The sequence below is a fragment of the Pseudomonas machongensis genome (assembly GCF_034961125.1).
GTDB lineage: Bacteria > Pseudomonadota > Gammaproteobacteria > Pseudomonadales > Pseudomonadaceae > Aquipseudomonas > Aquipseudomonas machongensis.
Genome location: NZ_JAYFUI010000180.1, coordinates 130775 through 188445 on the forward strand (window position 1 = coordinate 130775; position 57671 = coordinate 188445).

39 protein-coding genes (2 of these 39 running past the window's edge) are annotated in these 57671 nt (G+C 63.6%); 16 read left to right on the forward strand and 23 right to left on the reverse strand.

Annotation, left to right across the window (positions count from 1 at the left end):
• The 9 genes from ccoG to ccoN (VA602_RS16660) form a co-directional block, all read right to left on the reverse strand.
• A protein-coding gene (gene ccoG / locus VA602_RS16620) for a cytochrome c oxidase accessory protein CcoG (RefSeq protein WP_063545649.1) crosses the window boundary here: on the reverse strand, positions 1 to 803 show its 5' portion. The gene continues 613 nt to the left of window position 1, outside the view; 803 of the gene's 1416 nt are visible here — the first part of the coding sequence; its start codon is at positions 801 to 803; its stop codon lies beyond the left edge, outside the window.
• Positions 804 to 1047: 244 nt separating this feature from the next.
• Positions 1048 to 2028, reverse strand: a complete 981-nt coding sequence (gene ccoP / locus VA602_RS16625) for a cytochrome-c oxidase, cbb3-type subunit III (RefSeq protein WP_323453730.1) — start codon at positions 2026 to 2028, stop codon at positions 1048 to 1050.
• A complete protein-coding gene (locus tag VA602_RS16630; protein WP_054894780.1) occupies positions 2025 to 2222 on the reverse strand; it encodes a CcoQ/FixQ family Cbb3-type cytochrome c oxidase assembly chaperone in 198 nt (65 codons plus the stop codon). The genes ccoP (VA602_RS16625) and VA602_RS16630 overlap by 4 nt, the downstream gene beginning before the upstream one ends.
• A gap of 5 nt (positions 2223 to 2227) precedes the next feature.
• Positions 2228 to 2836: a cytochrome-c oxidase, cbb3-type subunit II gene (gene ccoO, locus VA602_RS16635; RefSeq protein ID WP_054894766.1), complete on the reverse strand. Its 609-nt coding sequence runs from the start codon at positions 2834 to 2836 to the stop codon at positions 2228 to 2230.
• Positions 2836 to 4278 carry a cytochrome-c oxidase, cbb3-type subunit I gene (ccoN, locus tag VA602_RS16640; RefSeq protein WP_054894767.1) on the reverse strand — a complete coding sequence of 481 codons (1443 nt, stop codon included), beginning with the start codon at positions 4276 to 4278 and terminating at the stop codon, positions 2836 to 2838. Before ccoN (VA602_RS16640) ends, ccoO (VA602_RS16635) begins: the two co-directional genes overlap by 1 nt.
• Positions 4279 to 4676: 398 nt before the next feature.
• The gene (gene ccoP, locus VA602_RS16645) at positions 4677 to 5618 is read right to left on the reverse strand and encodes a cytochrome-c oxidase, cbb3-type subunit III (RefSeq protein ID WP_054894768.1); all 942 of its coding nucleotides are present in this window, start codon (positions 5616 to 5618) and stop codon (positions 4677 to 4679) included.
• Positions 5615 to 5806 carry a cbb3-type cytochrome oxidase subunit 3 gene (locus VA602_RS16650; protein WP_054894769.1) on the reverse strand — a complete coding sequence of 64 codons (192 nt, stop codon included), beginning with the start codon at positions 5804 to 5806 and terminating at the stop codon, positions 5615 to 5617. The genes ccoP (VA602_RS16645) and VA602_RS16650 overlap by 4 nt, the downstream gene beginning before the upstream one ends.
• Positions 5807 to 5811: 5 nt before the next feature.
• Positions 5812 to 6420 (reverse strand): cytochrome-c oxidase, cbb3-type subunit II, encoded by a 609-nt coding sequence (gene ccoO, locus VA602_RS16655; protein WP_054894770.1) that lies wholly within the window; start codon positions 6418 to 6420, stop codon positions 5812 to 5814.
• Between the two features lie 13 nt (positions 6421 to 6433).
• Positions 6434 to 7858, reverse strand: coding sequence for a cytochrome-c oxidase, cbb3-type subunit I (gene ccoN / locus VA602_RS16660; RefSeq protein ID WP_323453731.1), 1425 nt, complete (start codon positions 7856 to 7858; stop codon positions 6434 to 6436).
• Between the two features lie 49 nt (positions 7859 to 7907).
• Between ccoN (VA602_RS16660) and VA602_RS16665 the strand changes: the two genes are divergently transcribed.
• Complete coding sequence (locus VA602_RS16665) at positions 7908 to 8600, forward strand: alpha/beta family hydrolase (RefSeq protein WP_323453732.1); 693 nt, start codon at positions 7908 to 7910, stop codon at positions 8598 to 8600.
• A 41-nt stretch (positions 8601 to 8641) separates the two neighbouring features.
• On the opposite strand, the gene ppnP is transcribed toward VA602_RS16665, so the two are convergent.
• The gene (gene ppnP / locus VA602_RS16670) at positions 8642 to 8926 is read right to left on the reverse strand and encodes a pyrimidine/purine nucleoside phosphorylase (protein WP_054894773.1); all 285 of its coding nucleotides are present in this window, start codon (positions 8924 to 8926) and stop codon (positions 8642 to 8644) included.
• Between the two features lie 74 nt (positions 8927 to 9000).
• Positions 9001 to 9540, reverse strand: coding sequence for an exonuclease domain-containing protein (locus VA602_RS16675; RefSeq protein ID WP_063545644.1), 540 nt, complete (start codon positions 9538 to 9540; stop codon positions 9001 to 9003).
• A gap of 258 nt (positions 9541 to 9798) precedes the next feature.
• On the opposite strand from VA602_RS16675, the gene VA602_RS16680 reads away from it, so the two are divergent.
• Entirely contained in the window at positions 9799 to 10599 is an 801-nt protein-coding gene (locus tag VA602_RS16680) for a substrate-binding periplasmic protein (protein ID WP_197891592.1), read from the forward strand.
• A 64-nt stretch (positions 10600 to 10663) separates the two neighbouring features.
• Positions 10664 to 11686: a GNAT family N-acetyltransferase gene (locus tag VA602_RS16685; RefSeq protein WP_153774558.1), complete on the forward strand. Its 1023-nt coding sequence runs from the start codon at positions 10664 to 10666 to the stop codon at positions 11684 to 11686.
• A gap of 80 nt (positions 11687 to 11766) precedes the next feature.
• Here the strand turns inward: VA602_RS16685 and VA602_RS16690 are convergent, their stop codons facing one another.
• Entirely contained in the window at positions 11767 to 12300 is a 534-nt protein-coding gene (locus VA602_RS16690; protein ID WP_054894776.1) for an RNA polymerase factor sigma-70, read from the reverse strand.
• 317 nt (positions 12301 to 12617) lie between these two features.
• Between VA602_RS16690 and VA602_RS16695 the strand changes: the two genes are divergently transcribed.
• Positions 12618 to 25571, forward strand: coding sequence for a non-ribosomal peptide synthetase (locus VA602_RS16695; RefSeq protein ID WP_323453733.1), 12954 nt, complete (start codon positions 12618 to 12620; stop codon positions 25569 to 25571).
• Positions 25572 to 25618: 47 nt separating this feature from the next.
• Here the strand turns inward: VA602_RS16695 and VA602_RS16700 are convergent, their stop codons facing one another.
• From VA602_RS16700 to VA602_RS16720, 5 genes are all read right to left on the reverse strand, one after another.
• Positions 25619 to 28501, reverse strand: a complete 2883-nt coding sequence (locus VA602_RS16700) for an RHS repeat-associated core domain-containing protein (RefSeq protein WP_323453734.1) — start codon at positions 28499 to 28501, stop codon at positions 25619 to 25621.
• Between the two features lie 111 nt (positions 28502 to 28612).
• A complete protein-coding gene (gene dsbG, locus VA602_RS16705; RefSeq protein WP_323453735.1) occupies positions 28613 to 29371 on the reverse strand; it encodes a thiol:disulfide interchange protein DsbG in 759 nt (252 codons plus the stop codon).
• 1 nt (position 29372) lies between these two features.
• Positions 29373 to 30209, reverse strand: a complete 837-nt coding sequence (locus tag VA602_RS16710; RefSeq protein WP_063545640.1) for a TlpA disulfide reductase family protein — start codon at positions 30207 to 30209, stop codon at positions 29373 to 29375.
• Positions 30209 to 31939, reverse strand: coding sequence for a protein-disulfide reductase DsbD (dsbD, locus tag VA602_RS16715; RefSeq protein ID WP_323453736.1), 1731 nt, complete (start codon positions 31937 to 31939; stop codon positions 30209 to 30211). Before dsbD ends, VA602_RS16710 begins: the two co-directional genes overlap by 1 nt.
• A 113-nt stretch (positions 31940 to 32052) precedes the next feature.
• Positions 32053 to 33981 carry a transglycosylase SLT domain-containing protein gene (locus tag VA602_RS16720; protein ID WP_323453737.1) on the reverse strand — a complete coding sequence of 643 codons (1929 nt, stop codon included), beginning with the start codon at positions 33979 to 33981 and terminating at the stop codon, positions 32053 to 32055.
• Between the two features lie 235 nt (positions 33982 to 34216).
• Here VA602_RS16720 and VA602_RS16725 point away from each other — a divergent pair, with 235 nt between their 5' ends.
• Complete coding sequence (locus tag VA602_RS16725; protein WP_054894454.1) at positions 34217 to 36148, forward strand: ATP-binding cassette domain-containing protein; 1932 nt, start codon at positions 34217 to 34219, stop codon at positions 36146 to 36148.
• A gap of 60 nt (positions 36149 to 36208) precedes the next feature.
• Here VA602_RS16725 and VA602_RS16730 read toward each other — a convergent pair whose 3' ends face one another.
• Positions 36209 to 36649, reverse strand: coding sequence for a universal stress protein (locus tag VA602_RS16730; protein WP_054894453.1), 441 nt, complete (start codon positions 36647 to 36649; stop codon positions 36209 to 36211).
• Positions 36650 to 36758: 109 nt separating this feature from the next.
• On the opposite strand from VA602_RS16730, the gene VA602_RS16735 reads away from it, so the two are divergent.
• From VA602_RS16735 to VA602_RS16765, 7 genes are all read left to right on the forward strand, one after another.
• Positions 36759 to 37196 (forward strand): hypothetical protein, encoded by a 438-nt coding sequence (locus VA602_RS16735; RefSeq protein ID WP_063545637.1) that lies wholly within the window; start codon positions 36759 to 36761, stop codon positions 37194 to 37196.
• 470 nt (positions 37197 to 37666) lie between these two features.
• Positions 37667 to 39814, forward strand: coding sequence for a fatty acid oxidation complex subunit alpha FadB (gene fadB / locus VA602_RS16740; RefSeq protein WP_323453738.1), 2148 nt, complete (start codon positions 37667 to 37669; stop codon positions 39812 to 39814).
• A 30-nt stretch (positions 39815 to 39844) separates the two neighbouring features.
• Positions 39845 to 41020 (forward strand): acetyl-CoA C-acyltransferase FadA, encoded by a 1176-nt coding sequence (fadA, locus tag VA602_RS16745; protein WP_054894450.1) that lies wholly within the window; start codon positions 39845 to 39847, stop codon positions 41018 to 41020.
• A gap of 78 nt (positions 41021 to 41098) precedes the next feature.
• The gene (locus VA602_RS16750) at positions 41099 to 41350 is read left to right on the forward strand and encodes a DUF1653 domain-containing protein (protein WP_054894449.1); all 252 of its coding nucleotides are present in this window, start codon (positions 41099 to 41101) and stop codon (positions 41348 to 41350) included.
• Positions 41351 to 41450: 100 nt separating this feature from the next.
• A complete protein-coding gene (gene topA, locus VA602_RS16755; protein WP_323453739.1) occupies positions 41451 to 44060 on the forward strand; it encodes a type I DNA topoisomerase in 2610 nt (869 codons plus the stop codon).
• A gap of 89 nt (positions 44061 to 44149) precedes the next feature.
• Positions 44150 to 44671: a DUF6586 family protein gene (locus VA602_RS16760; protein WP_323453740.1), complete on the forward strand. Its 522-nt coding sequence runs from the start codon at positions 44150 to 44152 to the stop codon at positions 44669 to 44671.
• Positions 44672 to 44722: 51 nt separating this feature from the next.
• Positions 44723 to 44956 (forward strand): hypothetical protein, encoded by a 234-nt coding sequence (locus VA602_RS16765; RefSeq protein WP_323453741.1) that lies wholly within the window; start codon positions 44723 to 44725, stop codon positions 44954 to 44956.
• Between the two features lie 51 nt (positions 44957 to 45007).
• On the opposite strand, the gene sulA is transcribed toward VA602_RS16765, so the two are convergent.
• Together sulA and lexA are read right to left on the reverse strand one after the other, a co-directional pair.
• Entirely contained in the window at positions 45008 to 45484 is a 477-nt protein-coding gene (sulA, locus tag VA602_RS16770) for an SOS-induced cell division inhibitor SulA (RefSeq protein ID WP_054894446.1), read from the reverse strand.
• Positions 45485 to 45497: 13 nt separating this feature from the next.
• Positions 45498 to 46106, reverse strand: coding sequence for a transcriptional repressor LexA (lexA, locus tag VA602_RS16775; RefSeq protein WP_054894445.1), 609 nt, complete (start codon positions 46104 to 46106; stop codon positions 45498 to 45500).
• A gap of 241 nt (positions 46107 to 46347) precedes the next feature.
• Between lexA and VA602_RS16780 the strand changes: the two genes are divergently transcribed.
• The 3 genes from VA602_RS16780 to nagZ are packed head-to-tail and all read left to right on the forward strand — an operon-like array spanning position 46348 to position 48635.
• Positions 46348 to 47061 carry a TetR/AcrR family transcriptional regulator gene (locus VA602_RS16780; RefSeq protein ID WP_323453742.1) on the forward strand — a complete coding sequence of 238 codons (714 nt, stop codon included), beginning with the start codon at positions 46348 to 46350 and terminating at the stop codon, positions 47059 to 47061.
• A gap of 40 nt (positions 47062 to 47101) precedes the next feature.
• Positions 47102 to 47626 carry a L,D-transpeptidase gene (locus VA602_RS16785; RefSeq protein WP_323453743.1) on the forward strand — a complete coding sequence of 175 codons (525 nt, stop codon included), beginning with the start codon at positions 47102 to 47104 and terminating at the stop codon, positions 47624 to 47626.
• A gap of 22 nt (positions 47627 to 47648) precedes the next feature.
• On the forward strand, positions 47649 to 48635 hold the full coding sequence (gene nagZ, locus VA602_RS16790; protein WP_323453818.1) for a beta-N-acetylhexosaminidase: 987 nt from the start codon (positions 47649 to 47651) through the stop codon (positions 48633 to 48635).
• A gap of 64 nt (positions 48636 to 48699) precedes the next feature.
• On the opposite strand, the gene VA602_RS16795 is transcribed toward nagZ, so the two are convergent.
• The 3 genes from VA602_RS16795 to mfd form a co-directional block, all read right to left on the reverse strand.
• The gene (locus tag VA602_RS16795) at positions 48700 to 51600 is read right to left on the reverse strand and encodes a DEAD/DEAH box helicase (protein ID WP_407682515.1); all 2901 of its coding nucleotides are present in this window, start codon (positions 51598 to 51600) and stop codon (positions 48700 to 48702) included.
• Positions 51601 to 52011: 411 nt separating this feature from the next.
• Positions 52012 to 52587 (reverse strand): CsiV family protein, encoded by a 576-nt coding sequence (locus tag VA602_RS16800; RefSeq protein ID WP_323453744.1) that lies wholly within the window; start codon positions 52585 to 52587, stop codon positions 52012 to 52014.
• A 9-nt stretch (positions 52588 to 52596) separates the two neighbouring features.
• Positions 52597 to 56046, reverse strand: coding sequence for a transcription-repair coupling factor (gene mfd / locus VA602_RS16805; RefSeq protein ID WP_323453745.1), 3450 nt, complete (start codon positions 56044 to 56046; stop codon positions 52597 to 52599).
• Positions 56047 to 56213: 167 nt separating this feature from the next.
• Here mfd and VA602_RS16810 point away from each other — a divergent pair, with 167 nt between their 5' ends.
• A protein-coding gene (locus tag VA602_RS16810) for a glyceraldehyde-3-phosphate dehydrogenase (protein WP_054894439.1) crosses the window boundary here: on the forward strand, positions 56214 to 57671 show its 5' portion. The gene runs 6 nt beyond the window's last position; the window shows 1458 of its 1464 coding nt (coding positions 1–1458); the start codon lies at positions 56214 to 56216; its stop codon lies off the right edge, out of view.

Below are 57671 nucleotides of genomic sequence, written 5' to 3' on the forward strand. Positions count from 1 at the left end.
CCCAGGCCCTGGGCTTTATAGTCGACGCCTTTCTTGCGCGGGCCACGGGCTTCGCCGCGGCGCGGGTCGTAGGAGACGATCAGCGTGTCCTTGTCGAACATCACGCTCTGGAAGCGCGCGTAGGGGCACATGTACACGCACACCTGTTCGCGCAGCCAGCCGGCGTTGCCATAGGTGGCGAGGGTGAAGAAGCCGACCCAGAAATAGGCCCAGCCATCGGCCTGGCCGGTGAAGAATTCGATGGCCAGTTCGCGGATTGGCGAGAAGTAACCCACGAAAGTCAGGCCGGTGACGAAGCCGATCAGCAGCCACAGGCTGTGCTTGGCCAGCTTGCGCAGGAACTTGTTGCCGCTCATGGGCGCCTTGTCGAGCTTCATGCGCTGGTTGCGGTCGCCCTCGGTGACTTTTTCGCACCACATGAAGATCCAGGTCCACACGCTCTGCGGGCAGGTGTAGCCACACCAGACACGGCCTGCGTACACGGTGATGAAGAACAGGCCGAAGGCGGCGACGATGAGGATGCCCGACAGCAGGATGAAGTCCTGCGGCCAGATGGTGGCGCCGAAGATGTAGAACTTGCGTTCGGGCAGGTTCCACCAGACGGCCTGGTGCCCGCCCCAGTTCAACCATACGGTGCCGAAGTAGAGCAGGAACAGCAATGCGCCGCCGACCATGCGCAACCTGCGGAACACGCCGGTGAAGGCGCGGGTGTAGATTTTCTCTCGAGAGGCGTAGAGGTCGACGGAATCCTTTCCTTTGTTGGCAGGCGGGGTGACGTCATGTACCGGAATCTGCTTGCTCATCATCAAGTCCCACGGCAGTGGAGAAATGCCAGGGCCAGTGCATGCCGGCCGTGGTCGCGCGCCTGTGTTGGCGCTCTGCGGCCCATGATACGCCTGTGATGGCAGGGTAGGGCTTGGCTGCGACGTTTAGTCGCGTTGGGTGGTCGTTTGAATCGTGTTATGGCGAGTGTCAATTGATCCAGGTCAGCCAGTGGTGCATTTGTCGGCCCCTTCGCGGGCTTGCCCGCGAAGAGGCCGGGCCTGCTTACTCGGCCTTGGCCGGCATCTGGTCCTGCTGCGACAGGCTGTACACATAAGCGGCCAGCAGGTGCACCTTGTCGTTGCCCTGGATTTCAGCCTGCGCCGGCATCTGCCCCTGGCGTCCGTAACGGATGGTCTGTTGCAACTGGGCAAAGCTCGAGCCGTAGATGAACGCCCGCGGGTGAGTCAGGTCAGGTGCGCCCATGGCGGGGGTACCCTTGCCTTCAGGCCCGTGGCAGGCCACGCAGTTGGCGGCAAAGAGTTTCTGCCCGTTGGCCGCGTCGGCCTTGATGCCCTCGGGCAGGCTGCGCCCGTCCAGGTTGGTCAGCACGAAGGCGGCAACGTCCGCCACGCCCTGCTCGCCGATCACCTCGGACCAGGCCGGCATCACACCATGACGGCCATTCATGATGGTGGTCTTGATGGTTTCCGGTTCGCCGCCCCAGCGCCAGTCGCTGTCGGTCAGGTTGGGGAAGCCGTACGCTCCCTTGGCGTCCGAACCATGGCACACCGAGCAGTTGGAGGCGAACAGGCGTGCGCCCATCTTGAGGGCCTGCGGATCCTTGGCGACGTCTTCCAGCGGCATGGCCGCGAACTTGGCGAAGATCGGCCCGAAGCGGGCATCGGCCTTGGCCATTTCCTTTTCCCATTCGTGCACGCCGGTCCAGCCCGACTGGCCATTGCTGAATTCGGTCTGCTTGTCGTTATCCAGGTACGTGTAGCCTGGCAGGATGCCTTTCCAGTTGCCCAGGCCCGGATACAGCGCCAGGTAGCCGAGGGCGAATACGATGGTGCCGACGAACAGCCAGAACCACCATTTGGGCAGCGGGTTGTCGTACTCCTCGATACCGTCGAACGCATGGCCGACGGTTTCGTCGGTGATCTCTTCGCGTTGGCCCTTGCGGGTCGACAGCAGCAGCCAGGTCAAGGCGAAGATGGTGCCCAGGGTCAGGACGGTGACGTACAGACTCCAGAAGGTTGTCATTGTTGTTTGCTCCCAGAAGCATTCTTTTGCGCGTGCTCGACATGCCGGCTGGCCTCGGGATCATCCGCGAAGGGCAGTTGCGTGGCCTCGTCGAAATCCTTCTTGCGCCGCGGGCTGAACACCCACAGCGCCAGGCCCACGAAGGCCACCAGCACGACGACGGTGCCCAGGCCGCGAATCATCCCGATATCCATCAGCGTCACCGTTTGCTCTTGATGAGGGTGCCAAGGCCTTGCAGGTACGCCACCAGGGCGTCCATCTCGGTCTTGCCCTTGACCGCATCGCGGGCACCGGCGATGTCTTCGTCGGTGTAGGGCGTGCCGAGGGTGCGCAGCACTTCGAGCTTCTTGGCCGTATCCTTGCCATCGAGGTGGTTTTCCACCAGCCATGGGTAAGCGGGCATCTTCGATTCCGGCACCACGTTGCGCGGGTTGTACAGGTGCGCGCGGTGCCAGTCGTCGGAGTAGCGTCCGCCGACGCGGGCCAGGTCCGGGCCGGTGCGCTTGGAGCCCCAGAGGAAGGGGTGGTCCCACACGCTTTCACCGGCCACCGAGTAGTGGCCATAGCGTTCGGTCTCGGCACGGAACGGACGGATCATCTGCGAATGGCAGCCTACGCAGCCTTCGCGGATGTAGATGTCGCGCCCTTCGACTTCCAGCGCGGTGCGCGGCTTCATGCCCTCGACCGGCTTGTTGGTGACGTCCTGGAAGAACAGCGGGACAATTTGCGTCAGGCCGCCGATGCTCACGGCGATGACCATGAAGAAGGCCAGCAGGCCTATGTTCTTCTCGACTGCTTCATGCTTCATCAGTGCGCTCCCACGACGACGATCTTGGCGGCTTCATCTGCCTGCGCCGGATTGGCAGCGCGTACCGTGCGCAGCACGTTGTAGGCCATCAGCAGCATGCCCGAGGCGAAGAAGGCGCCGCCCAGTGCGCGGACGATATAGCCCGGATGGCTGGCCTGCAGCGCTTCGACGAAGGAGTAGGTGAGGGTGCCGTCATCGTTGATCGCACGCCACATCAGGCCCTGGGTGATGCCGTTGACCCACATCGAGGCGATGTACAGTACGGTGCCGATGGTCGCCAGCCAGAAGTGCGCGTTGATCAGGCCGACGCTGTGCATCTGCTCGCGGCCGTACAGCTTCGGAATCATGTGGTAAACCGCGCCGATGGAGATCATCGCCACCCAGCCCAGGGCGCCGGCGTGGACGTGGCCGATGGTCCAGTCGGTGTAGTGCGACAGCGAGTTGACCGTCTTGATCGCCATCATCGGCCCTTCGAAGGTCGACATGCCGTAGAACGCCAGGGAGACGACCAGGAAGCGCAGGATCGGGTCGGTGCGCAGTTTGTGCCAGGCACCGGAGAGGGTCATCATGCCGTTGATCATGCCGCCCCAGCTCGGGGCCAGGAGAATGATCGACATCACCATGCCCAGCGACTGCGCCCAGTCGGGCAGGGCGGTGTAGTGCAGGTGGTGGGGGCCGGCCCAGATGTACAGGGTGATCAGCGCCCAGAAGTGCACGATCGACAGGCGGTAGGAGTAGATCGGACGCTCGGCCTGCTTGGGCACGAAGTAGTACATCATCCCCAGGAAGCCGGTAGTGAGGAAGAAGCCCACGGCGTTGTGGCCATACCACCACTGGATCATCGCGTCAGTGGCGCCGGCGTAGGCCGAATACGACTTGAACAGGCTGACCGGCAGCGAGATGTGGTTGACGATGTGCAGCATCGCGGTGACCACGATGAAGGCGCCGTAGAACCAGTTGCCCACGTAGATGTGCTTGGTCTTGCGCTTGACGATGGTGCCGAAGAACACCACTGCGTAGGTGACCCAGACGATGGCCAGCAGGATTGCGATGGGCCATTCGAGCTCGGCGTATTCCTTGGTGGTGGTGTAGCCCATCGGCAGGGTGATCAGCGCGCCGAGGATCACCGCCTGCCAGCCCCAGAAGGTGAAGGCGGCCATGCCGTCGGAGATCAGCCGGGTCTGGCAGGTGCGCTGCACCACGTAGTAGCTGGTGCCGAACAGCGCACAGCCGCCGAAGGCGAAGATCACCAGGTTGGTGTGCAGCGGGCGCAGGCGTCCGAAGCTGGTCCAGGGCAGGTCGAAGTTGAGCTGCGGCCACACCAGTTGCGATGCGATGAAGACGCCGAGGCCCATGCCAAGGATCCCCCAGACCACCGTCATGATGGCGAACTGGCGGACGACCTTATAGTTATAAGCAGTCGGACTGATTGCTGTGCTCATGCTAAGGTTCCACGGTTTAGGTGTTCTTGTTGGTGGAAAAATCGGCGCCAGTCTCGATAGCCGCAATGGCTATGGCAACGCAAGGTACCCTGCGCCGACCCGTGTCCATACCCTTCCCACCACCGTCCCGTGGCGTTTCGGGTCGAACGATTGTACACAAATAAATATCTGTAATGTGTACCGTTTTTCACCTTTTTCTGATCGATCGGTCAAGCTTTTTTTTCGATGTCTTTTTAGCGCGCGGCGTCAGGCAATGCGCCGCGTCGAGGCCATCGCTGCAACGCGCGACCACTGTGGCAACAAGCTTAGTTCCGTTCGGAGGGGGTGCAAGGGAGGGGGAGCGGCGCGCCCCTGTGGGAGGGCGAGTCGCCGCTCCCACAGGAGGGTTTTGCGGGGTATTACTGGGCTGTCAGCGTTTCAGCGTTTTCATCATGGGACAGGCTGTACACGTAAGCCGCCAGCAGGTGCACCTTGTCGTTGCCCTGGATCTCGGCCTGGGCCGGCATCTGGCCCTGGCGACCATAGCGGATGGTCTGCTGCAACTGGGCGAAGCTCGAACCGTAGATGAACGCCTGCGGGTGAGTCAGGTCGGGTGCGCCCATGGCGGGGGTGCCCTTGCCTTCCGGCCCATGGCAGGCCACGCAGTTGCTGGCGAAGATCTCCTTGCCCTTGGCCACGTCGGCCTTGGCCCCTTCAGGCAGGCTGCGGCCATCGAGGTTGGTCAGCACGAAACCTGCGACATCCGCCACGCCCTGTTCGCCGATGACCTCGGCCCAGCCTGGCATCACGCCATGGCGGCCGTTCATGATCGAGGCCTTGATGGTCTCCGGTTCACCGCCCCAGCGCCAGTCCTTGTCAGTCAGGTTGGGGAAACCGTAGGCCCCTTTGGCGTCCGAGCCATGGCATACCGAGCAGTTGGAGGCGAACAGGCGGGCGCCCATCTTCAGTGCCTGCGGATCCTTGGCCACTTCCTCCACCGGCATGGCGGCGAACTTGGCGAAGATCGGCCCGAAGCGGGCGTCGGCCTTGTCCATTTCTTTCTGCCATTCGTTGACCTGGGTCCAGCCATTCTCGTAGCCAGGCAGGATGCCTTTCCAGTTGCCCAGGCCCGGGTAGAGGATCAGGTAGCCGACCGAGAACACCAGGGTGCCGACGAACAGCCAGAACCACCATTTGGGCAGCGGGTTGTCGTACTCCTCGATGCCGTCGAAGCTATGGCCCATGGTCTGGTCGGTGGTGTTGTTGCTCTGGCCCTTGCGGGTGCCGAGCAGCAACCAGGTCAGGCCGATCAGGCTGCCGATGGTCAGTACGCTGATGTACGTACTCCAGAAGGTGGTCATTGCCCGTTACTCCTCATGGCAGGTTCCTGCCCGGCAGGGGGCAGGCGGTCGTCGTCGAAGGGCAGCAGGCGCGCTTCGGCGAAATCACGGTCGCGGCGGCGGTTGAACACCCAGAGCGACAGGCCGATGAAGGCGATCATCACCACCAGGGTGCCGAGGCCGCGGATCATGCCGATGTCGAATTCCATCGTGCTCACCTCTTGTTCTTGATCGAGGTGCCCAGCACCTGCAGGTAGGCGACCAGCGCATCCATCTCGGTCTTGCCCTTGACCGCGTCGCGGGCACCGGCGATGTCTTCGTCGGTGTAGGGCACGCCGAGGGTGCGCAGTACGCGCAGCTTGGTGTCGGTGTGGCTGTTGTCGACCGGCTGTGCGACCAGCCATGGGTAGGCCGGCATCTTCGATTCCGGCACCACGTTGCGCGGGTTGTACAGGTGCGCGCGGTGCCAGTCGTCGGAGTAGCGTGCGCCGACGCGGGCCAGGTCCGGGCCGGTGCGCTTGGAACCCCAGAGGAAGGGGTGGTCCCACACGCTTTCACCAGCCACCGAGTAGTGGCCATAGCGTTCGGTCTCGGCACGGAACGGACGGATCATCTGCGAGTGGCAGCCCACGCAGCCTTCGCGGATGTAGATGTCGCGGCCTTCCAGTTGCAGCGCGGTGTAGGGCTTCATGCCCTCGACCGGCTTGTTGGTGACGTCCTGGAAGAACAGCGGGACGATCTGCGTCAAGCCGCCGATGCTGACGGCGAACACCATCAGCAAGGCCAGCAGGCCGACGTTTTTCTCGATGACTTCATGTTTCATCAGGCGTGTCTCCTCAAGCCAGCTGGGCGTTCGCAGGGGCGGCGTCAAGCGCTGGCGAACGCACGGTGCGCCAGGTGTTCCAGGCCATCAGGAACATGCCGCTGAGGAAGATCGCCCCGCCGACGAAGCGCACGATGAAGCCGGGGTGGCTGGCCACCAGGGTTTCGACGAACGAGTAGGTGAGCGTGCCGTCGCTGTTGACCGCGCGCCACATCAGGCCCTGGGCGATGCCGTTGACCCACATCGAGGCGATGTAGAGCACGGTGCCGATGGTTGCCAGCCAGAAGTGCGCGTTGATCAGGCCGATGCTGTGCATCTGCTGCTTGCCGAACACCTTCGGAATGGTGTGGTACAGCGCGCCGATGGAGATCATCGCCACCCAGCCCAGGGCGCCGGCGTGGACATGGCCGATGGTCCAGTCGGTGTAGTGAGAGAGGGCGTTGACGGTCTTGATCGCCATCATCGGGCCTTCGAAGGTGGACATGCCGTAGAAGGCCAGCGACACCACGAGGAAGCGCAGGATCGGGTCGCTGCGCAGTTTGTGCCAGGCGCCGGAGAGGGTCATCATGCCGTTGATCATCCCGCCCCAGCTCGGTGCGAGCAGGATCAGCGACATGATCATGCCCAGTGACTGGGCCCAGTCGGGCAGGGCGGTGTAGTGCAGGTGGTGCGGGCCGGCCCAGATGTACAGGGTGATCAGTGCCCAGAAGTGCACGATCGACAGGCGATAGGAGTACACCGGTCGCTCCGCCTGCTTGGGCACGTAGTAGTACATCATCCCCAGGAAGCCTGCGGTCAGGAAGAAGCCCACGGCGTTGTGGCCGTACCACCACTGCACCATGGCGTCGGTGGCACCGGCGTAGACCGAGTACGACTTGGTCAGGCTGACCGGCATCTCCAGGTTGTTGACGATGTGCAGGATCGCCACGGTGAGGATGAAACCGCCGAAGAACCAGTTGCCCACGTAGATGTGCTTGGTGGTGCGCTTGATCAGCGTGCCGAAGAACACGATGGCGTAGCAGACCCAGACGATGGTGATCAGGATGTCGATCGGCCATTCCAGTTCGGCGTATTCCTTGGAACTGGTGTAGCCCAGTGGCAGGCTGATCGCCGCCAGCAGGATCACCAGTTGCCAGCCCCAGAAGGTAAAGGCCGCCAGTTTTGGCGCGAAGAGGATGGTCTGGCAGGTACGCTGCACCGAATAATAGGAGGTGGCGAACAGGGCACAGCCACCGAAGGCGAAGATCACTGCGTTGGTGTGCAGCGGTCGCAGACGGCCGAAGCTGGTCCAGGGGAGGTCGAAGTTGAGGCTCGGCCAGACGAGTTGCGCGGCGATGAAGACGCCGAGCCCCATGCCGACGATGCCCCACACCACCGTCATGATGGCGAATTGGCGGACCACCTTGTAGTTGTAGGCGGTACTGCTGGTTGTGTTCATGTATGGGTTCCCATCCACGGTTATAGGCAGGCTAAACAGCGAGGCAAGCATGAAAGATGGGCAATGTGCCGGTATTGACGGGGATCAATGGGCCCAAGTGGGAAATGTCCCAGGCTTGCGCGTCGATCCCCCGCAAATCCGGGGCGATCAGGGGCGTTCCTGCTCACTGATCCTGGCCCACGGCGCCGGTGCGCCGATGGACAGCGCGTTCATGGACGAGATCGCGCAAAGGCTGGCAGGGCTTGGTGTCGGGGTGATTCGCTTCGAATTTCCCTACATGGCCGAACGCCGGATAAACGGCGGCAAGCGTCCGCCCAACCCGCAGAAGGTGCTGCTCGAGTGCTGGCGCGAGGTGTATGGGCAGGTGCGACCATTGGTCACGGGCACCTTGGCCATTGGCGGCAAGTCGATGGGCGGGCGCATGGCCAGTTTGCTGGCCGATGAGCTGGAGGTGGATGCGCTGGTGTGCCTGGGGTATCCGTTCTATGCCGTGGGCAAGCCGGAGAAGCCGCGAGTCGAGCATCTGGCCGAGCTGAAGACACCGACGCTCATCGTCCAGGGCGAGCGGGATGCGCTCGGGAATCGGGAGGCGGTTGAGGGGTATGCGCTGTCACCGGCGATCGAGGTGAACTGGCTGGTGGCGGGGGATCATGATCTGAAGCCGCTGAAAGCTTCAGGGTTCAGCCATGAGCAGCATCTGCAGGCGGCGGCTGAGAAGGTGGCGGGGTTTCTGAAGGGTTAGCGCTGGATTCTTCGCGGGCAAGCCCGCGAAGCGCCTGATGCTTAGTCGCGATACTCGCACAGGTAAGCGGTATCGACCTTCACTTGCAGCTGGAACTTGCTATCGGCAGGCACATTGAACTTGTCGCCGGCGTTGAAGGTTTCCCAGTTGTCGCTGCCTGGCAGCTTGACGATCAGGGCGCCGGAGACCACGTGCATGATCTCGCGCTTGGCGGTGCCGAACTCGTATTCGCCCGGGGCCATCACGCCCACGGTAGCCGGACCTTCTTCGCCTGCGAAGGCGATCGACTTGACGGTGCCGTTGAAGTACTCGTTGACCTGGAACATGGGCGACTCCTGAACAGAAGGGCTGAAAAAAGGCTGGCCAGTATGCCCAAGCCCTGCGCGGTCGTCATCTGCTTTCAGGTTAGGCTCAAGGGCAGCAACCGCGCGGTATTGCGTGCATCCTCCAGCGCCCGGTGCTGCTGCCCGACGAACTGCATGCCCGCCAGTTGCAGCGCACCGTTCAGGCCGGTGGGGCGCTGCAGGTGGCGGGCCTTGGCGAAGCGCTGCTTGAGGTTGATGTGCGGCAACTGCGCCAGCAGGCTGCTGACCTGATGCTGCTGCCACTCCTGCAACAACTGCTGACGGTCGTAGTCGCCCCAGCTGACCCAGGCCTGCAATTGCGCCTGGTGATGACCCAGCCAGCGCTCGAACTGCGCCCAGATTTCGGCGAACGGCGCCGCGCTGTCGATACTGGCCTGGCCGATGTGCGTCAGCTCGCGGCAGAACGGTGTCAACTGCGGACGCCGCCGCGGCTTGACGAAGCGCTGGAAGTGATCGACCTCGCGGCCTTCGCGGGTGACCAGGCTTGCGCCGATTTCAATGATTTCCATCTCGGTGACCGGCCAGCCACCGTCGTCGGTCGTGGCTTCCAGGTCGATGACCAGCCAATGGCCCATACCAGGCTCCCTTGCAAGACGCTGTGGTCCGCGGCGTTAGGCATGGGCCAGGGCCGCGGGCCCTTAGGGTCTGTCTGAAATGTATCTGCACTCGCGCAGACACATTTCAGACAGACCCTAGAGCGTAGCCAATCCAGAACCCTTACGGCATCCCCTGGCAGAATGCCGCTATTTTGGCATAACCAGCGGTTGTACCCTGACAGGAAAACGCCTAGCTTAGGCGCATCAAGGTCCACCCCCGTGATTTGAGTGCCTCACTTGACGCCACTGCCCGCCCTCAAGGCCCTGTCATCCCTGATGATGCTCGCTGCACTGTGGCTGGCGGGCTCGGCCTGTGCCGCCGAAATGGTGGAGGTGCGGATCGGGGCCGCGCATTTTCCGCCTTATACGGTGCGTCCGGAGCAGGGTGCCGATACGGGCCTGTTGCCGCAGCTCGCCGAGGCACTGAACCAGCTCCAGGCCGGTTACCGTTTCGTTCTGGTGCCGACCTCGATCCCGCGTCGTTTTGGTGATTTCCAGCAGGGGCGCACCGACATGGCGATCTTCGAGAACCCGCAATGGGGTTGGCAGCAGATCCCACATACGGTAGTCGACATGGGTCTGGAAGATGCCGAGATCTTCGTCGCCCATCGTCAGGCAGGGCGTGATCAGCATTATTTCGATGACCTCAAAGGCAAGCGCCTGGCGTTGTTCAATGGCTATCACTACGCGTTTGCCGATTTCAATCCCGACCCTGAGTACTTGAAGAAGACCTTCCGGGCCATCCTCTCCTATTCCCACGACAGCAACCTGTCGATGGTGCAACGCGAGCGTGCGGACATTGCCCTGGTGACCCGCTCGTACCTGAGTGACTACCTCAAGCGCAACCCGGCCAAGGGCGGCGAGCTGATGGCCTCGGATCGGGTCGATCAGGTCTACCATCACTACGCGCTACTGCGTCCTGGCGCGCCGATCCGCGCCGAAGTCTTCACCCAGTTGATGCAGCGCCTGCGCGACAGCGGTGAGCTGGCAGCGCTTTTCGGCCCTTATCGGATCACCGTGCAAACGCCGAACAATTAAATTCGCGGGCTGCGATCACGTTCAGACACTTGAGTGTGATTCCTTTTTTCCGTGAGCCATGACCATGCCTTTCGACGCTGCTTCGACGCCGCTTTCCCTTCCTCGATGGCACAGCCTGCAAGGCGACGAGACCGGTTCCCGGTTGAGTCTGACCCTGGAGGGGCGCCCGCTGATCCAGGTACGCCTGGTGCCCGCCGACCCTGTGCAGGTTCACCTGGAAACCGTCTGCCCGGATCGCGGCGCCCAGGCCCTGTGGGCTGCCTGCTACTGGCTGCTGTCGCGCGATCCCGCCTGCCAGCGCCTGGCCTGGCATGTGCCGAAGGCGCCAGCGTGGGTACCGTCGTTGCTGGCGAGCGGCCTGCTGGTGCCCAGCGAGCAAGCGCACGTGTTGATCTGCGAGCGAGCGCTGTTCTGGCAGTTGCCGCAGCCCTGGCTTGGCGAGGTACAGAGCGGTGTCTACCCGCAGCAGATGCAGATCAGCAACGGCAAGCGCCATCCACGCCGCCCACCCAAACCCCGGGGCGAGGTGTATCGCCGTTTCGATGTGCGCCTGGGGGCGTGGGTGTCGCTACGCACCCTGGAAGTCGAGCAGGACCTGGCGCGTTTCAACCGTTGGCAGAACGAGCCCCGGGTCGCGCACTTCTGGCAGGAGCAGGGCAGCCTGGAGCAGCACCGCGAATACCTGAGCAAGCTCGAGGCAGACCCGCACACCCTGACACTCATCGGCTGTTTCGACGATGAGCCGTTCGCCTACTTCGAAGCCTACTGGGCCAAGGAAGACCGCATCGCGCCGTTCTATCCGGCCGACGACTACGACCGCGGTATCCACATGCTCGTGGGCGAACAGGCGCATCGTGGCCCGCACAAGGTGGCGAGCTGGATGTCGGCGCTGGTGCACTACCTGTTCCTCGACGACCCGCGCACCCAGCGCGTCGTCGCCGAGCCGCGCGCCGACAACGGCAAGATGATCGGCTACATGCACGATCAGTGCTTCCACTGCGACAAAGAGTTCGATTTCCCGCACAAGCGGGCGGCGCTGATGATCCTGGGGCGTGAGCGTTTCTTCGATCGTTGCACGCTGGTCTAGCGGCGCGCAGGGCGTGGGCCGCTGTGCGGCCCGATCACGCTGACAGGTGCCGTGCGATGCGCGCGGTACCTGTGAGGCGGTCAGCCCTCGGCCTGGCGGCTGTTCTTGCGGCAGTGGATCAGCGCGTCGCGGATCATGAAGTTGACCAGCGTTGGCGAGACCCCGAGCTCCTTGGCGATGTCTTTTTGCGGCACGCCGTGCAGGCGGTACATCTCGAACGCGTAGCGAGTGCGCTGGGGCAGCTCGTTGAGCGCTTCGGCGATGTGCTCGAGGGTCGCCAGGTTGATGTGGGTGGCTTCTGGCGAGGCATTCTGGATCACCACGTTCATGCCTTCTTCCTCGCTGCCCGAGTACTTCAGCTCCATCGCCTGCTTGCGGTAGTGGTCGATGGCCAGGTTGCGCACGATCTGAAACAGGTAGCTGAGCTGGGCCTTGAACGATGACGTGATCTGCGGCGCGGAACCGAGCCGGAAGAAGGCATCCTGCACCACATCCTCGGCGCGCGACCGACAGCCCGTGATACGGGCGGCAATCTTGACGAGGATGCTGCGATTGTCGACGAACGCCTGGAGTAATGGTGAATCGCACTTACTTGTGGATAGTTGTTCCGCCATGGAAATCACCTTGTCTCTGTGAGGAAAGGGAGCACACCGATTGGTCATGCTTCCTACGACGTGCGACAAACTATTCAGAATGATAATGATTGTCAAATACAGAAGTAAGTGAGTCTCTATTCGATTGTGGTCTAAGCTGCACCCCCTCCATGACCACTGTGTGAACGTCGTCCGCAGGCGGGGGACGTTTCTAATTATTTCTCCGGCCCATCCGTTCCCCTGTGTACATCCGGCCGCCGACTGCCGCCCGCCCGACGTGCCTTGCGCACCTGGCCCGGCCCCGGCCCGACTTACCCAGACACTGGCAGGAACACTCCATGACGGACGCCTTCGAACTCCCGCTCACGCTGGTCCAGGCCCTGGCGCAACGCGCCGCGGCGACCCCGGACCGGATCGCCTTGCGCTTTCTGGCCGACGATCCCCGCGAACAGGCGGTGCTCAGCTACCGCGAGTTGGACCTGCGCGCCCGTACCATCGCCGCCGCACTGCAGGCCCGCGCCACGTTCGGTGATCGGGCGATCCTGCTGTTTCCCAGCGGTCCGGACTATGTCGCGGCATTCTTCGGCTGCCTGTATGCCGGGGTGATCGCAGTGCCGGCCTATCCGCCGGAGTCTTCGCGCCAGCACCATCAGGAGCGGCTGCTGTCGATCATCGACGATGCCCAGCCGCGTCTGCTGCTGACGGTAGAAGCGCTTCATGACAGTTTGCAGGGCCTTGATGCTCTGGCGACGGATGCCGCCCCGGGCCTGCTGGCGGTGGACGGTCTGCCCCCTGAGCTGGCCGACGACTGGCGTGAACCGGCGCTGGCCGGCGAGCACATCGCCTTCCTGCAGTACACCTCTGGCTCCACCGCGCTGCCCAAGGGTGTGCAGGTTACCCACGGCAACCTGGTGGCTAACGAGCAACTGATCCGCCAGGGTTTTGGCATCGACCTCAACCCTGACGATGTGATCGTCAGCTGGCTACCGCTGTACCACGACATGGGCCTGATTGGCGGCCTGCTGCAACCGATCTTCAGCGGCGTGCCCTGTGTGCTGATGTCGCCGGGCTACTTCCTCGCCCGGCCCCTGCGCTGGCTGCAGGCGATCAGCGAATACGGTGGCACCATCAGTGGCGGCCCGGATTTCGCTTACCGCCTGTGCAGCGAGCGGGTCAGCGAAGCGGCCTTGGCCGGGCTCGACCTCAGCCGCTGGCGGGTGGCCTACTCCGGTTCCGAGCCGATCCGCCAGGATAGCCTCGAGACGTTCGCCAGCAAGTTCGCCGCTTGCGGCTTCCAGGCGAGCAGCTTCTTCGCCAGCTACGGGCTGGCCGAAGCCACTCTGTTCGTCAGCGGCAGCCGACGCGGCCAGGGCATTGGCGCGCTGGAGCTCGATGCCGAGGCCTTCGCCGCCAACCGCGCCGAGCCTGGCAAGGGCAGCGTGCTGATGAGCTGCGGCTATCCGCAGCCGGGCCATGCGGTGCGCATCGTCGAACCGCAGCAACTGGCGGTGTTGGGCGATAACCGGGTGGGCGAAATCTGGGCCGGCGGCCCGAGCATTGCGCGGGGCTACTGGCGCAACCCCGAGGCCACGGCGCGTACCTTTGTCGAGATGGACGGGCAGACCTGGCTGCGCACCGGCGACCTGGGCTTCATGCGCGATGGCGAGGTGTTCGTCACCGGGCGGTTGAAGGACATGCTGATCGTGCGCGGCCAGAACCTCTATCCGCAGGATCTGGAGAAGACCCTCGAGCGTGAGGTCGATGTGTTGCGCAAAGGGCGCGTGGCGGTGTTCGCCGTGGACGATCGAGGCGAAGAGGGCATCGGCGTGGCGGTGGAAGTCAGCCGCAATGTGCAGAAGGCGATGCCTGCGCAAGCGCTGATCAAGACCCTGCGCCAGGTCATCGCCGACGCGTGCCGCCAGGCGCCGGCCGTGGTCTTGCTGCTCAACCCGGGGGCGCTGCCCAAAACCTCCAGTGGCAAGCTGCAGCGTTCGGCCTGCCGCCTGCGCATGAGCGACGGCAGCCTCGATTGCTATGCTCGCTTCCCGGCAGACGACGCATCCTCCGAGCACAGCGCCGGCGGCGATGCCCTGCAGGTGCGCATCGCGGCGGTGTGGCGCGAGCTGCTCAAGGTCGAGGCGGTGACGGCGGACGATCACTTCCTGCTGCTGGGCGGCAACTCCATCGCCGCCGCCCAGGTCACCGCGCGGCTGTCCGATGAGCTGGGTATCACGCTCAGCCTGCGTACCCTGTTCGAAGCGCCTGTACTGGCCGACTACAGCGCGGCAGTGGCCTGCGTGCTGGAGCAGGGCGGGCAGGGCACTGGCGCCATCGCCAGCCTCGATCGCGCCAAGGCATTGCCGCAGTCGCTGGCGCAGAACCGCCTGTGGTTGCTGTGGCAACTGGAGCCGCAGTCCGCTGCCTACAACATCCCTGCCGGTCTGCACCTGCGTGGCGAACTGGATGAGGCGGCGCTGCAGGCGAGCTTCCAGGCGCTGGTCGAGCGTCACGAATCCCTGCGCACGCGCTTCAGCGAAGTGGATGGCGAGGCCCTGCAGCATGTGCTGGCGCATGCCGACTTTGCCTTGCAGCGTGTCGATCTCGAAGGGGTAGACGCCAGCGAGGTCGCCAATCGTCGCGAGCATGAGGCCCGCCAACCCTTCGACTTGCTCCAAGGGCCGCTGCTGCGCGTGACCTTGGCGCGCCTGGACGATGAAGAACACCAGTTGTGGGTAACCCTGCACCATATCGTCGCCGACGGCTGGTCGCTGAATATCCTGCTCGATGAGTTCGCCCGACTCTACGCCGCCCACTGCCAGGGCCAGCAACCCAATCTCGCGCCCCTGGCGCTGGGCTACGCCGACTACGGCACCTGGCAGCGCCAGTGGCTGGCAGAAGGTGAGGCTGCACGTCAGCTGGAATACTGGACGGCGCAACTGGGCGACGAATTGCCGGTACTCGACCTGTGTAATGACCATCCACGCTCGGCGCTGGGCGAGCAGCGCGCTGCGCGCCTGAACATGAAGGTGCCCGCCAAACTCGGCGAAGCCCTCAAGGGCCTGGCCCGTGACCAGCAGGCCAGCCTGTTCATGGTCCTGCTGGCGGGCTGGCAAGCCTTGCTGCAGCGCTACAGCGGCCAGTCCGACATCCGCGTCGGCGTCCCCAACGCCAACCGCCCGCGCCTGGAAACCCAGGCCATGGTCGGCTTCTTCATCAACACCCAGGTCATGCGTGCCGAGTTCGACGGCCGTACGCCGTTCGACCAGTTGCTGGCCCAGGTGCGTGAGCGCACCCTTGGTGCCCAGGCGCACCAGGACCTGCCGTTCGAGCAACTGCTCGAAGCGCTGCCCCAGGCCCGTGAGCAGGGCCTGTTCCAGGTCATGTTCAACCACCAGCAGCGCGACCTGTCCGCGCTGCGCCGCCTGCCCGGACTGCTTGCCGAAGAGCTGCCGTGGCACAGCCGCGAGGCCAAGTTCGACCTGCAACTGCACAGTGAGGAAGACCACCAGGGCCGGCTGACACTGGCCTTCGACTACGCCGCCGAGCTGTTCGACGCCAGCACCGTCAAGCGCCTGGCCCAGCACCTGCTGGCGCTGCTCGAACAGGTCTGCGCGCAACCGCAGCTGGCCGTGGGCGAAGTGCAACTGCTGGATGAGCCAGGCCGCGCGCAATTGCTCGCCTGGGGGCAGGCCCCTGCCGAGCCCGCCAGAGCCTTGCTGGTCGAGCAGCTCAACGAGCAGGCACGCCTGACACCGGAGCGCGTCGCCCTGGTGTGGGAGGGCGGTCAGCTCGACTACGCCAGCCTGCACCAGCAGGCCAACCGCCTGGCTCACTACCTGCGCGACAAGGGCGTCGGCCCGGACACCTGCGTGGCCATCGCGGTCGAGCGCTCGCCGCAACTGCTGGTCGGACTGCTGGCGATCCTCAAGGCGGGCGGCGCCTATGTGCCGCTGGATGTCGACTACCCGGCCGAACGCCTGGCCTACATGCTCGCCGACTGTGGCGCGGGCCTGCTGCTGAGCCAGAGCACCCTGCTCGAGCGCCTGCCCCAGGTCGAGGGCGTCAGTACCATCGCGCTGGACCAGTTGCACCTGGACACCTGGCCCAGCCAGGCCCCGGGCCTGCGCCTGGAAGGCGAGCACCTGGCCTATGTGATCTATACCTCCGGCTCCACCGGCCAGCCCAAGGGTGTGGGCAACACCCATGCTGCCCTGGCCGAACGCCTGCAATGGATGCAGGCCACCTATGCGCTGGACGACCGCGACGTGCTGATGCAGAAGGCACCGATCAGCTTCGACGTGTCGGTGTGGGAATGCTTCTGGCCGCTGGTCACCGGCTGCCGCCTGGTACTGGCAGGCCCTGGTGAGCACCGCGATCCGCAGCGCATCGCCGCACTGGTGCAGCAGCATGGCGTGACCACGCTGCACTTCGTGCCGCCGCTGTTGCAGGTGTTTGTCCAGGAGCCGCTGGCCGCAGGCTGCACCAGCCTGCGTCGGCTGTTCTCCGGCGGCGAGGCGCTGCCTGCCAGCCTGCGCGACCGGGCCCTGGCCTTGCTGCCCCAGGTGCAGTTGCACAACCGTTATGGCCCGACCGAGACCGCGATCAACGTCACCCACTGGCACAGCCAGCGCGAGGATGGCGAGCGCTCGCCCATCGGCCGTCCGCTGGCCAATGTGCTGTGCCGTGTGCTGGATGATGAATTCGAACTGACCGCACCGGGCGTGCCGGGCGAACTGTGCCTGGGCGGCGCGGGCCTGGCCCGTGGCTATCTGGGACGTCCGGGTCTGACCGCCGAGCGTTTCGTGCCGCAACCCGATGGCGACGGCCAGCGCCTGTACCGCAGCGGCGACCGCGCGCGCTGGCTGGTGCACGACGGTGCGCTGGAATACCTCGGGCGCCTCGACCAGCAGGTCAAGGTGCGCGGCTTCCGCGTCGAGCCTGAAGAAGTCCAGGCCGTGCTGCTGGCCCAGCAAGGTGTCGAGCAGGCGTTGGTGCTGATCCACCGCGACGCTGTCGGCGCGCAGTTGGTCGGTTACTACAGCGGCGTCGAGCAGAGCGCCGCCTTGCTGGCGACCCTCGGCGCGCAACTGCCCGCCTACATGGTGCCAGCGCAGTTGGTTCACCTCGCGCAGATGCCCTTGGGCCCGAGCGGCAAGGTCGATCGCAAGGCGCTGCCGGCGCCAGTCTGGCAGCAGCGCCAACACGTCGAGCCGCAGTCTGAGCTGGAACAGCAAGTGGCGGCGATCTGGCGCGAGGTGCTGAACCTGCCGCAGGTCGGTCTGCAGGACGACTTCTTCGCCCTCGGTGGCCACTCGCTGCTGGCCACCCAGATCGTTTCGCGCTGCCGCCAGGCCTGTGACGTCGAGCTGCCGCTCAAGGCGCTGTTCGAGGCCAGTGAGCTGGGTGCCTTCTGTGCCGAGATCGCGCGGATCCGCGCCAGCGGTGGGTGCAACCTGCAGGGCGCGATCACCCGTGTCGATCGCCGTCAGGCCGTGCCGCTGTCGTACTCGCAGCAGCGCATGTGGTTCCTCTGGCAGATGGAGCCGGACAGCCCCGCGTACAACGTCGGCGGCATGGCGCGTCTATGCGGCGCGCTGCATGTGGACGCTTTCGAGCGTGCCCTGCAGGCGTTGATCGTACGCCACGAGACCCTGCGCACCACCTTCCCCAGCATCGATGGCAAGCCCTACCAGTGCGTGGCCGACGACAGCGGCCTGCACCTGGACTGGCAGGACTTCAGCGCGCTGCCGGCCGACAATCGCCAGCAGCGTCTGCAGCAGCTGGCCGACGAGCAGGCGCACCAGCCGTTCGACCTGGAGCGTGGTCCGTTGCTGCGTGCCTGCCTGGTCAAGGTGCAGGAGCGTGAGCACTATTTCGTCCTGACCCTGCACCATATCGTTACCGAAGGCTGGGCGATGGACATCTTCGCCCGTGAGCTGGGCGAGCTTTACGAAGCCTTCGTCGACGAGCGCGAATCGCCGCTGCAGCCGCTGCCAGTGCAATATCTGGACTACAGCGTCTGGCAGCGCCAGTGGCTTGAAGGCGGGGAGGGCGCGCGCCAGCTCGACTACTGGAAAGCGCGCCTGGGCGACGAGCATCCGGTCCTGGCACTGCCGACGGACCGCCCGCGCCCAGCGGTGCAGAGCCATCGCGGCGAGCTGTACCGCTTCGACCTCGACCCGGCGCTGGTCGAGCGTGTGCATGCGTTCAACAGCCAACGCGGGCTGACCCTGTTCATGACCATGACCGCCACGCTGGCCGCACTGCTGCACCGCTACAGCGGCCAGCGCGACCTGCGTATCGGCGCGCCGGTGGCCAACCGCATCCGTCCGGAAAGCGAGGGGCTGATCGGTGCCTTCCTCAACACCCAGGTGCTGCGCTGCGAACTGGATGGGCAGATGAGCGCCGCCGCACTGCTCGAGCAGATGCGTCAGACCATCATCGACGGCCAGTCGCACCAGGACCTGCCGTTCGAACAACTGGTCGAAGCCCTGCAGCCGCCGCGCAGCAGTGCCTACAACCCGCTGTTCCAGGTAATGTGCAACGTGCAGCGCTGGGCCTTCCAGCAAAGCCGAACCCTGGCAGGCATGCAGGTGGACTACCTGGTCAACGACGCCAGCGCCACCAAGTTCGACCTGTACCTGGAAGTCACCGACCTGGACGGCCGGCTCGGCTGCTGCCTGACCTACAGCCGCGACCTGTTCGATGAGCCGCGCATCGCGCGCATGGCCGAACACCTGCAGCAGTTGCTGGCGGCGATGCTCGAAGATCCGCAGCAACGCCTGTGCGAGCTGCCGATGCTGTCAGGTGCCGAGCAGCAGGAGCTGGTCGGGCAGCTTCAGGGCGAACAGGATTTCGATCTTGACCAGACCCTGCACGGGCTGTTCGCCGCCCAGGTGGAGCGCACGCCGCAGGCGCGGGCCTTGACCTTCGCCGGCCAGCACCTGAGCTACGCCGAGCTCGATCAGCAGGCCAACCGCCTGGCCCGAGCCCTGCGTGAGCGCGGCGTCGGCCCGCAGGTGCGAGTGGGCCTGGCGCTGGAGCGCTCGTCGCAGATGGTGGTCGGCCTGCTGGCGATCCTCAAGGCCGGTGGCGCCTATGTGCCGCTCGATCCGGAATACCCGCTCGAGCGCCTGCACTACATGATCGAGGACAGCCGCCTGGGCCTGCTGATCGGCCAGCGCGATCTGCTCGCGACCCTTGGCGAACTGCCGGCCGGTGTGGTCACCTGGAGCCTGGAGGACGACGCAGCGTCGCTGTCCGCCTACAGCGATGCGCCACTGGACAACCTCAACCTGCCGCAGCACCAGGCCTACCTCATCTACACCTCCGGCTCCACCGGCAAGCCCAAGGGCGTGGTGGTCAGCCATGGCGAGATCGCCATGCATTGCCAGGCGGTGATCGCCGACTTCGGCATGCGCAGCGACGATTGCGAGCTGCATTTCTATTCGATCAACTTCGATGCGGCCAGCGAACGCCTGCTCACGCCGCTGCTGTGCGGGGCACGTGTGGTGCTGCGCGCCCAGGGGCAGTGGGGCGCCGAAGAGATCTGCGACCTGGTGCGCGAGCAGCAGGTGAGCATTCTCGGTTTCACCCCGAGCTATGGCAGCCAGCTGGCGCAGTTCCTGGCCGGGCGTGGCGAGCAACTGCCTGTGCGCCTGGTGATCACCGGCGGCGAAGCGCTGACCGGCGAGCACTTGCAGCGCATCCGCCAGGCCTTCGCCCCGCAGCAATTCTTCAATGCCTACGGCCCGACCGAAACCGTGGTCATGCCGCTGGCGTGCCTGGCCCCCGAAACCTTGTCGGCCGATGCGGGCAGCGTGCCGATTGGCCGCATGATCGGGGCGCGCACCGGCTACATCCTCGACGAGGACCTGGCGCTGTTGCCCCAGGGCGGCATCGGTGAGCTGTATGTCGGTGGCGCGGGCCTCGCCCAGGGCTATCACGATCGCCCGGGGCTGTCGGCCGAACGTTTCGTCGCCGACCCCTTCAGCCATGACGGTGGCCGGCTCTATCGCACCGGCGATCTGGTGCGCCTGCGCGCCGACGGGTTGGTCGAGTACATCGGCCGCGCTGACCAGCAGGTGAAGATCCGTGGTTTCCGCATCGAGCTGGGCGAGATCGAAAGCCGCCTTCAGGAGCACGCCGATGTCGAGGAGGCCGTGGTTCTGGCCCTCGACCTGCCGGGCGGCAAGCAACTGGTGGGCTACCTGGTCTGCGCTCAGGCCAAGGCGAGCAGTGATGCCCAGGCGCACCTGCGCGAGGCGGTCAAAGCCCATGCACGGCAACACCTGCCCGACTACATGGTGCCTGCGCACCTGGTACTGCTCGATCGCCTGCCGCTGATGGGCAACGGCAAGCTCGACCGTCGTGCGCTGCCAGCGCCGGATCTCGAGCAGGCACACCAGCTGTACCAGGCGCCGGCCAATGAGTTGGAGGCGCAGTTGGCGCAAATCTGGCGCGAGGTGCTCAATGTCTCGCGCGTGGGTGTGCAGGACAATTTCTTCGAACTGGGCGGTGACTCGATCCTGTCGATCCAGGTGGTCAGTCGCGCCCGTCAGTTGGGCCTGCAGTTCACCCCGCGCGACCTGTTCCAGCACCAGACCATCCAGACCCTGGCAACCGTGGTCAGCCATGGCGCGGGGCCAACGCATGTGGAGCAGGGGGCGCGTCAGGGCCGTATCGGCCTGACGCCGATCCAGCATTGGTTCTTCGACAGCGAAGTGCCACAGCCACAGCACTGGAACCAGGCTGTGCTGCTCGAAGCACGCAAACCGCTGCTCGCTGACCGGCTTGAGGCTGCGCTGGCGGCGCTGGTGCAGCATCACGACAGCCTGCGCCTGCGCTTCACCCAGGTGGCTGGCCGCTGGCAGGGGGAATACGACCAGGCCGGCGCCCAGCCGCTGCTGTGGACGGCGACCGTCGCTGCCTTCGACGATTGCCAGGCGCTCTATACCGACGTGCAGCGCAGCCTCGACCTGCAGCAAGGGCCCCTGTTGCGCGGCCTGTTGCTGACCGATGGCGCAGGCGCGCAACGCTTGCTGCTGGCCATCCATCACCTGGTGGTGGACGGCGTGTCCTGGCGTGTATTGCTGGAGGACCTGCAGGCGCTGTACCGCGGTGAAACCCTGGCGGCCAAGACCCATGCCATGGGCGACTGGTCGGCGCGCCTGGCCAGCTATGCCGGCAGCGACTCGCTGCGTGACGAGCTGGGCTGGTGGGAGGGACAGCTGGGGCGTGTGCGCCGCGAGCTGCCGTGCGATCACCCGCAGGGCGGCAACCTGCACCGCCATGCGCGCACCTTGGCCATCGAGCTCGACACCGAGCAGACCCGCCAACTGTTGCAGCAGGCGCCAGCGGCCTATCACACCCAGGTCAACGACCTGCTGCTGACCGCTCTGGCGCGCACCCTGAGCCACTGGAGCGGCGATGAGCAGGTGCTGGTACAGCTTGAGGGGCATGGACGCGAAGGGCTGTTCGAAGACATCGACCTGACCCGCAGCGTCGGCTGGTTCACCAACGCCTATCCGCTGAGCTTGAGCCCGGCAACCGGCGACGACGATGCCGCGCGCAGTGCGTCGATCAAGGGCATCAAGGAACAACTGCGCCAGGTGCCGCACAAAGGGCTGGGTTATGGTGTGCTGCGCTACCTGGCCGATTCTGCGGGGCGTGAGCGCATGGCGGCGTTGCCACAGGCGCGCATCACCTTCAACTACCTCGGGCAGTTCGACCAGCAGTTCGACGCCAATGCCGTGTTCCAGCCGCTGGATGCCCCTGCGGGGCTGGCCCATGACCTGGACGCGCCACTGCCCAACTGGCTGAGCGTGGATGGCCAGGTCTATGGTGGTGCCTTGCAACTGCGCTGGACCTTCAGTACAGAGCGCTACGACGAGGCGACCATCGCCGAGCTGGCCGAAGCCTATCGCCAGGAACTGCTGGCGCTGGTCGCCCACTGCCTGGTCGAGGGCAACGGCAGCTTCACGCCGTCGGACTTCCCGCTGGCCCAACTGACCCAGGAGCAGATCGACACGCTGCCGGTGCCGGCTGGCGAGATCGAGGATGTCTACCCGCTGACGCCAATGCAGGAAGGGCTGCTGCTGCACACCCTGCTGGAACCGGGCACCGGCATCTACTACATGCAGGACCGCTACCGCATCAACAGTGCGCTGGACCCCGAGCGCTTCGCCCAGGCCTGGCAGGCAGTGGTGGCGCGCCACGAGGCCCTGCGCGCATCGTTCAGCTGGAACGCCGGCGAAGCGATGTTGCAGATCATCCACAAGCCCGGCAAGACCGCCGTCGACTACCAGGACTGGCGCGACCTTGACGACGCCAGCCAGGAAGCCCGCCTGCAAGCCCTGCACAAACAGGAGCGCGAAGCCGGATTCGAGTTGCTGCGCGAGGCGCCGTTCCACCTGCGCCTGGTGCGCGTAGCCGATGAGCGCTACTGGTTCATGATGAGCAACCATCACATCCTCATCGATGCCTGGTGCCGCTCGTTGCTGATGAACGATTTCTTCGAAATCTACCAGGCGCTGGGCGAAGGCCGTGCCGCGCAGTTGCCGGTACCGCCGCGCTACCGCGACTATATCGGCTGGCTGCAGCGCCAGGACCTGGACGAGGCACGCCAGTGGTGGCAGGCCAACCTGGCCGGCTTCGAACGCGCCACGGCGATCCCCAGCGACCGCCCGCTGCGCCATGACCACGCCGGGGACGGCATGATCGTCGGCGATTGCTACACCCGCCTTGAGGTGAGCGAGGGGGCGCGTCTGCGTGAACTGGCGCAGGCTCATCAACTCACCGTCAACACCTTCGCCCAGGCGGCCTGGGCACTGGTCCTGGCCCGTTACAGCGGCGAGCGCGACGTGGTGTTCGGGGTGACCGTTGCCGGGCGCCCGGTGAGCTTGCCGCAGATGCAGCGCACGGTCGGGCTGTTCATCAACAGCATCGCCTTGCGCGTGCAGCTGCCGGCGGCCGGCGAGCGCCAGAGCGTGCGTCAGTGGCTGCAAGGCCTGCTCGATCGCAACATGCAGTTGCGTGAATACGAGTACCTGCCGCTGGTGGCGATCCAGGAGTGCAGCGAGCTGCCCAAGGGGCAGGCGCTGTTCGACAGCCTGTTCGTGTTCGAAAACGCGCCGGTCGAGAGCAATGTGCTTGACCACGCCCAGCACTTGAACGCCAGCTCCGACTCGGGCCGCACCCACACCAACTTCCCGCTGACGGCGGTGTGCTATCCGGGCGACGACCTGGGCCTGCACCTGTCGTTCGACCAGCGCTACTTCGACTACCCGACCGTCGAGCGCCTGCTGGCCGAATTCAAGCGTCTGCTGCTGGCGCTGGTCGAAGGCTTCGAGGGTGAGGTCCAGGCACTGCCACTGCTGGGTGCCGACGAGCAGCGCTTCCTGCTCGAGGACTGCAACCGCACCGAGCACGCCTATACCTTGGAGCAGAGCTATGTCGAGCTGTTCGAGGCACGCGTTGCGGCGCACCCCGAGCGTATCGCCGCCCGTTGCCTGGAGGCGTCCTACGACTATGCCGGGCTCAACCTGGCCGCCAACCGCCTGGGACATGCGCTGGTCGCAGCCGGTGTGAGCATCGATCAGCCCGTTGCCCTGCTGGCCGAGCGTGGTCTGCCGCTGCTGGGGATGATCGTTGGCAGCTTCAAGGCCGGTGCGGGTTACCTGCCGCTGGATCCGGGCCTGCCCTCAGCGCGCCTGCAGCGTATCGTCGAGCTCAGCCGCACGCCGGTGCTGGTGTGCAGCGCCGCCTGTGCCGAGCAGGCGGGGCAGTTGCTCGACGAGCTGGGCGGGGCGGTACGGCCGAAGCTGCTGGTGTGGGAGGATATCCAGGCCAGCCAGGTCGCTGGCCACAACCCGGGTATCCACAGCGGGCCGGACAACCTGGCCTATGTGATCTACACCTCTGGCTCCACCGGGCTGCCCAAGGGCGTGATGGTCGAGCAGCGCGGCATGCTCAACAACCAGCTGAGCAAGGTGCCGTACCTGGCGCTGGACGAACACGATGTTATCGCCCAGACCGCTTCGCAGAGCTTTGACATCTCGGTGTGGCAATTCCTGGCAGCACCGCTGTTCGGGGCCAGTGTCGAGATCGTGCCAAATGCCATTGCCCACGATCCCCAGGGCTTGCTGGCGCATGTCCAGGCCAGCGGCATTACCGTGCTGGAAAGCGTGCCTTCGTTGATCCAGGGCATGTTGGCCAACGATCATCAGGCATTGGATGGCCTGCGCTGGATGCTGCCGACCGGCGAGGCGATGCCACCGGAGCTGGCCGCGCAGTGGCTGGAGCGCTATCCGCAGATCGGCCTGGTCAACGCCTATGGCCCGGCCGAATGTTCGGACGATGTGGCGTTCTTCCGTGTCGATGCCGACTCGACCCGCGGCATCTACCTGCCCATCGGCACCCCGACCGACAACAACCGCCTTTACCTCTACGGCGAAGAGCAGACGCTGGTACCGTTGGGCGCGGTGGGCGAGCTGTGCGTGGCCGGCACGGGGGTCGGCCGTGGTTATGTTGGCGACCCGGTGCGTACGGCCCTGGCCTTCATCCCGCATCCGCATGGCGCGCCGGGCGAGCGCCTGTATCGCACCGGCGACCTGGCGCGCCGCCGTGCCGATGGTGTACTCGAATATGTCGGGCGCATTGACCACCAAGTGAAGATCCGCGGCTACCGTATCGAGCTTGGCGAAATCGAAGCGCGCCTGCACGAGCAGCCGCAGATTCGCGATGCGGCAGTCGGTGTCCAGGAGGGCGCCAATGGCAAGCATCTGGTTGGCTACCTGGTAGCCCACCAGGGCGTGGTGGCCGATGCCGGTCTGCTCGAGCAGATCAAGCAGCGTCTGCGTGCCGAGTTGCCGGAGTACATGGTGCCGCTGCATTGGGCCTGGTTCGATAACCTGCCGCACAATGCCAATGGCAAGCTCGATCGCAAGGCGCTGCCGGTCATCGAGATCGGTGCCCAGCACAGCCAGGACTACCTGGCGCCGCGCAGCGAGCTGGAAGAGACCCTGGCCGCTATCTGGGGCGAGGTGCTCAAGGCTGAGCGGGTCGGGGTGCGCGACAACTTCTTCGAACTGGGCGGGCACTCGTTGCTGGCCACGCAGATTGCCTCACGCGTGCAGAAGCGTCTGCAACTGAACGTGCCACTGCGGGCGATGTTCGAGTGCAGCACCGTGGAAGAGCTGGCGGTGTATGTCGAAGGGTTGCAGGGCAGTGCGTTGGATGAGGATAAGGTGGATCGGTTGAGTGATCTGATGGCGGAGTTGGAGGGGTTGTAACAGGCACGACACCAGCGCGGGCAAGCCGCGCTGGTGTCGTGCTGTATTTAACGCGGTGCTTTGTTGATGCTCTTTCTACGCCTGGAATCGCCCATTCTTTTTCTTACCGTCGAATAGTCACTTGACAGCGTCGAAGAGTTACTTGATAGGCTTGAGCGCCGGCTGGAGTTTGAATCATCGTCGGAGGTGTCAGGAAACAGTGTCTCCAGGTTGAGGGTATTCTCATCGCTCGATGTGCTGTGCGTGCGCGCTAGCGTTGTTACATGTTGAGTATCATTTGTGTCTGGGTCGTCAATATTGATGGCGATGTGCTGCGGTGCAGAGAGGTCCTCTCCTGCGTTGGTATGTGCCGATGGAGCGGGCAAGGCGGCCCTCTCTATAGCGTCGTGCGTATTTGGGCGCTGTTCCCCATATCTGGGAGAGTGTGGTCTGCTAATGGCGTTTTGGTGAACGAAGTTTTCGCCGCTCGCGGAGTTGTGATTATCGGGTGATTGAGCATCATTTTCGGACGATGGAGCCTCTTCAAGCGCCAACTGAGCACGGCGAGCTTGTTCTGCTTTATGTTGTTTCATAAACAGCCGATATTGCGTAGGCGTTTCTCTCATCACCGATGCGGTGGCGCCAAGTATGGTGAAATATATCGTGAGGGGATCATTGGGGGAGAGCCAGCCCCAGATCATTAAAGCAATTGCATTAAGGATGTAAATTGTCCTTAGTGCGCTGGATCCAAAATGGAAGCGACCATCCGGTTCTCTCCATTTTTTCCATAAGGGAGCTGTCAGTGATGTTCCTTCTGTCATTGCATTTCTGACACCATAGATGAGGTCTTGGTTGTGCGTAACAAGAGTCGCTATGTTCATCAGAAGCAGCCACACGGCAAATATTTCTATGACGGTAGTCAAAACGGTCTCTGTTGGAAACATCCCCATAGCGTCACGAAAACGCAGAGGATTATTTCTATTCATCCGATACAGATTCGGGCCATCAACAAGCCCACCGGGATCGGCACTCAGCCATCGACCCAACCCCGTCTGATAGTATCGCCAGCCGTAGTAGTAAAGACCGCTGGCATCGAGCTCCTTGCCGGCATGACGCGACGTACGTTGGGTTAACCCGTCGACTTCCGCTGCCTGCTCATCCACGCCAGCTGTTTCGCCATAGGGGGTGTATTCTTCACGCGAGACGATGTTTCCCGCCTCGTCCGTTTCTCCCGCACTGCTGCCCAGATGGTCGCTAAACCCATAGCGCAGGTGAACCTCGGTACTCAGGCGATTTTCAATCCAACGCACCTCCTCGACTTCGCTGATCACCACGTGCTTGAGCGCCTGTGGCTGGCCTTCGAGCGTGCGCAGGCGTACTTCGCAGTCATCGATGTAGGTTGTCAGGGTGGTCTGGATTGCGTTGGCCACGCGCACCGTGCTGATTTTGCGACGCCGTGTGCCGCCATTGGCGTATCGGTACTGCTCGGTATCATCCGTCGCACCGGTAGCGCGTTTGACCAGCGACACCTGGCCCAACTGGAGATCGGCCAACCAAGCCAGTGCCCGGCCATCGACCAGTTGTTTCTGCAGGCCGCCAGGCAGGAAGCCGTTGTCTGGTGTCAGCCCGTGGCCCTCGGGCATTGCGCGGTTGCTTTGGGTCGACACACGCAACTGCTGGGTGCGCTGGCCGGCAGCACCGTTGTGACTCAAGGTGACCAGGTTGTCACCGTCGTCGTATTCATAGCGTTCGCTGTAAGGTGTCCAGACCATGCCGCCCTGGCGGTCGGACGTTCCGAAGGAGGACGACCAGTAGGCACCGACCGGGCTGCGCTCGCGCCCGCTGGCCTCGACCAGGCGGTACAGGGTGTCGTAGGCGTATTCGCGCAGACCGTCAGACTGTAGGTTGTCATGCCATTGAGGGTCGGCACCTTGGTCATCGAGGGCGAGGATGTTGCCTGCGGGATCGTAGCCATAGTGCAGGTCGCTGATCAGCAGATAGCCCAGCGCATGGTCACTTGGGCGTTGCGTACGATGTTGAATCAGGCGCTGACTGGTGGGCGAGTAGCCATAGAGGTCGACCACGCCATTGCCAGACGTCTGCGCCATGACCATGCCATCGGCCCTGCGCGTGACAGCCGCGAGCGCCATGGCCTCCTTGGCACCCTGGCGCAAATGTATCTGACGTACTGCGCCACTGACGTCCAGTGTCTTCGAGCTCGTGACCCCGGCTGCGTTGGTGCGTACCAGCACATCGCCCACTGCGTTGTATCGGTTAACGGTGATCAGTACGTTCTCTTCCAGATCACCTTCACTGCTGCCAGCCCAATCGGGTTGTTCGGCTTGAGGTTGCAACAGCTGTTGCCGGGTTTCGAGAGGTTTGCTGGTCAGCGATAGCAAGGCTGTATGGGTCAGGCCTGCGTTGTCGAAATGCTTGAGCGTGGCACCTGCCAGGTTGCGCTGGCGGTCGGCAGCAGTGGCTGGGGCATACACCAGGCGCTCGCGCATACGTGCGATGCCGGCGGCTGGGTGCTCGAAGATCGCGCTCTTGCGCCCGCCTTGTTCTGGCGTTTCATAGGTGTGCGTGTGGTGGGTGCCCTGGGCGTTGCAGGTCCACAGTGGCCGACCAGTGGCATCATCAAGCGACAGTGAGGTATCGCCGTCGGTGGTGTGCAGCTTCAACTGTCGGCCGCCGAGGCTGGCGACCGTCGTGACATCGGCCAGCGTCGTTGCGCCTGCCGATACCTGCAATGCTCGTGCACCGAACTGGCGGACGGTGCGGGTCAGTGCATCTGCATGGGTGCGGTTACGCAGCAGTTTTGCTGCGGGTATGTCTGCTCCATCCTGTGGGGAGCGCAGCAGGCGCAGCGTCACCGTAGCGCCTGCTGCACCGGACAGCACCGTCACGTCCGGTGTTTCGGCATGGTAGCGTGCAGCCTTGATGGCAGGCATCTGCGATCCCTCTTCTCATCGCATCCTGTGCACCGATCGCGTGGCCGCGAGGGTGCGATAAGAGGAGTCTAGGGAGACTGCGTCGGTCTCGCACCTGACAGATTTATCAGGTCAGCGCTTGCCCAGGATCTTGCCGAGCATTTCCGGGCGTGGCGCGCCTTGTTGGCTTTGCAGTTGTCCCTGTTCATCCTGGTAGAAGATCGCAGGCGTTGCGCCCAGCCCCATTTCTTCCATCAACGCCTGGTTGGCTGCGAGTTGCTTCTGTGTGGGTTCGGGAATGGTGTCCAGTGCCTTGAGCGTGCTGGCCTTGCCAGCGCTTTCGTGTTCTTGCAGTGCCTTGGCAGGGTCTTTTGCCGACAACAGCGCGGCGGACTTGCCAGGGCTGTCCGGGCGGATGATGCCGACCATGATATGGCGCAATTGCACCTTGCCCGAGTCGACCCAGGGCCGCGCCTGTTGCCAGAACATGTTGCAGTAAGGGCAGTTGGGGTCGCTGAACAGGTAGACGATGCGTGGCGCATCGGCCTTGCCGTCCCGGATCCAGGCGGTCTTTTCCATCTTCGCCCAGATTTCCTTGCTCATCGGTGCGTAGACCAGCTTGTCCAGTGGCTCGGCGCTCAGGTCCTGGCCTTGTTCATCGAACAGGCTGCCAACCAGTACGTGCTTGCCGTCGGGGGTCAGATACAGGGCGATGCCGTTGCTATGGTACTCGGCGGCATAGCCGCGCAGGCCATTGGGCGCGTCGAACGTGCCCTTGATCACCGCGCCCTTGGCCTCCATCTGCTGAATCGGCTTGGGCCAGGGCTCTGCTTGGGCAAGGGGCGCGACGAGCAGGGCCAGGGAGAGGGGCAGGAGAGCAGTCAGTCGCATGTCATTTTCCTTGTACGGCGGGGGCGGGCGCCACGGCCCGCTTTAAAGGTTCCAGGGCGTTGTGCAGGCTGGCGCGGGACAGCTCGCCGAGATGGCTGCCTACCAGGCGGCCCTCGGCGTTGTAGAACAAAGTGGTGGGCAGGGCCATGGAGCCGACCCGTTGCGCCAGTTGCCCACTGCCGTCGAACAGCACGTGGTTCAGGCTCAGGCCGGTCGTGGCAAGGAAGGTACTGACGCTTTCGGGTGTTTCGCCTTGGTTGACGAACAGGAAGGTCACGTCGGGGTAGTCGCTCTGGGCCTGCTGCAGCACGGGCATCTCCCGTCGGCACGGTGGGCACCAGGTGGCCCAGATGTTGATGACCAGGGGTGTGCCGCGGTAGCTGTGCAGGGCCACCGACTCGCCGCTGGCGTTGCGCAGGCTCAGATCGGGCAGTTCGGTGCCTTTGCTGTACAGGTGGCTGCCCAGGCTTGCCAGCCCCCAGAACAGGGCGCCGCTGAACAGTGCCCAGCCCAGTGGCCGGCGCAGGCCCGGACGGCGTCGACCTTGCCACAAGGCAGCAGCGACGATGCCCGCCAGGCCGCTCCAGAGTTGGAAGCCGCCATCGCGAATGTCGATGATCTGCAGTGGCTCGTCGCGGTACATCGCCCAGTATTCCAGGACGAAGCCTGCGCGGGCGCTGAGGACTCCGACCAGAAACAGGTTGAACAGCGCTGACTCGGGGCTTTCGCCGCCACGGCGGGCAACCCACCAGCCGACCAGGCAGGCGATGCCCAGTGCACTGAGCAGCAGCAGATGGTTCAGGGCCATGGTCAATGGCCCCAGGGTTACCGTCAGCATCAACCTTGACTCCTAATCTGGGCCCAGTGTTGCAGGAACGCTGCGGCGTCGATCTCGCCGGTGATACGCCGGGCACGGCGCTCGTCACCTTCCGGGCCGATCCAGATTAGGCTGGGCGGGCCTGGAACCTGGTAGCGCTGCAGCAATGCACGGCTGGCGGGGGTGTCGGCGGTGACATCCAGGCGCAGCAGTTGCACGCCGTCGAGGCTGGCCTGCACGTCGCCGCGGGCAAATACCTGTTTCTCCATCACCTTGCACGATACGCACCAGTCGGCGTAGTAGTCGACCAGCACCCATTGGTTGCGCGCCTTGGCGGCATCCAGTTCGCGCTGCAGGTCCTGCGGGTTGTCGATGGTGATGACCCGCTCGTCATGCGCGCTGCTCATTGGCGCAGCGCCACCACCCGTGAATGGCTGCAGCGGTTGCCACAGATCGTTGCCACCGGCGGCAGCACCGACCAGCAACAGGCCACCCCAGAGCGCACCCAGCAACGGCAGGGCTCGCAGCGCCGGCAGACGCTGCAGGGCAGGCCATGCAGCCCAGGCCAGGGCAATCAGCCAGGCGCCGACCAGTGCCAGCAGCAGTGGTTCTGGCAGCAGGCTGCGCAGGGTGTACAGCGCCATTGCCAGGAAGACGAAGCCGAACACGCCCTTGACCAGGTTCATCCAGGATCCAGGGCGTGGCAGGTAGCGGTTGCCCAGGGTGACCAGCAACAGCAGTGGAACGCCCATGCCCAGCCCCAGGCTGAACAGCACCAGCGCGCCCTGCACCACATCGCCGCTCTGGGCGATATAGAGCAGCGCACCGGCCAGTGGCGCGGTCATGCACGGCCCCATAAGCAGGCCCGAGAGCGCGCCAAGCAACGCTGCGCCATACAGGTTGCCGCCACGCGTACCCTGGCCTGCACGATCGAGGCGGTCACGCACGGCGGCGGGCAGTTGCAGTTCGAAGGCCCCGAACATCGGCAGGGCGAGGATCACGAACAGGCCGGCCAGGCTGCCCAGCAGCCAGGGTTGCTGTAGCCAGGCCTGCAGGCTGGCGCCGAGCAGCGCGGCGACCACACCCAGTGCGGCGTACACCAAGGCCATGCTCAGAACGTAGACGCCGGCCAGAATCCAGCCACGTCGTGCACTGGCACCATTGCCCATGACCAACCCGGCGAGGATGGGCAGCATCGGTAGCGAGCAGGGGGTGAAGGCCAGCAGCAGACCCAGGCCGAAGAACGCCAGCAGGCTCCAGGCCAGGCTGCTGTGCTGAAGGCCGCTGGCCAGGGCCTGGTCGCTGGCTTGTCCGCCATCCGGTGCGGCTGGCGCAGCAGAAACCGCCTGGCCGCCCAGATCGATCACGGTGGTTTGCGGTGGGTAGCACAGCCCGGCATCGGCGCAGCCCTGCCAGCCGAGTCGCAGTTCTCCAGTGGCGTTGGCGGGCAGCAGCAACTCGAGTTCGGTGCGATAGACGGCGCTGTCGCCGAAGAACTCGTCATGATGGTTGAGAGCCGCAGGCAGTTGTGGTTGCTGATCGACGGGAATGCCGTCGAACTTCAGGCGCTTCTGGTAGAGGTAGTAGCCATCCTTGATCTGGAAATACAGGCGCATCTGCCCGGAAGGCAAGCGGTCCTGGCTCAGGACGAAAGCCTGATTCACCGGCAGGAAATCCGACTTGGGAGCGAAGGGATTGGCCTGGAGCGGGCCGGCGAGCAGGAATGTCAGGAAGAGCAGGAGAACACGCATGTCGACGCCTTGGCAGTGCATTGAGTGCACCATGCTGGAGCAGACTGATTAACCGAAAGTTAACCCGGTCCGACATGAGGCCCTGTCGGTGCTCCGACAGGGCCTGGGCCGGATCACATGTCGTCGAAGTAGCGTTCGTGCCAGTCCACCAACGGTTGGGGTGCGTTCAGTTTCTGGCCATAGATCACCGAGTACGACAGCACGTTCTGCACATACTGACGTGTCTCATCGAACGGGATCGACTCGACCCAGACATCGAAGCTCAGGTGCTTGGCGCCCTTGAGCCACTGACGTACGCGACCGGGGCCTGCGTTGTAGGCGGCCGACGCCAGCACGCGGTTGCCGTTGAACTGGCCGTGCACCTGGCTCAGGTAGGCGGCGCCGAGCTGGATGTTCTTGTCCGGATCAAGCACCTGCGCAGGCGAGGCCAGCGGGATGCTGAACTTGCGCGCGGTCTCCTTGGCGGTTCCTGGCATCAGTTGCATCAGGCCGCTGGCGCCTACTGGCGAGCGGGCATCGTCCATGAAGGCACTTTCCTGACGGGTGATGGCGAATACCCAGCTCGAGTGCAGGCCGCGGACTTTGGCTTCGCGCACCAGGGTGTCGCGGTGGGCCATCGGGAAGCGGATGTCCAGGTCGTCCCAGTACTTGGCCTGGCTGATGGTGCGGATAGCCGGGAAGTACCAGCGCAGGTCGTAGGCCAGGCGGGCCTGGGCGACCATTTCGTCACGGTTGAAGTGGCGGCTGACGTGGTACCACTCGCGGCGCCCCTCGACAATCTGGCCACGGGCGTGGAACTCCAGGGCGCGGCGCACGCCGGGGGTGTTACGCACCTTGTTGATCAACTGCTGGCTCAGTACCAGGGGTTTGTTGTTGAGCTGGTACGGTGTTTGCGCGCGATCGGCAGCAAGAAAACCATAGAAGTCGCGCTCACGCGAGACGCTCTTGTAGAGCAGCGGGATCTGCGGGTTGTTGGGTTGTGCCAGCTCCAGGCTGCGTGCCTGCCAGTAGCGCCAGCGGCTGCTGTCGGCCAGATCCTGGGGCAGGCGGCGGCTCAGTTCGTAGGCTTCTTCCCAGCGCCCGAGACGCAGCAGCAGGCGCATGCGCCATTCGCTGACGGTGTTGTCGCGCAGTTCCGGGTCGTAGCGGGTCATCAGGTCGAGGGCGCGCGGATCGTAGCGTCGTGCGAGCGTGAGGCCGATTTCGCGGGCGATGGCGACCTTCTCGTCGCGGGAGAAATGCATGCGCTGGGCGTAGTCGTCGAGCAGTGCCATGGCTTGCTCGGGATCCTGCCGCGCCAGGCGGCGCAGGCCGAGGCTGACCACATCGGACATCGCTTCGTTGACCGGCATGAAGCGCGAAGGCTGCTTGAGCAGCTCGGGTTTCTGCGCCACATCGACCAGCAGCTTGCCTTGCGGGCCGAGTGTGGTGAGCGTTTGCACGAGGTTGTTGGCCAGGCTGTAGTTGCGCGCCTCGGCCGCCAGTTTGGCACGCTGCCAGCGGCGGGCCTCGGTGAGCTGGCCTTCTGCGGCCCACAGGCCGAACAAGGTGTCGCAGGCCGCAGGTTGCGACTTGCCGACGTTCCACAGTTTTTCGGCAGTGGCGAAACCTTCGGCGCGCAGGCCGTTGGTCAACTGGTACTGGCCGTTGAGGCAATCCAGTTCGGTGAAGTTCAGCTTCGGGTCGTAGTATTTGGCGAAGGTCTTCCAGTCGCCGCGTTCGGCCTGCCAGCGCAACCAGCGCAGTTTCATCCAGTTGGCCTGGGGCAGGTCACCGTGTTTGGCGAGGAAGCCTTCGACTTCCTCGTTGCTGGCAGTCTTCAGCCGCGCGGTGAGCTCGTCGTAGGCCAGGTAGGGTGTGAGCGGATAGTCGCTGAGCGCTTGGGCATAGCGCAGGTAGGGACCCTTGTCGCCTTTGGCGAGGGCACGCTTGGCCTCGTCGTAGTACTGGCGCTGCTGGGTGATGTCGATGGCCTGTGCAGCACTCGCGGTCGTAGCGGTGAGCACCAGGCAGGAAACGAATTGGAACAGGCGGCTGCGCATGATACGTCCGGGCAGTTGAACCATGAAAAGTGACGGCGAAGCCAGCACTGTTGAAATCTAGTTTCCTTAGCTTAGCCGTTTGCCGGCGATGGATGAAAGCACTGTGCTTGTATCGAATCGTTAACACCGACCACGCGTCGCCAAGCGCTCGCTGCCATCGCACCCGGAATGTCACGCAGGGGCGAAGTAGGCGTGAAAGTCAGGTAGAATGCGCGCCCGGTTTTTGGAGATGATCATGACCCTGCTCAAATTCAGCGATGTGTCCCTCGCGTTCGGCGCCATGCCGCTGCTGGACAAGGTGTCCTGGCAGATCGCCCGTGGCGAGCGGGTGTGCATTATCGGCCGGAACGGCACCGGCAAGTCGAGCATGTTGCGCCTGGTCAAGGGTGAGCAGAAACCCGACGAAGGGGAAATCTGGCGTGCGCCGGCACTGAAGATCGGTGAGCTTCCGCAGGAATTGCCGGTGGCCGACGATCGCAGCGTGTTCGATGTGGTCGCCGAGGGCCTCGACGGCGTCGGTGCGCTGCTCGCCGAATATCACCACCTGAGCCAGAACATCCAGAATGATGCCGACCTGGACAAGCTGATGCATGTCCAGCATGAGCTGGAAGCCCGGGACGGCTGGCGCCTGCAACAGGTCGTGGAGAGCACCCTGAGCCGCCTGCAACTGCCGGCCGACAAGACCCTCGCCGAGCTGTCCGGCGGCTGGCGCCGTCGCGTGCTGCTGGCCCAGGCGCTGGTGTCCGAGCCTGACCTGCTGCTGCTCGACGAACCGACCAACCACCTGGACATCGGTGCCATCGCCTGGCTCGAAGAGGCCCTGAGCGGCTTCAACGGCGCCGTGCTGTTCATCACTCACGACCGCTCGTTCCTGCAGAACCTGGCCACGCGGATCCTCGAGCTGGACCGCGGCGGGCTGATTGACTGGAACGGCGACTACGCCAGCTTCCTGGTGCACAAGGAGGCTGCGCTGGCCGCCGAGGAAACCGCCAATGCGCTGTTCGACAAGCGCCTGGCCCAGGAAGAGGTCTGGATCCGCCAGGGCATCAAGGCCCGGCGTACCCGTAATGAAGGCCGTGTGCGTGCCCTCAAGGCCCTGCGCGTGGAGCGCAGCGAGCGTCGCGAGCGCCAGGGCAGGGCGAACATCCAGATCGAGGTCGCCGACAAGTCCGGCAAGCAGGTGATGGTGCTGGAAAACGTCAGCTTCGCGCACCCTCAGGGGCCGAAGCTGGTCAAGGATTTCTCCATGGTCCTGCAGCGCCAGGACCGTATCGGCCTGCTCGGCGCCAACGGCACCGGCAAGACCACCTTGCTCAAGCTCATGCTGGGTGACCTGGAGCCGACCGCCGGCAAGGTCGATCGCGGCACCAAGCTGGAGGTGGCCTACTTCGACCAGATGCGTCACCAGCTCGACCTCGAGAAGACGGTGATCGACAACCTCGCCGAAGGTCGCGACTTCATCGAGATCGATGGTCAGAATCGCCACGTGCTGAGCTACCTCGGTGACTTCCTGTTCAGCCCCCAGCGTGCACGCACGCCGGTCAAGGCGCTGTCTGGTGGTGAACGTGCGCGTCTGTTGCTGGCCAAGCTGTTCAGCAAACCGGCCAACTTGCTGGTGCTGGACGAGCCGACCAACGACCTGGACGTCGAGACCCTCGAGCTGCTCGAGGAAGTGCTGTCCAACTTCAAGGGCACGGTACTGATGGTCAGCCACGACCGGGCCTTCCTCGACAACGTGGTCACCAGCACCCTGGTGTTCGAGGGTGAGGGCAAGGTGCGTGAGTACGTGGGTGGCTATGAAGACTGGATCCGCCAGGGGGGCTCGCCGAAGCTGCTGGGCGTGACCGAGAGCAAGGGCGGCAAGTCCGAGCTCAACAGTGCGGTGGTCGAGAAGGTTGCGGTCGAGGTCGCCCCGGAGCCCGTGGCGCCTGTGGTGGCCGACAGTAGCAAGAAAAAGCTGAGCTACAAACTGCAGCGTGAGCTGGAGATGCTGCCTGGGCAGATCGATGCGCTGGAGCAGAAGATGGCGGTGCTGCAGGAAGAGGTGAACGCGCCTGGCTTCTATCAGCGGCCGATTGGCGAAACGTCGGACGTGCTGGCCAAGCTCGAGAAGCTGCAGGCTGAGCTAGATGTGCTGGTCGAGCGGTGGGCCGAGCTGGAAGGTTGAGTCTATCGAGCCGGCCCTATCGCGGGACAAGTCCCAGCGATAGGGCCGGCTCGGGCTATATCATTCTTTCTTCTGCAAGCGCACCGCCAGTACATCGCACGGTGCCCCATGCAGCACGTCATTGGCCGTAGAACCCAGTAGCAGCGCCAGACCATGGCGGCCATGGCTGCCGACCACGATCAGGTCGCACTTCTGATCCTTGGCCAGTTGGTGTATTTCCTGGCGCGGCTGGCCGTAGGTCAGGTGCGAATCGCCGCGCTGGATGTCTGGATATTTGTTGAACAGGCGATCCATGCGTTCCTTGGCCTGGTCGAACTGCTGTTGCTGCAGTTGCGACAGGTCCATCGGCACGTCGCCACCAAATGCCATGGCCATCGGCTCGACGATATGCACCAGGGAAACCTTGGCTCCGGTGGGTTCGGCGAGCTTCATGGCACGCTTGATCACCGGGTCGCATTCCTCGGTCAGGTCGACGGCAACCAGAAGATGTTCGTAGGACATGAGCGGCACTCCTGACAATCGCAATAATGAAAGTATGGTCGCTTTCTGGCAGGTCTTGCGTGAAAAAGACTAACCCGCTCATTTGCAACGCTTTATGGGAACTACAGATATGACGGTATGGCTGGTGGTGTCAATCCTTGCGCTGATTCTCAGCCCGTTGGCCTGGTTGCGACCGTCGCGCAAGCAGAGCGAACAGATGAGCCTGCGCCTGGAGGGGCGACGCATGGGCCTGGCCATGCAACTGGCGCCTCAGCAGTGGCCGCACTGGCTGCAAAGCGAGCCACCAAGCCCATGTCCGCAGTATCACCGAGGGCGGCGCAAAGGGCGTGAGGATAGCTGGTGCTATTGGCAGGTCAGCCCGGGAGTGTGGTGGAACAAATGGCGTGAACCCTGCGAGGAGCCGCGTCTGGCGGAGTGTTTTGCGCGGTTGCCGGCCAATGTCTACAAGGTGGAGGCCGATACGCGCATGATCGCCTTGTACTGGAGCGAGCGCGGCGAAAAATCTGTATTGCAGGATATTGCCCACACACTCGAAACCCTCGCCTGAGGCATGCGCAAAAAAAAGTGGGAGCAGGGCAACCCTGATCCCACAGTGGTGAAGCTGGCCAGGCAGGCCGGGAAAACATTCGATTCGAGGGCAGTGTAGACCCTTGTCTCGAATGTGCGCATGAAAAATCAGCAGGCTGGCAGCGCAACTAACCCCACCAGCCATTGGCCGATCGTCGACATGAATGATCGACAATCACAGTCATCATGTTTTATCCCCTGGTGTTACAAAATGACTGGAAAGTCGCGTTTTCCGGGTGCTTTCGAGCATTTGACAACGCCGACCTTTTCGGAGAATGTGTGCGTACCCAAATCAAACGGGCGTATGAATTGAGCGTTTGTATGTTCACATCGCTCGTACAGAATCCCGACTAGCGCGCTGACGGGTGTGCCTGGGGGAGGGCTTGAAGATGGCCTTCCTGTCAGTGATCGGCGTGTACAGTTCAGCTTCCATATCGTGGAGATCAGTTGATGATTTACGAAGGTAAAGCCATCACGGTTAAGGCTCTTGAAAGCGGCATCGTCGAACTGAAGTTCGACCTCAAGGGTGAGTCCGTCAACAAATTCAACCGCCTTACCCTGAACGAGCTGCGTCAGGCCGTGGATACCATCAAGGCCGACGCTTCCATCAAGGGTGTGATCGTCAGCAGCGGCAAGGACGTGTTCATCGTCGGTGCCGACATCACCGAATTCGTCGACAATTTCAAGCTGCCCGAGGCCGAGCTGGTGGCCGGCAACCTGGAAGCCAACCGTATCTTCAGCGACTTCGAAGACCTCGCGGTGCCGACCGTCGTGGCCATCAACGGCATCGCCCTGGGCGGCGGCCTGGAGATGTGCCTGGCGGCGGATTACCGCGTCATGTCCAGCAGCGCCAAGATCGGCCTGCCGGAAGTCAAGCTGGGCATCTACCCAGGCTTTGGCGGCACCGTTCGCCTGCCGCGTCTGATCGGCTCGGACAATGCCATCGAATGGATCGCCTCGGGCAAGGAAAACCGCGCTGAAGACGCCCTGAAAGTGGGTGCCGTCGATGCCGTGGTCGCGCCTGAACTGCTGCAGGCCGGTGCTCTGGACCTGATCAAGCGCGCCATCAGCGGTGAGCTGGACTACAAGGCCAAGCGTCAGCCCAAGCTCGAGAAACTCAAGCTCAACGCCATCGAGCAGATGATGGCCTTCGAAACCGCCAAGGGTTTTGTCGCCGGTCAAGCCGGCCCGAACTACCCGGCCCCGGTCGAAGCCATCAAGACCATCCAGAAGGCTGCCAACTTTGGCCGTGACAAGGCCTTGGAAGTCGAAGCTGCCGGTTTTGCCAAGTTGGCCAAAACCTCGGTCGCCGAGAGCCTGGTCGGCCTGTTCCTGAACGATCAGGAACTCAAGCGCAAAGCCAAGGCCCACGACGAGATCGCTCGTGACGTGAAGCAGGCCGCCGTACTCGGCGCCGGCATCATGGGCGGCGGTATTGCCTACCAGTCGGCGGTCAAGGGCACGCCGATCCTGATGAAGGATATTCGCGAGGAAGCTATCCAGCTGGGCCTTAACGAAGCGTCCAAGCTGCTTGGCAAGCGCGTCGAGAAAGGCCGCCTGACCCCGGCGAAGATGGCCGAAGCTCTGAATGCCATTCGCCCGACCTTGTCGTATGGCGATTTCGCCAACGTCGACATCGTCGTCGAGGCTGTGGTCGAGAACCCGAAGGTCAAGCAGGCGGTGCTGGCCGAGGTGGAAGGGCAGGTCAAGGAAGACGCGATTCTGGCGTCGAACACCTCGACCATTTCGATCAACTTGCTGGCCAAGGCGCTCAAGCGTCCGGAAAACTTCGTTGGCATGCACTTCTTCAACCCGGTGCACATGATGCCGCTGGTCGAAGTCATTCGTGGCGAGAAGTCCAGTGAAGTGGCTGTCGCCACCACCGTGGCCTACGCCAAGAAAATGGGCAAGAATCCGATCGTGGTCAACGACTGCCCGGGCTTCCTGGTCAACCGCGTACTGTTCCCGTATTTCGGTGGCTTCGCCAAGCTGGTCAGCGCAGGCGTCGATTTCGTGCGTATCGACAAGGTCATGGAAAAGTTCGGCTGGCCGATGGGTCCGGCCTACTTGATGGACGTGGTCGGCATCGACACCGGCCACCATGGTCGTGACGTGATGGCAGAGGGCTTCCCGGACCGCATGAAGGACGACCGCCGCTCCGCCGTCGACGCCCTGTACGAAGCCAATCGCCTGGGTCAGAAGAACGGCAAGGGCTTCTATGCCTACGAGACCGACAAGCGCGGCAAGCCGAAGAAAGTCGCCGATGCGTCCGTGCTGGACGTGCTCAAGCCGGTGATCTTCGATCAGCGTGAAGTCAGTGACGAGGACATCATCAACTGGATGATGGTGCCGCTGTGCCTGGAGACCGTGCGTTGCCTGGAAGACGGCATCGTCGAAACTGCAGCCGAGGCGGACATGGGCCTGGTCTACGGCATCGGTTTCCCTCCCTTCCGCGGTGGTGCGCTGCGCTACATCGATTCGATCGGTGTCGCCGAGTTCGTTGCCCTGGCCGACAAGTACGCCGATCTGGGTCCGCTGTACCACCCGACTGCGAAGCTGCGTGAGATGGCCAAGAACGGCCAGCGCTTCTTCAACTGAACGGCCACGAGCTAGAGCGAGATTATTGATATGAGCCTGAATCCAAGAGACGTGGTGATTGTCGACTTCGGTCGCACGCCGATGGGCCGTTCCAAGGGTGGCATGCACCGCAACACCCGTGCCGAGGACATGTCGGCGCACCTGATCAGCAAGCTGCTGGAGCGCAACGACAAGGTCGATCCGAAAGAGGTCGAGGATGTGATCTGGGGCTGCGTCAACCAGACCCTGGAGCAGGGGTGGAACATCGCGCGCATGGCGTCGCTGATGACCCCGATCCCGCACACTTCCGCTGCGCAGACCGTCAGCCGCCTTTGCGGCTCGTCGATGAGTGCGCTGCACACCGCTGCCCAGGCGATCATGACCGGCAACGGCGATGTATTCGTGATCGGTGGTGTCGAGCATATGGGGCACGTCAGCATGATGCACGGCGTCGACCCGAACCCGCACCTGTCCTTGCACGCTGCCAAGGCTTCCGGGATGATGGGCCTGACTGCGGAGATGCTCGGCAAGATGCACGGCATCACCCGTGAGCAGCAGGACCTGTTCGGCCTGCGTTCGCACCAGTTGGCCCACAAGGCCACGGTCGAGGGCAAGTTCAAGGATGAGATCATCCCGATGCAGGGCTACGACGAGAACGGCTTCCTCAAGGTCTTTGACTACGACGAAACCATTCGCCCCGAGACCACCCTCGAGGGCCTCGCTGCGCTCAAGCCGGCGTTCAACCCCAAGGGTGGCACTGTCACCGCTGGCACCTCGTCGCAGATCACCGACGGTGCCTCGTGCATGATCGTCATGTCCGGCCAGCGTGCCATGGACCTCGGCATCCAGCCATTGGCCGTGATTCGTTCGATGGCAGTAGCCGGTGTGGATCCGGCGATCATGGGTTATGGGCCGGTGCCTTCGACTCAGAAAGCCCTCAAGCGCGCGGGTCTGACCATCGCCGACATCGATTTCTTCGAGCTCAACGAAGCCTTCGCCGCACAGGCCCTGCCAGTGCTGAAGGATCTGAAAGTGCTCGACAAGATGGATGAGAAGGTTAACCTGCACGGCGGCGCCATCGCCCTGGGTCACCCATTCGGTTGCTCCGGTGCGCGGATTTCCGGCACCCTGCTCAACGTCATGAAGCAGAATGGCGGTACGCTGGGTGTTGCGACCATGTGTGTCGGCCTGGGTCAGGGGATCACCACTGTCTTCGAACGCGTCTGATCGCTTCGCAGGACAGCAGCCGGGGCCTTGTGCCCCGGTTTTTGTTTTTTACAGGATTTGTTCAAGAGGGTGAGCAGCATGCAGATACAACCAGGCGTATACCGGCATTACAAAGGGCCTGAGTACCGTGTCTTCAGCGTTGCGCGGCACTCGGAGAGCGAAGAGTGGATGGTGTTCTACCAATGCCTGTATGGTGACTATGGGTTTTGGGTGCGGCCACTTTCGATGTTCCAGGAGTCGGTCGAGGTTGACGGCGAGCAGGTGCCACGCTTTGCTTTGGTCAAGGCCGAAGAGGGGCTTGCGGCACTGGCCGGGAAGCCTCGCGAGTGAACGACCGCGCTTGACCTCACTCTTTTGCCACTATATATAGCGGTGCCGCGTCCGGCACCTGACGCGTTTTTCATCTTCAGATTCAGGAATACTCCGATCCATGGGCAAATCGCTGGTCATTGTGGAATCCCCGGCCAAGGCCAAGACCATCAACAAGTACCTGGGCAGCCAGTACGTGGTGAAGTCGAGTATCGGCCACATCCGAGACCTCCCCACCAGCGGTTCGGCCAGTACGGCCAAGGAACCGGCGGCCAAGCGCGGCAAGACCGCGAGTGAGGCTCCGGCGCTGACGCCGAAGGAGAAAGCTCGGCGCCAACTGGTGGCGCGCATGGGTGTCGACCCAGAGGCTGGCTGGAAGGCCAAGTACGAGATCCTTCCCGGCAAGGAGAAGGTGATCGACGAGTTGCGTCGCCTCGCCAAGGATGCCGACACCATCTATCTCGCAACCGACTTGGATCGCGAGGGGGAAGCCATTGCCTGGCACCTGCGCGAAGCCATCGGGGGAGACGACAGCCGCTACAAGCGCGTGGTGTTCAACGAAATCACCAAGAAGGCCATTCAGGAGGCGTTTTCGCAGCCTGGGGACCTGGATATCGCCCGGGTCAATGCCCAGCAGGCGCGGCGCTTCCTCGACCGCGTGGTGGGCTACATGGTTTCGCCGCTGCTGTGGTCTAAGATCGCCCGTGGCCTGTCCGCCGGCCGTGTGCAATCGGTGGCTGTGAAGCTGGTGGTCGAGCGTGAGCGCGAGATCCGTGCGTTCAATCCCGAGGAATACTGGGAGGTCCATGCTGACCTGGGTACGGCGAAGAACGCCAAGGTGCGCTTCGAAGTGGCGCGCGAGAACGGCGAAGCCTTCAAGCCGTTGAACGAAGCGCAGGCCATGGCGGCGCTGGAGGAGCTCAAGGCTTCCAGCTACAGCGTGATCAAGCGTGAAGATCGCCCGACCAGCAGCAAGCCATCGGCGCCCTTCATCACCTCGACCTTGCAGCAGGCGGCAAGTAACCGCCTGGGCTTCGGGGTGAAGAAGACCATGATGATGGCCCAGCGTCTGTATGAAGCCGGCTACATCACTTACATGCGTACCGACTCGACCAACCTGTCGACTGATGCCGTTGAAATGGCGCGCAGCTACATCGAAAGCGAGTTCGGCAAGCAGTACCTGCCGGCCGCTCCGGTCGTCTACGGCAGCAAGGAAGGCGCACAGGAGGCGCACGAAGCGATTCGTCCCTCCGACGTCAACACCCACCCGAGCAAGCTCAGTGGCATGGAGCGTGATGCCGAGCGCCTGTACGAGCTGATCTGGCGCCAGTTCCTGGCCTGCCAGATGCCACCGGCGCAGTACCTGTCCACGAGCGTCACCGTGGCGGCTGGCGACTTCGAGTTGCGTGCCAAGGGCCGTATTCTCAAGTTCGACGGCTACACCCGTGTGCTGCCACAACAGGCCAAGCCGGGCGAGGACGACGTGCTGCCGGAAATGGGGCAGGGCGAGACGCTCAAGTTGATCCAGCTCGACCCAAGCCAGCACTTCACCAAGCCGCCGGCGCGTTTCACCGAGGCGAGCCTGGTCAAGGAAATGGAAAAACGTGGTATTGGTCGTCCGTCGACCTATGCAGCCATCATTTCCACCATCCAGGACCGCGGCTATGTGACCCTGCACAACCGCCGCTTCTATTCCGAGAAGATGGGCGACATCGTGACCGAGCGCTTGTCCGAAAGCTTCTCCAACCTGATGGACTACGGCTTCACCGCCGGCATGGAAGAGAATCTCGACGATGTGGCCCAGGGCGAGCGTGACTGGAAAAACGTGCTCGACGAGTTCTACGGTGATTTCAGCAAGAAGCTGCAGACAGCAGAGTCCAGCGAAAACGGCATGCGAGCCAATCAGCCGACCTTGACCAACATTGCCTGCAAGGAATGCGGTCGGCCGATGATGATCCGCACCGCCTCGACCGGGGTGTTCCTGGGCTGCTCGGGTTACAGCCTGCCGCCCAAGGAGCGCTGCAAGGCCACCGTCAATCTGGTGCCGGGTGACGAGATCGCAGCTGACGACGAGGGTGAATCCGAGTCGCTGGTGCTGCGTGGCAAGCACCGCTGCCCGATCTGCTCGACGGCGATGGACGCCTACCTGCTCGACGAGAAGCACAAGCTGCATATCTGTGGTAATAACCCGGATTGCCCTGGCTACGAGATCGAAGAGGGTAGCTACCGCATCAAGGGCTACGAGGGGCCGAGCCTGGAATGCGACAAGTGCGGCAGCGAGATGCAGCTCAAGACTGGCCGTTTCGGCAAGTTCTTCGGTTGCACCAACCCGGCGTGCAAGAACACCCGCAAGTTGCTCAAGAGCGGCGAGGCTGCGCCACCGAAGATGGACAAGGTGGACATGCCGGAGCTCAAGTGCGAGAAGGTCGACGACACCTACGTGCTGCGTGACGGCGCTTCGGGGTTGTTCCTGGCGGCCAGCCAGTTCCCGAAAAATCGCGAGACCCGTGCGCCGCTGGTGCTGGAAATCATCCCGCACAAGCATGAGATCGATCCGAAGTATCACTTCCTCTGCGACGCACCGCAGAAGGATCCGGACGGTCGTCCGGCGGTGATTCGCTACAGCCGCAAGACCAAGGAGCAGTACGTGCAATCCGAGGTCGATGGCAAGCCGACAGGCTGGAAGGCGTTCTACGACGGCAAGGCGTGGAAGGTCGAAGACAAGCGCTGATTCGTCGGTGTTGCAATTGGGGCCGCTTTGCGGCCCCAATCATTTATGATGCAGCTATTCGCCTTGCTGCCCATGGGAGGTCATCCGAAATGGCCCAGGAACTCTATACCCGCACCAACCAGAAACTGTTCTTTGCAGGCCTGGCTCTTGAGTCCATGGCCAAGGCCGAGCAGAGCCAGGCCATGAATGCCCAGGGCCTGATCCAGGCTGAGCGTGAGGCGGCGGTGTTTCATTTGTATGGGGCGTTGCTCGGGCTGTGCCATGAAATTGCCGGCTTCTATCGTCTGCCGCAGGCGAACGCCGCGCGTGCAGAGCTGTTGCTTGACGATGAAACCCTGAAGACCGTCGCCATTCCGGAATTGGCCGAGATGCTTGAACTGGCACGCCAGCCGCAGACCTGGCTGGCGCAGTTGATCAAGTCTTATGCCGATTTGTTCCAACCACCGGTCGCGAAGAAAGTCGCCAAGACAGATGTCACCCAGCCGTTGATCCAGGCTGTCAATCTCGATGAAGTCGAGGATGTCGTGCTGTCTCGGGCGGAGTTGGAGCGCTGGCGGCAGGACCTAAAAGGGCTTGTAAGACGTTTCCGAGAAGCGTTGAGTGAGTGCTGACAGTCGGCGCGGCTGGTACACTACTCGCCTTTCGTGAACAGCAGGCCCTTTATGTCAACGTCCTTTCTAGAAATTGTCGAATTGCCTGATGGCCGGATCGAACTGCGCCGTGCCGAGGACGAGGGTTCGCTGGTTACCCTGGATTTCTCCGAAGATGCCAAGGCATTTCTTCAGGGGCAGCATGTAGAAGTGGCCAAAGCCATGCTCAGCGTTGGTGTGCAGATGGCAGGTAAGCTGGTCGAAGGTGACTTCGAGCGAGATGAAAGGCCGCGGGTTTTGCACTGAACACGCCAGTTGGGCCATTCACTGCAGTACGTCACAGGCAAAGCCTGGACATCAGCCGAGGCGGATGTTCAGGCTTTGTGCGTTTCCGCAGGTGGCGGCACGAACGAGCTGCTGGCGGATGCTGGCATTGACGTTGCCGAACCAGCTGACCACCGTGTGGCTATGACCCAGGCGTAGCGCTTCGCAGGCCAGTTGCAGGGCGCTCTGGTTGCTTCCGGGTTGCAGCAGCAGGATGCGTTCGCGATTCAGGCCGGCGTCACGCAGCCAGGTTTGTGTGAGGCTCGCCGGCGGCGCGATCAGTGTCAGCCAGCGTGCGTCATCTTCTTCGCTCAGCTCGCGCAGGATAGGGGCCAACAGGCTCTGGCAGTGCCCTGGCGCGCCGCGCAGGGACAGTTCACTGAACAGTTCTGGTTGGCCGGGCTTGCGCGATTGCTCGCGACTTTTCAGGCCTGGCAGTACCGGCTGTGCGAGAAAGGCTTCGAACAATGGCAATTGTGCGGGCTGCGATAAATGGGCGGACTGCTGCATGACGCCTCCTGGATCAGCGGCGAATGACGCCGACGCTCAAGCCCTCGATCACCAGTTCCTGATCTTTCAGGTCGACTTCGATGGGGGCGAATTCGGGGTTTTCGGCAATCAGCCAGACCTTGCTGCCCTCGCGCTTGAAGCGCTTGACGGTCACTTCGTCACCGATGCGGGCGACCACGATCTGGCCATTGCGGGCTTCGCGGCAGGTGTGCACGGCGAGCAGGTCGCCGTCGACGATGCCGATATCCTTCATGCTCATGCCGTGAACGCGCAACAGGTAGTCGGCGCGAGGATGGAAGAAGGCTGGATTGATATTGCAGGATTCCTCGATGTGCTGCTCGGCGAGTATCGGGGCACCTGCTGCAACACGGCCGATGATCGGCAGGCCGCTGTCGTCAGGCTTGGCTTCGAGACCCGGGATGCGAATGCCGCGGGAGGCGCCTGGCGTCATCTCGATGGCGCCCTTGCGCGCCAAGGCCTTGAGGTGCTCTTCGGCGGCATTGGGCGATTTGAACCCTAGCTCTTGTGCGATTTCTGCGCGGGTAGGCGGGAAGCCGTTGTCTTCAAGGCAACGTTTGATGAAGGCCAGGATCTCGGCTTGGCGTGGCGTCAGTTTCAGCATGGCGAGTGGCTCTGTCTTTTTATACAGTGACTGGGATTATATACAGTACAAGGCCTGCTGCAAGCACCACGCTTGAAGAAAATCGCCTCGGTCTTCCGAGCGTCGTGCCCAGCCCTTGATATTTGTGGCTTGCAGCTTGAGCCCCAGCGCTTTAAAAAGGGCGACCGTCGGGTCACCGAACCTTGACATGCGCGTGCTTGAAACGTATGTTTCAAACAACTGTTTGTCAGGCGGATAAGTCATGGCCCAATCGGAAACCGTTGAACGCATTCTCGATGCTGCCGAGCAGCTGTTCGCGGAAAGAGGTTTCGCGGAAACTTCGTTGCGTTTGATCACCAGCAAGGCCGGGGTCAACCTGGCGGCGGTGAACTACCATTTCGGCTCCAAAAAGGCGCTTATCCAGGCGGTCTTCTCGCGCTTCCTCGGTCCGTTCTGTGCCAGCCTGGAGCGTGAGCTCGAACGCCGTCAGGCGCGCCCCGAGCAGAAGCCGACGCTCGAAGAACTGCTGGAGATGCTGGTGGAGCAGGCCTTGGTCGTGCAGCCGCGCAGCAACAACGACCTGTCGATCTTCATGCGCCTGCTGGGCTTGGCATTCAGTCAGAGTCAGGGCCACCTGCGCCGTTATCTTGAAGACATGTACGGCAAGGTGTTCCGGCGCTACATGCTGTTGGTCAACGAAGCGGCACCGCGTATTCCCCCCATCGAGCTGTTCTGGCGCGTGCATTTCATGCTGGGTGCCGCGGCGTTCAGCATGTCCGGTATCAAGGCGCTGCGCGCCATCGCTGAAACCGATTTCGGCATCAACACTTCGATCGAGCAGGTCATGCGTCTGATGGTGCCGGTCCTCGCCGCCGGCATGCGTGCCGATAGCGGGGTAACCGACGAGGCCATGGCGGCCGCGCAACTGCGGCCACGCAGCAAGAGCGCAGTCACCGGCGCGCCAGCCAAGGCTTGAACACTGGGCGGGGCAGGGCGCTTCGGCTAAGCTAGCGCCCATGCCCGACCTCGATTTCCTGCACATCTCTCTCGCTGACCAACGCCTTTACGGATTTTCCCGGGGGACGTTGTGCGTGCGCCTGGATGTTTCCACCGCGCGTCTGGGGGCAGGTGAACTCAAGGGTTCTGGCTGTACGCCGCGTGGCCTGCATCAGGTCAGGGTGAAGATCGGCGCTGGATTGCCGCAAGGGGCTGTGTTCAGCAGCCGACGCTGGACCGGTGAAGTCTGGTCGCCCGCCTTGCACGCGCAATCTCCAGGCCGTGACTGGATCCTCACCCGCATCCTCTGGCTCAGTGGCTGTGAACCAGGCGTCAACCGCCTGGGACGGGTCGATACCTTTCGTCGCTACATTTATCTGCACGGCACGCCGGACAGCGAACCGCTGGGCGTGCCGTTGTCCCATGGCTGCGTGCGCCTGCGCAACCGCGAGCTGTTGGACCTGTTCGAGCGCGTGCCGGTCCATTGCCCGGTGCGCATAAGCGAGGCTGCCTGCCCGCAATGGGCCTCTCTGGATATTCAATGAAGGACACCCTATGACTGCCAGCCTGCAAGGCTCCCTGATGGTGGATATCGCCGGTCAATGGTTGACCGCCGAGGATCGTCACCTCCTGCGCCAGCCCGAAGTGGCCGGTCTGATCATCTTTGCCCGTAACATCGACAGCCCACGCCAGGTGCGCGAGCTGTGCGCCTCGATCCGTGCTATTCGTCCTGACCTGATCCTGGCGGTCGATCAGGAAGGTGGTCGGGTCCAGCGTCTGCGTCAGGGCTTCGTGCGTTTGCCGGCCATGCGTGCCATTGCCGACAATGCCAACGCCGATTACCTGGCCGAACAATGCGGTTGGCTGATGGCCACCGAAGTTCTGGCGGTCGGCCTGGACCTGAGTTTCGCACCGGTACTGGACCTTGATCACCAGCGCAGCGCGGTCGTTGGCAGCCGTGCCTTCGAAGGGGATCCGCAGCGTGCCACGCAACTGGCCGGTTCCTTCATTCGTGGCATGAACGCCGCTGGCATGGCGGCTTGCGGCAAGCACTTCCCTGGGCATGGCTGGGCGGAAGCCGATTCGCACGTGGCGATCCCCACCGATGAGCGCAGCCTGGAGCAGCTACGCCAGGCTGATCTGGTACCGTTCACTCGTCTCAGCGGCCAACTGGCAGCAGTGATGCCGGCGCATGTGATCTATCCGCAGGTCGACAACCAGCCGGCCGGCTTCTCGCGGCGCTGGCTGCAGGACATCCTGCGCGGCGAGCTGGGCTTTGAGGGGGTGATCTTCAGTGACGACTTGTCCATGGCTGGCGCGCATGTGGTGGGCGATGCCGCCAGTCGCATCGAGGCAGCGCTGAGTGCCGGTTGCGACATGGGGCTGGTGTGCAATGACCGAGCTGCGGCGGAACTCGCGCTGAGTGCGGCGCAGCGCTTGAAGGTGCGGCCGTCGCCGCGCATCGCCGGAATGCGTGGGCAAGGCTTCGCACGCACCGACTATCGCCAGCAGCCGCGCTGGCTTGAGGCGCTGGGGGCGTTGAAGGACGCGTAGCTGGTGGATTGACCGTGGTGTTCCCTTCGCGGGCAAGTCGGGACGCGAAGGGGACGCCCCGGATTCAGCGCCCTCGCTTGCCCGGCAGCGGGGCGAACAGTGCCTCGATTTCTTCATCCCCCAGCCGCCACTGACCGGCCTGCCCGCCATCGAGCAGACCGGCCGCCAAGGCGGCTTTCTCTTGCTGCAACTGCTGGATCTTTTCTTCCACCGTGCCGCGGGTGATCAGCTTGTAGACGAACACCGGCTTGTCCTGGCCGATACGGTACGCGCGGTCGGTGGCCTGGTTCTCGCTGGCCGGGTTCCACCAGGGGTCGTAGTGAATCACCGTATCGGCAGCGGTCAGGTTCAGGCCTGTACCACCGGCCTTGAGGCTGATCAGGAACACTTCGCTGTCGCCGTTCTGGAACTGTTGAACCGGCGCACGGCGATCGCGGGTGTCGCCGGTCAGCAGGCTGTAGCGAATGTCGCGCTTTTCCAGTTCCTGCTCGATCAGTGCGAGCATCGAAGTGAACTGGGAGAACAGCAGCACTCGGCGACCTTCGCTGAGCAATTCCTCGAGCATTTCCATCAAGCTGCCCAGCTTGCCCTTGTCGGCTTGATTGCCCTTGGCTTCCACACCCTTGACCAGACGCAGGTCACAGCACACCTGGCGCAGCTTGAGCAAGGCATCGAGGATGACGATCTGGCTGCGTGAGGCGCCATTGCGGGCGATTTCATCGCGCACCTTCTTGTCCATGGCCACGCGCACCGTTTCGTAGGTGTCGCGCTGTGCATCGCTGAGGTCCACCCAGTGAACCATCTCGCTCTTGGCCGGCAGCTCTCGGGCCACCTGCTCCTTGCTGCGGCGCAGCAGGAAAGGGCGTACGCGGCTGGCCAGGTGGGCCAGACGCTCGCGGTCGCCATGACGTTCGATGGGGGTGCGGTAATCCTGGTTGAAGCGTTTCTGATCGCCCAGCCAGCCGGGCATCAGGAAGTGGAAGATCGACCACAGTTCACCCAGGTTGTTCTCCATGGGTGTGCCGGTCAGGCAAAGGCGCTGGTTGGCCTGCAGCTCCCGGGCGGCCTGGGCGGCCTTGCTGGTGCTGCTCTTGATGTTCTGTGCTTCGTCCAGCACCAGCACGTGCCAGGGTTGGGCCTGCAACGGCTCGAGGTCGCGTGGCAGCAGGGCGTATGTGGTCAGGATCAGGTCGTATTCGTGCAGTGCGCCAAAGAACCGGGTGCGGCCGGGGCCGTGCAGGGCCAGGACACGCAGGTCGGGTGCGAAGCGCTGGGCTTCGTCCAGCCAGTTGGGCACAAGGCTGGTGGGCATCACTGCCAGGGCTGGATGGTTCAGGCGCCCGGCTTCTTTTTCCAGTAGCAGATGGGCAAGGGTCTGCAGGGTCTTGCCCAGACCCATGTCGTCGCCGAGGATGCCACCGGTGCCCATCTCGCGCAGGGCTTGCAGCCAGTTCAGGCCTTGCTGCTGATAGGGGCGCAAGGTCGCGGCCAGCCCCTTGGGTGGCTCGACTTCCAAGTCACGCGCATCGCGCAGGCGTCGGCCGAGATCGCGCAGTTGTTCGCCACCTTCCCATTGCAGGGGCAGGTGCTCGATATCGTTCAGGCGTGCCGCATCGGCGCGCTCCATGCGCAACGTCGGCCCGCTGGCATCCTCGTGCAGATACAGCTCGCCGAGGGTGCCCATCACTGCCTTGATCCGGCCGTAGGGCAGGGCGACCCGCATGGCCGGGCTGTCCAGGCGACCGCGGTTGAGGTCGATCAACAGGTGTTCATCGTCGCCGCGCCGCGCAAGTTCGCTGGGGCGCAGCAGTTCGGGGCTGCTGCGCAACAACTGCAGGACGATCGGCAGCAGGCTGTGGCGCTGGCCGTCGACGACGATGCCCAGTTCCAGATCGAACCATTCGTGGCCGGGGGCTTCCTGAATGTTGGCGTACCAGTCTTCCACGTCGTGAAGGTTGAAGGCGAAGTCACGGTGGACGTCCACCTTCCAACCTGCCTCGCGCAGTCGCAGCAGGTCTTCGCGGGCGAAGCGCAGCCAGGTCTCGTCGTCGGGCAGTTGGAACATTTCGCCGGCGCTGTCGGGCAGGGCCTTGCTCTGACGTGTGGCAGGCTTGAAACCGAGCTTGTGCAGGGTGTCGCGCAGGCGCTTTTCATGCTGTGGCTGGCGGCGAATATGCTGGCTGGTACTGCCCACCAGGCGGCTCAGCGGCTTGTCGTCGGGGCCGCTGGCGCGCAGCCCGTCGTAGTCGAACGACAGCGCCGCGCGATGCTGCATCTGGCGCTGCATGCGTCCGGTCTTGGGCGTGTAGGCGCTGAATTCCAGGCTGCCAAGGGTGAGGTGGGGTGTGGGCTTGATGTTGTCGAGCAGTTCCTGCTTGACCGTTGTCGGGGTCGGCAGTTGGTGGTTCAGGGCGTTGAGCTTGTGGCTGAGTGGCACGATCAGGTGTTCCGGTACATCGGGTGCGAGCGAGAGCTGGATGGCGGTGTGCGGGTCGAGACTGTGGGCGACGGTACCGACTTCACTGGTCATGACGTCGAAGTAAAACAACGGCACCAGCGGCAGGACGCAAAGCAGCGGTTTGTCGGCGCTGTACCACATGCCGCGGTATTCGCCGCTGTCCAGGCGCACCCAGCGAAATTCCGCCTGGCGCTCCTGGCCACGGCGCAGCAGCGGCAATTCTTCCATGAACATCAGGCGTCCGGTTTCCAGCACCCGTTGCAGTAGCTCGCCGCCTTCCTGGCCTTTTAGCACGTAGCCGCGCTCCTGGCCGTAGGGGGCGTTCTGTGCGGACAACTGGCGCAGGATGCGCAGGTCTTCTTCCTTGACGAACTTGGGCGGCTCGTAGAGCAGTTCATACAGCGATTGCACACGGCTGTAGCGTATGTCGCCATCGGTGCGAGTGCCCTTGCGCACGCGCAGGGCGCAGCCCTGATCGCCCAGCAGCATGAGCTGATAGCAGACCATGCGTCCGCGCTTGTCTTCGTCAGGCTGGCGTGGGGTGGCGCGTTGTTCAAGGCCCTGCAGCCAGTGTTGCAGGTGGTGCGGCAGTTGATCGCTGGCCGCCGGTTGTGCCGCATGGTGGTGGGCTAGCGTGTAGAGCACGGCGGCGCAGTGCTTGCAGTTCTCGCCGACCGGGCAGGTGCACTGGCCGCGAACATGGCAGTGTCCGGCGGGGGTGAAGGTGATAGTGATCCGCTGACGATAACGGCTGTTGCCGCTGCCGCTGCAGGTTGCCTCGATGCGCGCGTCACCGTGGGAGAGGATCTCTACCCTGCCTTGCTCGGCATAGCGCTCACCGCGCTGCAGAGCGCCGGCGTCGAATTCGCGCTTCCAGCTCGGATTTTCCGAAACCTGCTTCTGCACGTCACTCACGTGTCACTGCTCCATCATCTCCGGGTCCATCATTGGCAGCTTGCGCATGCCAGCCGGTGCGACCCTGATCAGCAGCGCCAGGTGACCCCCGTCGAGGAAGGTCAGCTGGCCGTTTTTCACATTGCTGTTGCTTTGCTTGAATTGCTCGCTGCGCAGCACGCTGCCGTTGCCGTCCAGGTCGTTGACCCAGAAGTTGGCCTCGATGCGAGTGAAGCGGCCCTCGGCGATGCTCAGGTTGCCCTCGATGGGGAAGTGCCCGAACTGCTCGTCACCGGCGCCCACGGCGATGCGGCTGGGCTCGCTGCCCACCTGCTGCTGCCAAGCCTTGTGCAGCAGCACGGTGTAGTCGGCAGTGGCTTGCAGGCGGGTGGCTTCGTCGACCAGTGCCAGGGGGCGTTCGGCATCCTTGGCCAGGCGCGGGGCGCCGGCGCTCCAGTTCTCGGGGGCGAACGGGCTGGTCACGGCGGGCACGGCGTTCTGCCGCAGGAGGAGGATTTCCACCTGATAAGGGCCTTCGGCGAAGGCCGTCACTGGCGCGATGAGCGACAGCAACAAGGTCAGGCAACGAATGGCACGCATGGAGCTTCCTTAATTTGACTGTGGGGCCAGGCGCTCGAACAGCGCCTCGAGGGTGTTGAAGCGTTCTTCCGGGCGTTCCATCGGCACCAGGAAGCGGAACTGGGTCGCGCCTTCGAACTTGTAGCGCTTGGGCTGGCCCTGGATCAGCTTGATCAGGGTCAGTGGATCGACCGGCGTTTCGGCCTCGAACTCAAGCTTGCCGCCATTGGGGCCGGCATCGACCTTCTTGATGCCAAGCTTCTCAGCCTGCAGCTTGAGCAGCGTGAGGCGCATGAGGTTCTTGGTCGGCTCGGGCAGCAGGCCGAAGCGGTCGATCATCTCCACCTGCAGGTCCTTGAGCCCTTCTTCGTCGGCCGCCGAAGCGATGCGTTTGTACAGGATCAGGCGGGCGTGCACATCGGGCAGGTAGTCCTCGGGGATCAGTGCCGGCAGGCGCAGGTTGATCTCCGGGCCGCCGCCCAGTGGTTGCTCGAGATTGGGCTGGGTGCCCTTGCGGATCGCCTTGACCGCACGTTCGAGCATTTCCATGTAGAGGGTGAAACCCACTGCCTGGATCTGCCCGCTCTGGCCTTCGCCGAGCAACTCGCCGGCGCCGCGGATCTCCAGGTCGTTGGTGGCCAGCACGAAGCCTGCGCCCAGGTCCTGGGTGTTGGCGATCGCCTCCAGGCGTTTCTCGGCATCGCCGCTGATCTGTTGGCGTGGCGGGGTGAGCAGGTAGGCGTAGGCCTGGTGGTGGCTGCGTCCGACCCGGCCGCGCAGCTGGTGCAACTGGGCCAGGCCGAACTTGTCGGCACGTTCGATGACGATGGTGTTGGCGCTGGGCACATCGATGCCGGTCTCGATGATGGTCGAGGCAATCAGCACGTTGAAGCGCTTGTGGTAGAAGTCGCTCATCACCTGTTCGAGTTCGCGCTCGCGCATCTGCCCGTGGCCAATGCCGATGCGGGCCTCGGGCACCAGCTCGGCGAGGTCGGCGGCGCATTTTTCGATGGTCTTCACATCGTTGTGCAGGTAATAGACCTGGCCGCCACGCAGCAGCTCGCGCAACAGCGCTTCCTTGACCGTGCTCTTGTTCTGTTCCATGACGAAGGTGCGCACCGACAGGCGTCGAGCCGGCGGGGTGGCGATGATCGACAGGTCGCGCATGCCGGCCACGGCCATGTTAAGGGTGCGCGGGATTGGCGTGGCGGTGAGGGTGAGGATGTCCACCTCGCTGCGTAGCGCCTTGAGCTGTTCTTTCTGGCGTACGCCGAAACGGTGCTCTTCGTCGATGATCGCCAGGCCCAGGTCTTTGAAGCGCACATCGTCCTGCAGCAGCTTGTGGGTGCCGATGAGGATGTCGATCTTGCCTTCGGCAAGGTCTGCGGCGGCGGCGGCCACTTCCTTGGCGGACTTGAAGCGGCTCATCACCTCGACCGTCACGGGCCAGTCGGCAAAGCGATCGCGGAAGCTGTTGTAGTGCTGCTGGGCGAGCAGGGTGGTAGGTACCAGGACCGCGACCTGGCGGCCGCTGTGCACCGCGATGAAGGCTGCGCGCATGGCCACTTCGGTCTTGCCGAAGCCGACATCGCCACACACCAGTCGATCCATGGGCTTGGCGGCGAGCATGTCGAGGCGCACGGCCTCAATGGCAGCCTGCTGGTCGGGCGTCTCTTCGAAGGGGAAGCCGGCGCTGAAGGTGGCGTAGTCGGCGGCCGGGTCGGCGAAGGCGTAGCCCTTGCGCGCAGCACGGCGGGCATAGATGTCGAGCAGTTCGGCGGCCACGTCGCGCACCTGTTCGGCGGCCTTGCGCTTGGCTTTCTGCCAGGCTTCGGAGCCGAGTCGGTGCAGCGGCGCCAGGGCGTCGTCGCTGCCGGTATAGCGGGCGATCAGGTGCAGGTTGGCCACCGGCACATAGAGCTTGGCGCCCTCGGCGTATTCCAGGGTGAGGAACTCGGCGGCCTGGCCGTCGATCTCCAGGGTGGCCAGGCCCAGGTAGCGGCCCACGCCGTGATCGATGTGCACCACAGGGGCGCCTTCGCGCAGCTCGGTGAGGTTCTTGATGACTGCATCGTTGGCCGCTTCGCCGCGCTTGTCGCGACGTCGGCGCTGCATCACGCGCTGGCCGAACAGCGGGCTTTCAGCCACAAGAGCCAGGCTCGGGTCATCCAGCAGCAGGCCGTCATCGAGCGGGGCGATGGTGATCGCCAGGCGCTCGCTGCCCGTAATGAAGTCGGCCCAGCCTTCGACGGTGTGCGGGCGCAGCTTCAGGCGTTCGAGCAGCTCCAGCAGCACCTCGCGGCGGCCTGCCGATTCGGCGGTGAACAGCACCCGGCCGGGGAACTGGTCGAGGAAGTTCGACAGCTCTGCCAGCGGTTGGTTGGCCTTGGCCTCGATGGCCAGGTTGGGCAAGGCGCGGGCCGGGAAGCGCTCGCGGCCTGCGCCCTGTTCGAGTTCGTCGGCGCTGACCACCACGCGCGGCCATTGCTTGAGGCGGGCGAAGCAGTCCTCGACCGGCATGAACAGCTCGGCCGGTGGCAGCAACGGGCGGCTGAGGTCGCCGCGGCGCTCTTCGTAGCGCCCGCGTACGTCGTTCCAGAAGTGTTCGGCGGCCTGCTCGACGCCGGGCAGGGAGAATACCTGGGTGTCTGCCGGCAGGTAGTCGAAGAGTGTCGCGGTCTCTTCGAAGAACAGCGGCAGGTAGTATTCGATGCCGGCCGGAATGATGCCGCTGGTCAGGTCCTGGAAGATCGCGCTGCGCCGGAAGTCGACGTCGAAGCGCTCTCGGAAGCGGGCCTTGAAGCGTGTCACCTCATCCTTGTGCATGGGGAATTCGCGGGCCGGCAGCAGGCGGATCGAGTCGACCTTGTCGATCGAGCGCTGGGTCTCCGGGTCGAAGGTGCGCAGGGTCTCGATCTCGTCGTCGAACAGGTCGATGCGATACGGCGCCTTGCTGCCCATGGGGAACAAATCGATCAGCGCGCCGCGCACGGCGAATTCACCATGCTCGTAGACCGTGTCGACGCAGCGGTAGCCGCTGGCTTCCAGGCGGGTGCGCATCTGCTCGACGTCGATCTTCTGGCCCACGTCCAGCACCAGGCTGCTGCCCAGCAGGAAGCGGGTCGGGGCCAAGCGGTGCAGGGCGGTGGTGATCGGCACCACGAGAATGCCGTGGTCCAGCTCTGGCAGTCGGTAGAGGCTGGCAATGCGCTGGGAGATGATGTCCTGGTGCGGCGAGAACAGGTCGTAGGGCAGGGTTTCCCAGTCGGGGAACGGCAGCACCGGGAGCTGCGGGGCGAAGAAACGCAGCTCCTGTTCCAGCCGATCGGCGGCCTGGCTATCGGCAGTCAGCAGCAGGGTGAAGCGCCCGGCGCTGCTGGCGGCCTCGGCGATGGCGAGACTGAGGGCGGCACCTGGCAGGTTGCCCCAGGTTTGTTTGCCGGCCGTGGCCGACAGTTGCGGAAGGCGCAGAACTGACACGGAAGATCCGACTCCAAGCGTTGCGGCAAAGAGGTCAAGTGTACCGGCGACGCTCCTCGCTGTCAGGCTCGAAAGGGCATGACGGCTGGCTTTGCGGGTAGCGACAGGCGCTCATTGCCCGATACGCATCGGGGCGTCATAATGTAGCCCCTTTTTTCTGTCCCTACATGTGGAAGGTTCCCGTGACTCAGAAGCCCGACCAGTGTCTTGGTGAGTGGATCGATCGTGAAGCCCTGGCTGAAGCGATGATCCCGCTTATCGGTCAGCTCTACCGCAACAACAACGTGGTGAGCTCGATCTATGGCCGCAGCCTGATCAACCGTTCGGTTATCTCGATCCTCAAAGCCCATCGCTTTGCACGTCACCGTCAGACCGACGAGACCGAACTGTCCGTACACGAGACATTCCCCCTGCTCAAAGCCATGAGCGAGCTGAAACTGGGCGCCGCTTCGGTCGACCTGGGCAAGCTGGCCAACAAGTTCAAGCAGGAAGGCAACGGTCGCACTGCCGAGCAGTTCGTCCGTGAAGAGCTGGCTGAGGTGGTTGGCCAGCAGAACGCTTCGGCGCGCAAGGGCACCGATGTCGTCCTGTACGGCTTCGGCCGCATCGGCCGCCTGCTGGCGCGCATCCTGATCGAGAAGACCGGTGGTGGCGACGGCCTGCGCCTGCGCGCCATCGTCGTGCGCAAGGGCGCCGAAAACGACCTGGTCAAGCGCGCCAGCCTGCTGCGCCGCGACTCGGTTCACGGCCCGTTCGACGGCACCATCACCATCGATGAAGCCAACAACACCATCACTGCCAACGGCAACCTGATCCAGGTCATCTACGCCAAGAGCCCGAGCGAAGTCGACTACACCCAGTACGGCATCGACAACGCACTGATCGTCGACAACACCGGCGTCTGGCGCGATGCCGACGGCCTGGGCCAGCACCTGGCCTGCCCGGGCGCTGCCCGTGTCATCCTCACCGCACCTGGCAAGGGCGCGCTGAAGAACATCGTGCACGGCATCAACCATGGCGATATCGCTGCCGATGACAAGATCATCTCCGCGGCATCCTGCACCACCAACGCCATCGTGCCGGTGCTCAAGGCCATCAACGATCAGTACGGCATCGTCAACGGCCACGTCGAAACCGTTCACTCGTTCACCAACGACCAGAACCTGATCGACAACTTCCACAAGGGCAGCCGTCGCGGTCGTGCCGCGCCGCTGAACATGGTCATCACCGAAACCGGCGCCGCCACTGCCGCTGCCAAGGCACTGCCAGTGCTCAAGGGCAAGCTGACCGGCAACGCCATTCGCGTACCGACGCCGAACGTGTCGATGGCCATCCTGAACCTGAACCTGGAAAAGGCGACCAACCGCGAGGAGCTCAACGAGTACCTGCGCCAGACCGCCATGCACTCGGAACTGCACAAGCAGATCGACTACGTCAGCTCCCAGGAAGTGGTTTCGACCGACTTCGTCGGCTCGCGCCACGCCGGTGTGGTCGATGCCGAAGCGACCATCTGCAACGATAATCGTGTTGTCCTGTACGTCTGGTACGACAACGAATTCGGTTACAGCTGCCAGGTCGTTCGCGTGATGGAAGAGATGGCCGGTGTGAACCCGCCAGCGTTTCCA

Coding starts and splice junctions, on each gene's coding strand:
- ccoP (WP_323453730.1), bottom strand. CDS start 2,028: ATGACAACCTTCTGGAGTCTGTACGTCACCGTCCTGACCCTGGGCACC.
- VA602_RS16630 (WP_054894780.1), bottom strand. CDS start 2,222: ATGGATATCGGGATGATTCGCGGCCTGGGCACCGTCGTCGTGCTGGTG.
- ccoO (WP_054894766.1), bottom strand. CDS start 2,836: ATGAAGCATGAAGCAGTCGAGAAGAACATAGGCCTGCTGGCCTTCTTC.
- ccoN (WP_054894767.1), bottom strand. CDS start 4,278: ATGAGCACAGCAATCAGTCCGACTGCTTATAACTATAAGGTCGTCCGC.
- ccoP (WP_054894768.1), bottom strand. CDS start 5,618: ATGACCACCTTCTGGAGTACGTACATCAGCGTACTGACCATCGGCAGC.
- VA602_RS16650 (WP_054894769.1), bottom strand. CDS start 5,806: ATGGAATTCGACATCGGCATGATCCGCGGCCTCGGCACCCTGGTGGTG.
- ccoO (WP_054894770.1), bottom strand. CDS start 6,420: ATGAAACATGAAGTCATCGAGAAAAACGTCGGCCTGCTGGCCTTGCTG.
- ccoN (WP_323453731.1), bottom strand. CDS start 7,858: ATGAACACAACCAGCAGTACCGCCTACAACTACAAGGTGGTCCGCCAA.
- VA602_RS16665 (WP_323453732.1), top strand. CDS start 7,908: ATGAAAGATGGGCAATGTGCCGGTATTGACGGGGATCAATGGGCCCAA.
- ppnP (WP_054894773.1), bottom strand. CDS start 8,926: ATGTTCCAGGTCAACGAGTACTTCAACGGCACCGTCAAGTCGATCGCC.
- VA602_RS16675 (WP_063545644.1), bottom strand. CDS start 9,540: ATGGGCCATTGGCTGGTCATCGACCTGGAAGCCACGACCGACGACGGT.
- VA602_RS16685 (WP_153774558.1), top strand. CDS start 10,664: ATGCCTTTCGACGCTGCTTCGACGCCGCTTTCCCTTCCTCGATGGCAC.
- VA602_RS16690 (WP_054894776.1), bottom strand. CDS start 12,300: ATGGCGGAACAACTATCCACAAGTAAGTGCGATTCACCATTACTCCAG.
- VA602_RS16695 (WP_323453733.1), top strand. CDS start 12,618: ATGACGGACGCCTTCGAACTCCCGCTCACGCTGGTCCAGGCCCTGGCG.
- VA602_RS16700 (WP_323453734.1), bottom strand. CDS start 28,501: ATGCCTGCCATCAAGGCTGCACGCTACCATGCCGAAACACCGGACGTG.
- dsbG (WP_323453735.1), bottom strand. CDS start 29,371: ATGCGACTGACTGCTCTCCTGCCCCTCTCCCTGGCCCTGCTCGTCGCG.
- VA602_RS16710 (WP_063545640.1), bottom strand. CDS start 30,209: ATGCTGACGGTAACCCTGGGGCCATTGACCATGGCCCTGAACCATCTG.
- dsbD (WP_323453736.1), bottom strand. CDS start 31,939: ATGCGTGTTCTCCTGCTCTTCCTGACATTCCTGCTCGCCGGCCCGCTC.
- VA602_RS16720 (WP_323453737.1), bottom strand. CDS start 33,981: ATGCGCAGCCGCCTGTTCCAATTCGTTTCCTGCCTGGTGCTCACCGCT.
- VA602_RS16725 (WP_054894454.1), top strand. CDS start 34,217: ATGACCCTGCTCAAATTCAGCGATGTGTCCCTCGCGTTCGGCGCCATG.
- VA602_RS16730 (WP_054894453.1), bottom strand. CDS start 36,649: ATGTCCTACGAACATCTTCTGGTTGCCGTCGACCTGACCGAGGAATGC.
- VA602_RS16735 (WP_063545637.1), top strand. CDS start 36,759: ATGACGGTATGGCTGGTGGTGTCAATCCTTGCGCTGATTCTCAGCCCG.
- fadB (WP_323453738.1), top strand. CDS start 37,667: ATGATTTACGAAGGTAAAGCCATCACGGTTAAGGCTCTTGAAAGCGGC.
- fadA (WP_054894450.1), top strand. CDS start 39,845: ATGAGCCTGAATCCAAGAGACGTGGTGATTGTCGACTTCGGTCGCACG.
- VA602_RS16750 (WP_054894449.1), top strand. CDS start 41,099: ATGCAGATACAACCAGGCGTATACCGGCATTACAAAGGGCCTGAGTAC.
- topA (WP_323453739.1), top strand. CDS start 41,451: ATGGGCAAATCGCTGGTCATTGTGGAATCCCCGGCCAAGGCCAAGACC.
- VA602_RS16760 (WP_323453740.1), top strand. CDS start 44,150: ATGGCCCAGGAACTCTATACCCGCACCAACCAGAAACTGTTCTTTGCA.
- VA602_RS16765 (WP_323453741.1), top strand. CDS start 44,723: ATGTCAACGTCCTTTCTAGAAATTGTCGAATTGCCTGATGGCCGGATC.
- sulA (WP_054894446.1), bottom strand. CDS start 45,484: ATGCAGCAGTCCGCCCATTTATCGCAGCCCGCACAATTGCCATTGTTC.
- lexA (WP_054894445.1), bottom strand. CDS start 46,106: ATGCTGAAACTGACGCCACGCCAAGCCGAGATCCTGGCCTTCATCAAA.
- VA602_RS16780 (WP_323453742.1), top strand. CDS start 46,348: ATGGCCCAATCGGAAACCGTTGAACGCATTCTCGATGCTGCCGAGCAG.
- VA602_RS16785 (WP_323453743.1), top strand. CDS start 47,102: ATGCCCGACCTCGATTTCCTGCACATCTCTCTCGCTGACCAACGCCTT.
- VA602_RS16795 (WP_407682515.1), bottom strand. CDS start 51,600: ATGGTCTGCTATCAGCTCATGCTGCTGGGCGATCAGGGCTGCGCCCTG.
- VA602_RS16800 (WP_323453744.1), bottom strand. CDS start 52,587: ATGCGTGCCATTCGTTGCCTGACCTTGTTGCTGTCGCTCATCGCGCCA.